This window comes from Streptomyces sp. NPDC018693 (assembly GCF_044391385.1).
Lineage (GTDB): Bacteria > Actinomycetota > Actinomycetes > Streptomycetales > Streptomycetaceae > Streptomyces.
In genome coordinates, this window is sequence record NZ_JBIRZZ010000011.1 from 115344 (window position 1) to 171698 (window position 56355).

The window sequence follows — 56355 nt, forward strand, 5'->3', positions numbered from 1 at the left end:
CGGCTGCTTCCCGCCGCCGCCTGGCTACTTCCAGCGGGTCCGCGAGATCTGCGACCAGTACGACGTACTCCTGGTCTCCGACGAGGTCATCTGCGCCTTCGGCCGCCTGGGCACCATGTTCGCCTGCGACAAGTTCGGCTACGTCCCGGACATGATCACCTGCGCCAAGGGCATGACCTCGGGCTACTCCCCGATCGGCGCCTGCCTCGTCTCCGACCGCCTGGCCGAGCCGTTCTACAGGGGCGACAACACCTTCCTGCACGGCTACACCTTCGGCGGCCACCCGGTGTCCGCGGCCGTGGGCCTCGCCAACCTCGACCTGTTCGAGCGCGAGGGCCTGCCCCAGCACGTCCTCGACAACGAGGGCGCGTTCCGCGCGACCCTGGAGAAGCTGCACGACCTGCCGATCGTCGGCGACGTCCGCGGCGACGGCTTCTTCTACGGCATCGAGCTGGTCAAGGACAAGGCGACCAAGGAATCCTTCAACGAGGAGGAGACCGAGCGCGTCCTGTACGGCTTCCTGTCGAAGGCGCTGTACGACAACGGCCTGTACTGCCGCGCCGACGACAGGGGCGACCCGGTCGTCCAGCTCGCCCCGCCGCTGATCTCGAACCAGGAGACCTTCGACGAGATCGAGCAGATCCTGCGCGCGACGCTGACGGAGGCGTGGACGAAGCTCTAGCCTCCGGCGGTTCAGCCGGTCGCACGGCCCGGGACGCACCCGTACGAGTGAGATGGGTGCGCCCCGGGCCGTGTGCTGTCCGGCGTCACGGCCCCCGGCTCCTTAGCGTGCCTGGTAACCGATCGGCCCTGCCTTCGTTCCCCCGCACGGGGGAAAAGTCAGGGAACTACGGATCTGAACCGAGGTGTACGCCCATGGAGGCCCCGCCGGACAACGACGTGCTCTGGGCACGCTCCCTGCACTACACGCACCGCGACGGCTCCCTCGCGCTCGGCGGGGTCTCGATCGGTGTGCGCGAGGGCGAGATCCTCGCCGTCAGCGGCCCGCGCGGCAGCGGCAAGACGACCCTGCTGCGCTGTCTGTCCGGGCTGGTGCCGGCCCAGCGCGGCGAGGTCTGGTTCAACAGCGTGCCCGTGCACACGATGGGCCAGTTCACCCGCGAGCGCCTGCGCCGCGACCGCTTCGGCTGGATCGACCCGGTCCCGGTCCTCGTCCCCGAACTGAACGTCTGGGAGAACGCCGCCCTGCCCCTGATGCTGCGCGGCACCAGCCGCCGCCGTGCCAAGGTGGCGGCCCTGGAGTGGCTGGAGCGCCTGGACGTGGGCGACAAGGCGAAGAAACGTCCACACGACCTCACCCAGGCGGAACGCCAGCGCGTCTGCATCACGCGGGCACTGGCCCCCGCCCCGACGGTCCTCTTCGCGGACGAGCCGACGGCCCCCCTGCACCGCGCCGACCGCGCCCACGTCCTCCGCACCCTCACCACAGCGGCCCGCTCCCACGGCATCACGGTCGTCCTGGCCACCCACGACCCTGAGACGGCGGCCCTCGCGGACCGCAGAGTGTCCCTCCTCGACGGCCGCCGCGTACACACGGTCCACCTCCCACCGATCGGGGAGACGGAGCGGATGGCCGAGCCCGACGCGACCGGCGGGACCGGGATCACCGGAGCCGGGGCCGGTGGGACCGGCGCGACCAGGGCCGTGGACACCGGAGACACCGGAGTCAGGGCCAGTGGGACCGGCAGGGCCAGGGTCGCAAGCGCCGGGGACGGCGGGCCGGGGACCGGTGGGTTCGTCGGAACCAAGGCCGGGCACACCGAAGCCAACGCGGTCGCGACCGGCGGGCCCAAGGTCGGTGTGTCTGGGGCCGGCGAGACCGGCGCGACCAGAGTGGGAAGCGCGAGCGACGGCGGGCCGGGGACCGGTGGGACCGACGGAACCAAGGCCGGCCACAGCGGAGCCAGCGCGGTCGAGACCGCCGAGACCAGCGGGCACAAGCTCGCCAAGGCCGGGGCCAGCGGGACCGACGGGACCGAGGCCGGGCACACCGGAGCCAGCGCGGTCGAGTCCGCCGAGACCGGCAGCCCCACGGTCGGCGCGGCCGGGGCCGGTGGCACCGGTGGAACCATGGCCGTGAACACCGGAGACGCCGGAGCCAGGGCCGGTGGGACCGGCGGGACCAAGGTCGGGCACAGCGGAGCCAGCGCGGTGGGGACCGCCGAGACCGGCGGGCACAAGCTCGCCACGGCCGGGGTCAGCGGGACGGACGGGACCAAGGCCGGAAGCGCCGGGGACGGCGGGCCGGGGGCCCGTGGGACCGGCGGGACCAAGGCCGAGCACAGCGGAGCCAGCGCGGTGGGGACCGCCGAGACCGGCAGGTACGAGCTCGCCACGGCCGGGGCCAGCGGGACCGGCGGGAACAAGGCCGGGCACACCGGAGCCAACGCGGTCGAGACCGCCGAGAGCGGCAGCCCCAAGGTCGGCGCGGCCGGGGCCGGTGGCACCGGTGGCACCATGGCCGTGAACACCGGAGACGCCGGAGCCAGGGCCGGTGGGACCGGCGGGACCAAGGTCGGGCCGGGGACCGGTGGGACCGGCGGGAACAAGGCCGGGCACACCGGAGTCAACGCGGTCGAGACCGCCGAGAGCGGCGGGACCGAGGTCCGTGCCGTCGGGGCCGGTGGGACCGGCGGGACCAGGGTCGGGGACACCGGAGAGGCCGGAGCCGGGGCCGGTGGCACCGACGGAACCAGGGTCGGGAGCGCCGGGGACGGCGGGCCAGGGGCCGGTGGGCCGGGAGGCAGCAGGACACGTGGGGCCGTTACGGGGGGAGCCTGTAGTAGCGGGGCCGGTGGGGCGCATGGAACTGGTGGGGCCGATGAGTCGGAAGGCCGGGCGCCGTGCTCGCTCTCCGTCTGACCCGCGGCGCGCACCCTGCCGTCCAGTTGCGCCGCCTGCTGGTGGCGGCGGCTTCGGCGGGCACGGGCTTCCTTCTCCTGTGCACGTTGGGCTACGCCCTCGGCCACCCGGACAACGCCAACGGCTCACTCCTCCGCCTCGCCTGGTGCACGGTCCCGCTCGCGGCGACGGTCCACCTCGCGATGGCGGTGGCCCGCACGGACCCCGGTACCCGTCCCCGCCCCGGCCTGGCGGCGATCGGCCTGGGCCCGAACCGCCTCATGGCCATCTCGGCCACGACCACAGCCCTCTCCACCCTCCTCGGCTCCACACTGGCCCTCCTCGTCTTCCTGCACCTCCGAGGCGACCTGACGGGCATGCCCTTCGACGGAGCCGCCGCGGACTTCCTCGCGGCCGACCTGGAACTCCCCCTCCCCGCCGCCCTCACCCTCCTGTCCCTGGTCCCCCTGGCGGCGTCGCTCTCGGTCGCCCTGATGCTCCGTCCGAGAGACACCCGACTGGCCACCCGCGCAGCGGCCCGAACCTTGGGCCGCTTCGGAGCCCAGGGCAAGCCGGCAGGAAGGGAATCGTTCGGCACATACGGCCGCTTCGGCGCCCGACAAGCCCCCACAAGGCCCAACCACCATCCCGCCCAGCGTGCGAACAACACAGCCCAACCGGCAGAACCCGCGAGCAGCCACACCGCAGCCCTCCACCCCACCCACCCCGCAGACCAACCGGCGGAGCCTGCGGTGGGCGCCGAGGAGCCCCCCTCTCAGGGAGGCTCCGCGCCGACCCGGGCGAGCGCACTCACCCCTACCCCAGCCCCAAGCGGCGGCCGACCCAAGGCACCGCCCCGCCCCAACCCCACCGCCCTCCCCTGGGGTACCGCCCTCCTCGCCACCGGACTGGCCGTGGAGGCATACGCGGGCCGCAGCAACCCCAGCACCCCGCTCACCGCCCCCGACGGCCTCCCCACCGGCCCCGCCGCGGTCCTCCTCGGCTGGGCCCTCACCGCCCTCGGCCTCGCCCTCGCCGGCCCCGGCCTCACCCACCTCTGCGGCCGCCTCCTGCAAGCCGCCCGCCCCGGCGCCCTCCGCCTCCTCGCCGGGCGCGGCCTGATGGAGGAGTCCACCCGCATCGGCCGCCCCCTGGGCGTGGTCTGCGCCGTCGCCTCCGCCGCGTACACGATGGCCGCCGTCCACAACACCACCGCCCCGGACCAGGTCTTCGGCCCGCTCACCACCCTCGGCACCCTCCTGGTCACCGGCTGCGCCCTGGCCACCCTCCTCACCGCGGCCGTGGAGGCCAGACAGGCCCGCGCCGACACCACCGCCGCCCTGCTCCGCCTCGGCGCCCCGACCACCACGCTGCGCGGCGCCGCCGCCCTGCGCGCAGGCGCCCTGCTGGCCCTGTTCGCCCCCCTCACCCTCGTGGTCGCCGAGCTGGCGGCCCTCCCCTTCACCCAGTGATCCAGGCCCGCGGAAAACTCGTGGGAAAAAAATCCCGAGGCACCGATGAGTTCCGATCACCCCCCGGGTCTAACCCACCGAACAACACAACACCGATGGGAGAGACCCCGCATGTACCAGCAGATGATCTTCGTGAACCTGCCCGTCAACGACCTCGACGCCTCGAAGAAGTTCTTCACGGAGCTGGGCTACACGATCAACCCGCAGTTCAGCGACGAGAACGCGGCCTCGGTCGTCATCAGCGACACCATCGTCGCGATGCTGCTCACCAAGCCGTTCTACTCGACCTTCACCGACAAGGAGATCGCGGACGCCACGAAGACCAGCGAGGTCCTGGTCGCCCTGAGCGCCGAGAGCCGCGAGAAGGTGGACGAGCTGGTCGAGAAGGCCGTCGCCGCCGGCGGCACCGCCTCCCCGAGGGTCCAGGACATGGGCTTCATGTACGGCCGCGCCTTCGACGACCTCGACGGCCACACCTGGGAGGTCGTCTGGATGGACCCGTCGGCGATCGAGGGCTGACCCAACGGGACCGGAGCTGATCGGGGATGATCAAGACCGAACACCCCTGTGCCAGCATGGGCGGGTGCACACGACACCCGCCCAGCCGAACCCGTCCGCGCGCCCGTTCCCGCCGTCCCAGCCCTACGACGGCTCCCACGACCGCGAGATAGAGACCCTCGCCGAGTTCGACGAGGTGATCACCCGGTACGGCACCCTCGGCCACTACCGCGTCCAGGCGGTCGACCTCACCGACCGCACGGACATACTCCTCTCCATGGACACCACGGGCACCGTCTTCCTCGGCTGCCCGATGGCCCCGGAGGCCGCGACCCACACCCGCACCGCCGGCGCCCTGGTCTTCCCGCCCGTCCCGGGCCTCCCCTTCGACCCCTACCGGGGCCTGCTCTACTCCCCCGACGAGCTCTTCGCCGGGCTCCCCGAGGGCTACGAGGCGACACCGGACGCCCTCACCTACGCCTGGTTCCAGCAGGCGAAGGCAGACGGCGACATCTTCGCGTCGATGCTCCGCTCGATCCACGACGACGCCGTCTCCGACGCGCTCGACGAACTCCTCGCCGGCTCCCGGGTGGTGGGCGTCATGGGCGGCCACGCGATGGCACGCGGCACGGAGTCGTACGCCGGCGCCGCCCGCCTCGGCCGCGAACTCGCCCGCTCCGGCCTCACGGTGGCGACCGGCGGCGGCCCGGGCGCGATGGAGGCGGCGAACCTCGGCGCGTACGCGGCCCCGTTCGAGGACGAGATGCTCACCGACGCACTCCAACTCCTCGCCAAGGCACCGCTCTTCACCCCCTCCATCACCGAGTGGGCGACGGCAGCCTTCGAGGTGCGCACCCGCTGGCCGAACGGCGGCGCCTCCGTCGGCATCCCCACCTGGTTCTACGGACACGAGCCGCCGAATCCCTTCGCCGCGCACATCGCCAAGTACTTCGCCAACGCGCTGCGCGAGGACGGCCTGCTGGCCCGCTCCAACGCCGGGGTCGTGTTCCTGCCGGGCGCCGCCGGCACCGTACAGGAGATCTTCGACAACGCGACGCCGAACTACTACGAGTCGCGCGGTGAGCCGACCCCGGTGGTCCTGGTGGACCGCGCGCACTGGACGCAGCGGCTGCCGGCCTGGCCGCTGCTGCGGGAACTCGCCCGGGAGCGTGCCATGGAGTCCCGTATCGCACTCGTTGACCGGATCGAGGACGCTCCTGAGGCGTTGAAACGTCTCGGCGGTTAATAAGCAGGCAAAGCCAATCGCCGTGAGCGGCCCGCGCATTGACACTTCTTATGGAGCACTTATAGACCTGTGAGTCTCGTGGGGATGCTGCGCCCCCCGGGGCACATCGTGGTGCGCCACATCCCCGCCCAACCCCCCGCAGCTGCACCTCCGTAAAGGACAAACGTGTCCCTTTCCCGCCGCATCGCCGCCCGTTCGGCCCGCATGCTCGGTGTCACCGCCGCCTCGGCGGCGCTCGTGTTCAGCGCCGCCGGCGGCGCACTCGCCTCCAACATCAAGGACTTCTCCGCCGCGGCCGTCTGCGACGGCGACAAGGGTGTCATCACCGTCACCGACAAGGACCCCGCGGGCACCCCGGCCGTCGTCTCCGTGTTCCTGGAGAACAACGGCGCCGACCTGCGCAAGGTCGGCGAGCTGGAGGTCCAGGGCTCCAAGGAAGGCGTCACCATCACCTTCGAGGAGGACTGGGAGCCCGGCGCGATCTACCGGATCCACGTCACGGCCGGCAACCAGATCGACGAGGACATCACCCCGAACCTGACCGCGCCCTCCAAGCCCTGCAAGTCCGAGGACACGGCCACCCCCACCCCGCCGGTGACCCAGACCCCGTCCGAGCCCACCACCCAGACCCCCTCACAGCCCGAGTCGGAGCCCGCCACCCCGACCCCGAGCACCAGCACCACCACCCCGCCGACCGACACGGCCATCAACGCCCCGTCCCCCGCCGGCGAATCCAACCTCGCGGAAACCGGCGCCGGCTCCAACACCGGTCTCATCATCGGCATCGCCGCCACCCTGGTCACCCTGGGCGCCACAGCGGTCATCTTCGCCATGCGCCGCCGAGGCACCAACCGCTGACGCCCCACCCAACCGCGGCCTACGTACTCACGTAGCTGCGGGCAGTCGTGCCGCTGGGGTCCCCCCCTCTGGGGGAGGCACCCCACGGCGCCGGGCTGCGCACCCACCCCCCAACACCGCCGCGCCCTTCAGCCCAGCACCACGATTTCGGCCGCGTCGAAGTCGACCCCCACCACATCCCCCACCTCCGGCGCCTCCCGCAACGCACACGCCGCCTCCAACCGAGGCCCATCCCCCGGCTGAAGCTGCACAGCAACATGCGTGCCCCGAAACGTCCGCCCACTCACCGCGCACCGCAACCCCGCCTCCACCCCCACCAACCGCACCCCACCCGGCCGCACCAGCACCACCCGCTCCCCCTGCGCCGAGCCGCCGGGCACCGGCACCTTCCCCCACGGCGTATCGGCGACCTCCCCCACCACACTCGCCTCCACCACGTTGTCGAAGCCGAGGAACCGCGCCACAAACGCATCCGCCGGCCGCTGCCACACCTCCAACGGCGTACCGGACTGCGCGATCCGCCCGTCCCGCATCACCACCACCCGGTCGGCCAACGCGAACGCCTCGCCCTGATCATGTGTCACCGCCAGCACGGTCGTACCCAACCGCCCGAACAACTCCCGCAGTTCGACCACCAGCCGCTCCCGCAGCGACCGGTCCAGCTGCCCCAGCGGCTCGTCCAGCATCAGCAGCCGAGGCCGCGGCGCCAACGCCCGCGCCAGCGCGACCCGCTGCTGCTCACCCCCGGACAACGCACCCACGGCCCGCCGCGCGGCCCCGGGCAGCCCGACGAGGTCGAGCAACTCCCCCACCCGATCGTCCCGTTCCCGCTTGGACACCCCGTGCATCCGCAGCCCGAACGCCACGTTCCCGCCCACGTCCCGCTGCGGAAACAGCTGATGATCCTGGAACATCAGCCCCACCCCCCGACGATGCGCGGGCACCCCCACCTGGTCCCGCCCGTCCAGCAGAACCCGCCCGGAGTCAAGGACCTGCAACCCGGCGACAGCCCTCAGCAGCGTCGACTTGCCGCTACCGCTCGGCCCGAGCACACACACCACCTCATGCTCGGCGACCTCAAGATCGACCGCGTCGAGCACGGCCCGCCCACCGAACCGCACGGTCGCCCGCTCCAGCCCCAGCAGCATCAGAACTCCCCCGTCCGGTTCGCGCCCCGCAGCCCCTCCAGGGCCAGCAGAGCCGCCGCGCACACCAGCATCAGAATCGTGGAAAGGGCCATCGCCTGGCCGTAGTTGAGTTCCCCGGCCCGCCCGAGCAGCCGCGCCACCGCGACCGGCAGCGTCGGACTGTCGGAGCGCGCGATGAACACCGTAGCCCCGAACTCGCCCAGCGACACCGCGAAGGCGAACCCCGCCGCGACCAGCAGCGCCCGCCGCACCATCGGCAGATCGACCTCACGCCACACCCGCCACGGCGAGGCCCCGAGCACGGCCGCCGCCTCCCGCAGCCGCTCGTCCACCGCCCGCAGCACGGGCAGCATCGTCCGTACGACGAACGGGACACCGACCAGCGCCTGCGCCAGCGGCACCAGGAACCAGCTGGCCCGCAGATCCAGCGGAGGCTCGTCGAGCGCGATCAGAAAGCCGAAGCCGACGGTCACCGCGGACACCCCGAGCGGCAACATCAGCAGCGCATCGAACCCCCGTACGAACCGTCCGGCGTCCCGCCGCGTCAACGCGGCCGCCGCGAGCCCGCCGATCACCAGGGCGATCACAGTGGCGGCGAGGGCGTACCGCAGCGAGTTCCCTATCGCGTCGATCGGCGGCACCAGGAAGACACTGCTCTCGTCCGAGGTCAGCGCCCGGTAGTACCCGAGGTCGGCCGCCCCCAGCGACCGCTCCACCAGCACGGCCAGCGGCAGCACAAGCAGCAGTACGACGGTGACCAGCACCCCCGCCAGCAGCGCCCACTGCCCGCCGCCGCGCGGCCGCCGCGCCGTCACCGAGGCGTCCACCAGCCGCAGGGCGCTCTCCCGCCGCCGTACCGTCCAGGCGTGCACGGCGAGGATCGCGCCGACGGCCGCGAACTGCACCAGCGTGAGCACGGCCGCCGTGGACAGGTCGAAGATCTCGGAGGTCTGCCGGTAGATCTCCACTTCGAGGGTGGAGAAGGTCGGCCCGCCGAGGATCTGCACCACTCCGAAGGAGGTGAAGGTGAACAGGAAGACCATCAGCGCGGCCGCCGCCACGGCCGGCCCGAGCGCGGGCAGGGTCACCTTCCGCCAGGCCGTCAGCGGCGACGCGCCGAGCATCCGCGCCGCCTCCTCCTGCCGGGGGTCGAGCTGCGCCCACAGCCCGCCGACGGTCCGGACGACGACCGCGTAGTTGAAGAAGACATGCGCCAGCAGGATCGCCCACACGGTGGTGTCCAGCCGTACACCCCACAGCTCGTCGAGGAGCCCGCCGCGCCCGACGAGCGCCAGGAAGGCCGTACCGACGACGACGGTCGGCAGCACGAACGGCACGGTGACCACGGCCCGCAGCACCTGCTTGCCCGGGAAGTCCAGACGCGCGAAGACATACGCGCCCGGCAGCGCGATCAGCAGGGTGAGCGCGGTGGACGCGAGCGCCTGCCAGGTCGTGAACCACAGGACGTGCCGGATGCCCGGGTCGCCCAGCACCTTCGCGATCCGCCCGAACTGCCAGCTGCCGTCGACGTTCAGGCCGCGGGCGACGATCGCGGCGACGGGATAGGCGAAGAAGACGCCGAAGAACGCGACGGGCAGGACCATCAGCCCCAGCCGCGCCGCGCCCGACCGGACCGACGCCTTCGTACGGCCCTCGCGGACCGTTACTTCAGTACGAGCGAGGTCCACGACTTGACCCACTGGTCCCGCTCGGCGGCGATCTTCGACGGGTCCATCGTCAGGGGGTTCTCGGCGGCGGGTCCGTACTGGGTGAACTCGGCGGGCACGGCCGCGCCCTCGGCCACCGGGTAGACGAACATGTTGAGCGGCATGTCCTCCTGGAACTCCTTGCCGATCAGGAAGTCGATCAGCGCCTTGCCGCCCTCGGCGTTCTTCGCGTTGTTCAGCAGCCCCGCGAACTCGATCTGCCGGAAGCAGGTGCCGGTCGCCACGCCCGTCGGGGCGGTGGTCGGCTTCGGGTCGCCGAAGATCACCTCGGCGGGCGGCGAGGACGCGTACGACACGACGAGGGGTCGGTCGGCGCCGGCCGCCCTGCCGCCGGCCGAACCGGAGAACTCCTCGTTGTACGCCTGCTCCCAGCCGTCGACCACCTTCACGCCGTTGTCCTTGAGCTTCTTCCAGTAGTCCTGCCAGCCCTCGTCGCCGTACTTCGCGGCGGTGGCGAGCAGGAAGCCGAGGCCGGGCGAGGAGGTGGAGGCGTTCTCCGTGACCAGGAGGTTCTTGTACTCGGGCTTGATCAGGTCGTCGAAGCCGGCCGGCGGGGCCAGCTTGTGATCGGCGAAGTACTTCTTGTCGTAGTTGACGCAGATGTCGCCGAAGTCGACGGGCGTGACCCGGTGCTTGCCGGCGTCGAGCTGGTACTCCTCGCCGACCTGGTCCAGCCCCTTGGCCTCGTACGGCTGGAAGAGGTCGTTGTCGAGGGCTCGCGACAGCAGTGTGTTGTCGACGCCGAAGAGGACATCGCCCTGCGGGTTGTCCTTGGTCAGGATCGCCTTGTTGGCGGCCTGCCCGGCGTCACCGTCGGTGAGCACCTTGACCTTGAAGCCGGACTTCTTCTCGAAGTCGGCGAGGACCTCCTTGGAGACGGCCCATGAGTTGTGGCTGACCAGAGTGACGGTCTCGATCTTGGAGCCGCCGCCGGACGCGGACCCGGTGTCGTCGGACGACGCCGATCCGCACGCGGACAGCGTGACGAGGCCGAGGCCCATGGCCGCGGCGAGAAGACTCTTCTTGTGCACTGGATTCCTCCTGGGGTGGACCAGGAAGAGACGCGGCCCTGCCCGGGACCCCTGGAGGGGTGCCCGGGCAGGGCGCAACAGCTTGAGCGGTGACCGAACTTCCTACCCAGAATGACCTGGGCGAGGTTCAGAGGGTCTGCGGCCTGGTCGCCGCACTCTCAGCGCTGTGGCGCTCCCCTGTCGGAATATGAAGATGTGAAGGTGTACGGACGCTGACGCGCCCAGATTACCGCTCGGTGGCCGCGAGCTGACCACAGGCTCCGTCGATCTCCTGCCCGCGGGTGTCCCGGATGGTCACCGGCACCCCGTGCGCGGCGATCGCCTCGACGAACGCCTTCTCGTCCTCGGGCCGGGAGGCGGTCCACTTCGAGCCGGGCGTCGGGTTCAGCGGGATGAGGTTGACGTGCACCGGCCTGCCCTTGAGGAGCCGTCCGAGACGGTCGCCCCGCCATGCCTGGTCGTTGATGTCGCGGATCAGCGCGTACTCGATCGACAGCCGGCGGCCGGACTTCTCGGCGTACTCGAAGCCCGCGTCGAGGACCTCGCGCACCTTCCACCGCGTGTTGACGGGGACGAGGGTGTCGCGCAGCTCGTCGTCGGGCGCGTGCAGGGAGATCGCGAGCCGGCACTTGAAGCCCTCGTCGGCGAACCGGTGGATGGCGGGCACCAGGCCGACCGTCGACACGGTGATGCCGCGCTGCGACAGCCCGAGCCCGTCCGGGGCGGTATCGGTCAGCGCGCGAATGGCCGTGACCACACGCCTGTAATTGGCGAGCGGCTCACCCATGCCCATGAACACGATGTTGGACAGCCGCGCCGGCCCGCCCGGCACCTCCCCGTCCCTGAGCGCCCGCATCCCGTCGACGATCTGGTGCACGATCTCCGCGGTGGACAGATTCCGGTCCAGCCCGGCCTGCCCGGTCGCACAGAACGGGCAGTTCATCCCGCACCCCGCCTGCGAGCTGATGCACATGGTCACCCGGTCCGGATACCGCATCAGCACCGACTCGACGAGCGTCCCGTCGAACAGCCGCCACAGCGTCTTGCGGGTGGTCCCCTGGTCCGTCGACAGATGCCGTACGACAGTCATCAGCTCGGGGAACAACGCCTCCCGCAGCTTCTCCCGCGACCCGGCCGGGATGTCGGTCCACTCCCCCGGGTCGTGCGCGTACCGCGCGAAGTAGTGCTGCGACAGCTGCTTGGCACGAAACGGCTTCTCCCCGACCTCGGCCACGACCGCTTTCCGCTCGGCGGGCGTGAGATCAGCGAGATGCCGCGGCGGCTTCTTGGCTCCGCGCGGCGCGACAAAGGTGAGTTCTCCGGGGGCGGGGCGTGCCACGGTCGGGTGACTCCTCATGACGACGGGGCCTCGCACCCCCGCGTGTGCGGGGACCACGGCTCGGCGGTGCCGAAGCCGGGAGACCTCACAGGACAACCCCCGCTGGGGCGGGGACGAACCAAAGGGCCCGTGGCAGGACGCCACAGGCCCTTCCAGCGTACCTGCTCGCCGTCAACCCCAGGTCGATGTGGACGGGTCTACGGAGTGCTGTGCTCCAGCCGGTCCTTGAGGAGTCGCTCGTTGTCCGGCATCTCCTTGCGGACCTGGGGGCGTACGACGAGGGGGACGAGGACCTTGCCGATGCCGTGGGACTCGAAGTCGAGGTCCAGGGTGACGTGGGAGCGGGTGCCGTCGCCGATCGGGGTGATCTCGCCGTGGAAGCGGCCCCTGACCGGGCCGTCGATGCCGCGCATGCCCCAGGCGCGCGGTGGGTCGTACTGGGTGTACTCCATGGTCATCGGGATCTCGCGACGGCCGACGTGCCGGAGCACGCGCACCCGGGACCCGATGCCCAGTGGAGTGTTGTCGAGCCGCTCCGCCGACACCGCGCTCTTCTGCCACTCGGGCAGGTGGGTGGGGTCGGCGACGTAGGCCCAGACGTCCTCGGGACGGCAGTCGATGTCGAATTCGTCGTGGTAGGCGGACATGTCACCCTCCCTCTGGGACAACCCTTTCGAGGGCTTACAGGTGAATCGTCCCACTTGTCCGCCGGAGCGGCCATCCCCGCACACAGCGGCGGGCCCCCGCCCCGTGCACAGGCACAGGCACAGGCACAGGACGAGAGCCCACTCGGGATCGATACCGCTCAGCCGGACCCGACGAAGATCACCAGCAGCAGCCACACCACCGGAGCGGTCGGCAGCAGCGAGTCCAGGCGGTCCATGATGCCCCCGTGACCGGGGAGCAGCGTGCCCATGTCCTTGATGCCGAGGTCCCGCTTGATCATGGACTCGCCGAGGTCACCGAGCGTGGCGCTGACCGCGACCGCGAGGCCCAGCAGCAGCCCCTGCCACCAGGTGCCGTCGTCGATCAGGAACTGCATGCACAGCGCGCCCACGACCATTGCGAAGGACACCGCACCGAGCAGTCCCTCGCGGGTCTTGCCGGGGCTGATCCGCGGGGCGAGCTTGTGCTTGCCGAAGCGCCAGCCGACGGCGTACGCGCCCGTGTCGCTGACGACCGTCAGCAGCAGGAAGGTCAGCACCCGCCAGGGCCCGTCGTCGGCGGCGAGCATCAGCGCCACGAAGGTGGCCAGGAAGGGCACGTAGAACGCCGCGAAGACGCCCGCGGTGACGTCCTTGAGGTAGCCCTCGGGCGGTTCCGTCATCCGCCAGACCAGCACCGCCAGCGCGGTCAGCGCCATGGCGATCCATGCGCCCTCGGCGCCGCGGGCATAGCCGGCGACGACCATCGCCGCACCGCCGACCGCGAGCGGCACCAGGGGCGCCCTGATCTCCTTGCGCTCCTGCAGCCGACTGGTCAGCTCCCACAGGCCGACGACCACGGCGACCGCGATGACGCCGACGAACACGGCCTTGACGAAGAACAACGAGGCGACGATCACCGCACCGAGCCCGACCCCGACGCCTATGGCCGCGCCGAGGTCACGGCCCGCGCTCTTCTTCTGCGGCGCGGACGCCGGCTGCGGGACGTCGGGCATGGGCTCCGGATTCTGCGGCACCGCCGCAGAGGGCTGTGCCGACGGGGTGTCGTACGGCCGCTGCTGCGGCGTCTCGTCGCGGAACAAGGGGCCACTCAGCCGAGCGGCCCCCCGGTCGTCATCCTGGTCGTCGCCGTACCGAGGCACAGCGGGTCCGTCGGGCACGATGGGCATGGGGCGAGTCTGCTGCGCCTCAGGCGCATCGTACGCGGGACCCGCCGGGGCAGACCCCTGGACAGGCCCACGCTCGGTGGGCCCCCAGTACCCGGCCTGCCCGGCCTGTGGCGGCGCCCCCCAGGAAGAGTCGTTCATCAGACCTCGAGCAGCTCCGCTTCCTTGTGCTTGAGCAGCTCGTCCACCTGGGCGACGTACTTCGCCGTCAGGTCGTCGAGCTCCTTCTCCGCACGGCGGCCCTCGTCCTCGCCGACCTCGCCGTCCTTGATCAGCTTGTCGATGGCGTCCTTGGCCTTGCGGCGCACGGAGCGGATGGACACCTTGGCGTCCTCGCCCTTGCCCTTGGCGACCTTGATGTACTCGCGGCGGCGCTCCTCGGTGAGCTCGGGGAACACCACCCGGATGATGTTGCCGTCGTTGCTCGGGTTGACGCCCAGGTCGGAGTCGCGGATCGCCTGCTCGATGTTGCGCAGCGCGCTCTTGTCGAACGGGGTCACGACCGCCATGCGCGGCTCCGGCACGGAGAACGAGGCCATCTGGTTGATCGGCGTCGGCGCACCGTAGTAGTCGGCCACGATCTTGTTGAACATCGCCGGGTGCGCACGGCCGGTGCGGATCGCGGCGAAGTCCTCCTTGGCGACCACGACGGCCTTCTCCATCTTCTCCTCGGCCTCGAGGAGGGTCTCTTCGATCACCACTTGCTCCTGCGTGTCTTGAGTAGGCCCGGCTGCGGTTCCTTGCGGGGGGCGGCGGCCGGCTGCGTCGCGTCTTCTTCCTGCACGTTTCCCGACCGGCAGGACATTGTCCATCCCCCGGCGGGGGTATCAGCCCTGACTGGCGTGTTCGCCCACCAGCGTGCCGATCTTCTCACCCTTGACGGCGCGGGCGATATTGCCCTCGGCCAGAAGCTCGAAGACGAGGATCGGGAGCTTGTTGTCACGGCACAGGGTGATGGCCGTGGCGTCGGCGACCTTCAGGTCGCGCGTGATGACCTCGCCGTAGCCGAGGGCGTCGAACTTGACGGCGTCCGGGTTGGTCTTCGGGTCGGAGTCGTAGACCCCGTCCACACCGTTCTTGCCCATGAGCAGCGCCTCGGCGTCGATCTCCAGAGCGCGCTGGGCGGCGGTGGTGTCGGTGGAGAAGTACGGCATGCCCATACCGGCGCCGAAGATGACCACGCGGCCCTTCTCCAGGTGGCGCACGGCGCGCAGCGGGATGTACGGCTCGGCGACCTGGCCCATGGTGATGGCGGTCTGCACCCGGCTGTCGATGCCCTCCTTCTCCAGGAAGTCCTGGAGGGCGAGGCAGTTCATCACGGTGCCGAGCATGCCCATGTAGTCCGAGCGGGCGCGGTCCATGCCGCGCACCTGGAGCTCCGCGCCGCGGAAGAAGTTGCCGCCACCGATGACGACCGCGACCTGCGCGCCGTCACGCACGACGGCCGCGATCTCACGGGCGATCTTGTGCACCACGTCCGGATCCACGCCGAGGCCCCCGCCACCGGAGAACGCCTCTCCGGACAGCTTCAGCAGAAACCGGCCGTGTACTTTGCCGTCGTCGCTCTTCTGGGCCTTGGTGGTCATGGAGATCCCGCCTTTGTTACGTGGTGCACATAGGAGAAGGCCATTGCCGGTGGGGCGTGTTTCCGCATCCCATTCTCGGCAATGGCCTCCTCGTCAGATCTGCTGTCGTCCGCCACACGCCTGGGTGACGGCGTATCGGGACGACTGCTCCGACCCTATCGGGGCGGGGCGTCCGTCGCGGTACGGACTCAGATGCCGACCTTGATGCGCGTGAAGCGCTTCAGGGTGACACCGGCCTCGTCCAGGACCTTCTGGACGGACTTCTTGTTGTCCAGGGCGTACGGCTGACCGAGCAGCGTGGCGTCCTTGAAGAAGCCGTTGAGGCGACCCTCGACGATCTTCGGCAGGGCGGCCTCGGGCTTGCCCTCGGCGCGGGTGGTCTCCTCGGCGATGCGGCGCTCGGCCTCGACGACGTCGGCCGGCACGTCCTCCTTGGAGAGGTACTTCGGCGCGAAGGCGGCGATGTGCTGGGCGACGCCCTTGGCGACCTCGGCGTTCGGCTTGTCCAGCTCGACGAGGACACCGATCTGCGGGGGCAGGTCGGGCATCGTGCGGTGCATGTACGCGGTCACGAAGCCGTCGGCGAACTGCGCGAAGCGGTCCAGGACGATCTTCTCGCCGAGGTTGGCGTTGGCCTCGTCCACGAACGCCTGGACGGTCTTGCCGGGCTCGATCTCGGAGCCGAGCAGGGCCTCCAGGTCGGCCGGGGCGGTCTTGGCGACGTGCTCGGCGATCGTGTGGGCGACGGCCTGGAACTTCTCGCCCTTGGCGACGAAGTCCGTCTCGCACTTCAGCTCGACGAGGACACCGGAGGAGTTGTCGTCGGCGATGATCGAGACCACGGCGCCGTTCTCGGCGGAGCGGCCCTCGCGCTTGGCGACGCCCTTCTGGCCCTTGATGCGCAGCGCCTCGACAGCCTTCTCGACGTTGCCCTCGGCCTCGTCCAGCGCCTTCTTGCAGTCCATCATGCCGGCGCCCGTGAGCTCACGGAGCTTCTTGACGTCGGCGGCGGTGTAGTTCGCCATGAGTCTGTGAGTCTTTCTCGTTTAGATCCGCACGGTCACGACCCACATGTAGTCGCGGACCGCGTACGTCGGGCCGGCCAACGGGTGAACGACGGGGGCGGACGTCATGTCGACCGCCCCCGTCGTCAGCGCTGACAGGGTCAGACCTGCTCGCCCTCGGCGGCCGGGGCGGCCTCGGCGGCGGGGGCCTCGGCAGCGGCGGGGGCCTCGGCGGCGGCCGGAGCCTCCTCAGCCTTCTTCTCACCCTCGAGCAGGTCGCGCTCCCACTCGGCGAGCGGCTCGCCCGCGGCCTTCTCGCCCTTCTCACCGGCGGCCACGCCGGAGCGGGCGATGAGGCCCTCGGCGACGGCGTCGGCGATCACACGGGTGAGCAGGGTGACGGAGCGGATCGCGTCGTCGTTGCCCGGGATCTTGTAGTCGACCTCGTCGGGGTCACAGTTGGTGTCGAGGATGGCGACGACCGGGATGTTCAGCTTCCGGGCCTCGCCGACCGCGATGTGCTCCTTCTTGGTGTCCACGATCCAGACGGCGCTGGGCACCTTCTGCATCTCGCGGATACCACCGAGGGTCTTCTCCAGCTTGGCCTTCTCGCGGGAGAGGACCAGGAGCTCCTTCTTGGTCAGACCGGAGGACGCGACGTCCTCGAAGTCGATCTGCTCGAGCTCCTTGAGGCGCTGCAGACGCTTGTAGACGGTCGAGAAGTTGGTGAGCATGCCGCCCAGCCAGCGCTGGTTGACGTAGGGCATGCCGACGCGGGTGGCCTGCTCGGCGATGGCCTCCTGCGCCTGCTTCTTGGTGCCGACGAACATGACCGTGCCGCCGTGGGCGACGGTCTCCTTGACGAACTCGTAGGCGCGGTCGATGTACGACAGCGACTGGAGCAGGTCGATGATGTAGATGCCGTTGCGCTCGGTGAAGATGAAGCGCTTCATCTTCGGGTTCCAGCGACGGGTCTGGTGACCGAAGTGGACGCCGCTCTCCAGCAGCTCCCGCATCGTGACGACGGCCATGGCCGTTTCTCCTTGGTTTCTCGGTTGTGCCGCGTCCGCCGGACAGCGGCCGCGCCTGACGCCCGCGATGCGCCGTTGCCACAAAGGACCGAGGGGCGCTGATACGAACCCTTGTCCGGGGGCCGTATCGGGGCGTGCGAAGTCGACCCGGTGACCCGGATCGCCAGAAGAAGTGTACGGGACCGGCGGGGCAGCGGGTGACGCCACTGTCCACAACCGGTCAGTAGTCCACAGGCCGCGGCCGTGATCAGCGGGCTGCGGCACGGTGCCGTCATGCGACAGAACCGATGCGCGGCCGGCCTCCTGACCCTGGTGCTCACACTGCCGGCCGCCCTGACGGCCCGAGCGGCCCCACCACCCCCACTGCCCCCGCCACCCGAACAGGTCAGCCCCATCGCCCGGCTCTGGCCGGTCGGTGCCCGCCCACCCGTCCTGCGAACCTGGGACCCCCCACTCACCCCCTACGCCCGAGGCCACCGAGGAGTCGACCTGGCGGCCCCACCCGGCACCCCGGTACGCGCCGTGGCCCCGGGCCGCGTCTCCTACGCCGGCCGGGTGGCGGGCCGAGGCGTGATCTCCGTGGAACTGACGGACACGGGGGAGCCACCTCTCCGTACGACGTACGAGCCGGTACGACCGACGGTGCGCAAGGGCGACGAGGTGACCGCGGGCCAGCCCCTGGGCACGCTGGAAGCCACGCGCTCCCATTGCACCGCGCACTGCCTCCACTGGGGCCTACGCAGAGGCGAGACCTACCTCAACCCCCTGTCCCTGCTCCCACCCTGGCTACTACGACGAACCCCACCGAGACTCCTACCGGTGAGCAATGTGCCTCTGCCGCCGTAGCCGCGTGGCTGCGGGCAGTCGTACCGCTCCCGCGCTAGCTGCGGGCAGTCGTGCCTCCCCCAGCGCCTTCAAGGGCCTGAGAGGTGCCCCCAGGCGGCACGGGTGGGCGCCGGGGGTCCCCCCTCTGGGGGAGGCACCCCGTCACGCCGGGCTGCGCACCTACCCCGGCTCAACCCCGGTCGGCGTCAGCCCCGGACGCCCCGCAGCACCATTCCCACCGCCGCGTCCGCGACAACACCGGGATCCTCAGCGACCCCCAGCTCGATTCTCCGCACAGCCGCGTCGACAACCCCCTGCACCAGCATCGCCGCCAGCCGAGGCTCCTCATGCCCCAGCTCCCCCAGCGCCTCGACGACCATCGACACCAGCCCCCCGTGCGCGGCCCGGATCTTCTCCCGCGCCCCGTCATCCAGCTCACTCGCCGAGATCGCCACCACAGCCCGATGCCGCCGGTCCCCCACCAGCTCCAGCTGCTTGCGCACATACGCCTCGACCTTGGCCTCGGCCCCCTCCACGGCCGCCATCGCCGCCTCGACCTCCGCCGCCCACACCGGGAAGTCGACCGCGCACAGCTCCTCCACCACCGCGGCGCGCGACCGGAAGTACTCGTACACGGACGACCTCGCGAGCCCCGTCCGCTCGGCGAGGGCCGGGAAGGTCAACGCCTCCGTACCGCCCTCGGACAACAGGGACCGCGCCGCGTCCAGCAGGGCGGCTCGCTGCATCGACCGGTGCTCGGCCACGGAGGCCGCTCGAATCCTTGGCACGTCAACCACTCTACGGACGCACTCCCCGCGATGGGAGCCACCCGGCACTCACCGACCGAAGGCAGCCAGTTTCGCGCGCAACTGCAGCACGGACTTGGTGTGGATCTGACTCACCCGGCTCTCGGTCACCCCGAGCACGTTCCCGATCTCCGCGAGCGTGAGCCCCTCGTAGTAGTACAGCGTGACGACGGTCTTCTCCCGGTCGGGCAGCGTGTTGATCGCCCGCGCCAGAAACCTCCGCAGCTCCCGGTCCTCGGCCACCTCCACGGGATTCTCCGCGGCGGTGTCCTCCAGCGTGTCCATGAAGCTGAGCCCGTCCCCGCCCTCACCGCCGACATGCAGCAACTCCTCCAGCGCCACCACGTTCGCCAGCGACAACTGGCTGAACACGGAGTGCAGCTCATCGACCCCGATGCCCAGCTCGGCGGCCACCTCCCCCTCACTCGGCGTCCGCCGCAGCCGCGCCTCCAGCGTCGCGTACGCCCGCTCCACATTGCGCGCCTTCTGCCGCACCGACCGCGGGATCCAGTCCAGCGCCCGCAGCTCGTCGATCATCGCGCCCCGGATCCGGGTGATCGCATACGTCTCGAACTTGATCTCCCGGTCGATGTCGAACTTCTCGATCGCGTCGATCAGCCCGAACACCCCGGACGACACGAAGTCCGCCTGCTCCACATTGGGCGGCAGTCCCACGCTGACCCGTCCCGCCACATACTTCACCAGCGGCGAGTAGTGCAGGATCAGCTGTTCCCGCAGCCGCTCGTCGCCCGTCGCCTTGTACGACCGCCACAGCTCGTCGAGCGTCGAGGGAGCGGGCGGCCGCACGCTGCCACCGTCGCGGGCGGCTGGGGGGATCGCCGCCCGGTCGGACCCGGAGGTGTGCTGGGGCATTCGTCGCCTTGTGCCGTTCTGCCGTGAAGTACGTGAGGTCGGGGTGCCTGCGGCCGGTCTGTGCCGGAATCCACGTGAGCGTAGCGTGACTGGAGTGTCGCGGTGCGCGAAGAGCGGGGCCCGACCCATGCGCAGATACGTTCCGCTGGGCGTCCTCCCGGGGGTCCGGGTGGATCCGAGGGACCGTCCGGGAGCGTCAACTGCGGGAATTCCCAAGGGGTTCCGCGTTCCCCCGGACGGCCGAACAGAGTCGGTCAGCACTGACGCCGCCCTTCTCGAACGGAGACCATCGCCTGGCGTGTCAACTTCCAGCCGTCGCCGTGGCGTTCGACATAGCCGAGGGCTCTGAGTTCGTACAGTCTCGCGATCGCGTCGTCCTCGGCGGTCTGCGCGCCGCGCGCGATCTCGTCGACGGCGGCGGTCCGGCGTGCGGGCAGCGCGCCCAGGACACGGCGGGCGTCCGGCGCCAGCAGGTCGCGCGGCAGGACGGGCCCGCGCCGGTCGGGGGCCAGCTCGCCCATGTCGCCGACCAGCTCGACCACCTCCGCGGCGTCGGTGACCAGCACCGCCTCGCCGCGCAGCAACTCGTGCACCCCGGCGGAGAGCCCGCTGGTTGCCGGGCCCGGCACGCCCATGGTGTGCCGGCCCAGGCGCTGCGCCGCCCGCGCCGTGACGAGCGAACCGCTGCGGTGTGCCGCCTCCACCACGACCGTCCCCCGGGTCAGCGCGGCGATCACCCGGTTCCGCAGCACGAACCGGCTCGCCGTCGGATGCTCCCCCGGCGGCAACTCCCCCACCACCAGCCCCTGTTCGGCGATCCTGTTGATCAGCCCGGTGTGGCCGCGCGGGTAGGGCCGATCGACCCCGCAGGCGAGCACGGCCACTGTCGCGCCGCCGGCCCCGAGTGCCCCACGGTGCGCGGCCCCGTCGACCCCGTAGGCGCCGCCGGACACCACGACCCAGCCGCGCTCGGCAAGCCCCGCGGACAGGTCGGCCGCCATGTGCGCGCCGTACTCCGTGCAGGCACGGGCCCCGACCACGGCCACCGACCGCAACGCCCACATGCGCAGACTGGGCCGCCCCCGCACCCACAGGCCGAGCGGCCGGGCATCCCCGAGATCGTCCAGCGGCCCCGGCCACTCCACGTCCCCCGGCCCGACGAACCGCACCCCCGCCGTCCGGGCCACCTCCAGATCCCGCTCAGGTTCCGCCCGCCCGGCCCGAGCCCGCAACCCGGCCCACCGCAGCTCACTCACCCCCGGCAAAGCACTCCCACCCCCCTTCAACCTGCGTACCACTTCCCCCACCCCCTCCTGCCGCACCCACCGTCCACCGACCTCGTCCCCGGGCTCGATGACCCGAGTGAGAAACACCCGGTCGAGCAGCTCGGCGTCGCTCACGTCAGGGCCCCGATGGCCATGGGCACGCCCCGGGGGACTCCGGTGCGCAGTTGCAGGGCCAGGGCGACGTCCGTCGCGTCGGGCCGGTCGTGTCCGACCAGGTCGGCGACGGTCCAGGCGACCCGCAGGACCCGATCGAGCCCCCGGACGGTCAGCACGCCCCGCTCCAGGTTCCGCTCCGCCTCGTCCATCGCACCGCCGGCGGCCTGCCACCGGCTGCGCAGTTCGCGCCCCGGGACCTCGCTGTTGGTCCGCCACGGGGTGCCCGCCAGCCGCGCCGCGGCCCGTTCGCGTGCGGCCAGCACCCGTGCGGCTACCGTCGCCGTGGACTCACCCCCGGCACCGCGGTGGGCGAGTTCGGACCGGCTGACCGGGTCCACCTCGACCCGCAGGTCGACCCGGTCGAGCAGGGGCCCGGAGAGCCGCGCCTGATAGCGGCGGATCGCGGAGGGCGGGCACTCGCACAGAATGTCGCGCTGCGAGAAGCGCCCGCACGGACAGGGATTGGCGGCCAGCACCATCAGGAACCGGGCGGGGAACCGCACCACCCCCGCGCTGCGGGCGATCACCACGTGCCCCGCCTCCAGGGGCTGCCGTAGGGCGTCGAGGGTGTGGCCGCTGAATTCGGGGGCCTCGTCCAGGAAGAGCACTCCTCGATGCGCCAGGGAGACGGCCCCTGGCCGGGCGACGCCGGGGCCGCCGCCGACGAGCGCCTGCATGGTGGCCGAGTGGTGCGGGGCGCAGTAGGGGGCCACGTCGATGAGGGGTTTGCCCGGCGGCAGCAGCCCGGCCACCGAGTGCACGGCGGTGACCTCCAGCGAGTCCTGCCGGGTCAGCGGGGGCAGAACGGCCGGCAGACGTTCGGCGAGCATGGTCTTGCCCGCGCCCGGCGGACCCTCCAGGAAAAGATGGTGCCCGCCCGCCGCGGACACCTCGACCGCTGTCCGTGCCGAGATCTGGCCGACGACGTCGGCCAGGTCGTGCCCCGCGTCCTGCTGCGCGGCCCCGACGCTGCGCATGCCGGTGGCCGCTCCGGTGCCGGGCACCCGCAGGCCGGCCAGCAGCGGGTCTGGACGGCCCTGCTGGTCGGGTTCCTCCGCGGGTACGGGCTCGTCGGCGAGGACGGCGATCAGCTGGCGCAGGCTGCGTACGCCGAGCACGGACACCCCCGGGACCAGCGATGCCTCGGCGGCGGCGCACTCCGGTACGACGACCTGTTCGTACCCGGCGTCGGCGGCGGCCAGCACGGCGGGCAGGATGCCCCGTACCGGGCGCACCCGCCCGTCGAGGCCCAGCTCGCCGATCATCACGATGTCGGCGAGCACCCGCGGGTCGATCCGCTCGGCGGCCCCCAGCACGGCGCACGCCACGGCGAGATCGAAGCCGGAGCCCGCCTTGGGGACGGACGCGGGGCTGAGTCCGACGGTGAGTTTCTTCTGCGGCCACTCACCGCCCGAGTTCACCACCGCCGCCCGCACCCGGTCCCGGCTCTCCGTCAGGCTCTTGTCGGGGAGGCCGACCAGGGTGAAGGCGGCGACGCCGGGTTCGAGGTCGGCCTGGACCTCGACGACGACTCCTTCGACACCGACGAGGGCCACCGAGCATGTGCGTGCGAAGCCCATGTCAGGCCACCCCCCGCACGTGCTCGACGACGGGCGCGCCGCGGTCGGGCAGGACGACGCCGACGAGGTCGATGCGGACGCCGCCCGGCGGGGCGCCCCCGTGGGCGTGCAGCCAGCCCTCGGCGAGGCCCCGCAGCCGCTGCGCCTTCTCGGGCGTGACCGCGGCCATGGGATGCTCGTAGCCGCCGCTGCGGCGGGTCTTCACCTCGCAGATGACCAGTACGTCGCCGTCCCGGGCGACGATGTCGATCTCTCCGGCCCGGCCACAGCGCCAGTTGCGCTCCAGGAGCGTCATCCCGGCCTCGGCCAGCCGCCGCGCGGCCAGCTCCTCGCCGTACCTGCCGAGTGCCTTGCGTGCCAGATCCGTGTTCATGTCGGCACCACCTCCGGCACCGACGATCACGCATCCGCCGCCAAGAAAAGGATCTTGGTGGAGAAGTCGGCGGTTGTGGACAACTCCGTCACCCGCCCGGGGCCCCTCACCCGCCCGGCAGCTCCAGGTCGCTCTTGTTCAGCTCCTCAATGTTCACGTCCTTGAACGTGAGCACCCGCACCTGCTTCACGAACCGCGCCGGCCGGTACATGTCCCAGACCCAGGCATCCGCCATGGATACCTCGAAGAACACCTCGCCCTGGACCGAGTGCACCTGCATCTCGTAGTCATTGGTCAGATAGAAGCGCCGCTCGGTCTCGATCACGTACTTGAACAGACCGACGACATCGCGGTACTCCCGATAGAGCTTCAGCTCCATCTCGGTCTCGTACTTCTCGAGGTCCTCGGCGCTCATGGCATGTTCCCCTTCAGCCGTGCGGTCCCCCCATTGTGCGCCAGTGCCCTCGGCCCCTAGACGATTTCCGTGTCAAGGGTCACCGGCCCGGCAGGGGGACCATCGTCGAGCAGCCTGCGCAACAGCTCGGCGAGTCTGGTCGGATACACCGTCTCATGCGACCCGGTCAGTTCCGCACAGGTCCACCACCTCGCACCGGCGACGCTGCGCCGCTCCAGCTCCGTGAGGGCCACGGCGCGGGTCGCGGTCGTCGTCGTACGGGCCAGGTAGTACCACTCGTCCTGGTCCCAGCGGCGGCCCGCGAACGGGAACGAGCACCGCCGCCGCCACAGCACCGGGCCCAGCTCGACCTCGGTGATGCCCGTCTCCTCGGCGAGTTCCCTCAGCGCGGCCTCTTCACGGCTCTCCTCGCCCTCCAGTCCGCCGCCGGGGGTGAACCACCAGTCGTCGGCCGGATCGTCCGGCTCATGGCCGTGCAGCAGCAGAATGCGGTCCTCGGGGTCGAGCAGCACCACCCGGGCGACCCGGCGCAGGCCCTCCTCGTACGAGTCGGCCCGCGCGTCCGTCGTCTCAGCGGGCACCGGCGGGCTCCGTCCGCCCACGCCGGGACAGCAGCTTGGCGATCGGGCCGTACGCACCGCCCCCCAGTACCAGGACCGCGCCCACGACGATCAGCGCGACGATCAGGCGCAGCGGGCCGGGCTGGGACAGGGCGCCGAGTGTCTCGAAGCCGGTGGGGCGTCCCAGCATGCCGTCCATGGGCCACACGACCGCGTCCACCCGGCCGGTGACGGCGCTGCGCGCCACCGTGCCGCTGGCCGCGTCCGTGAGGTGGGCGGTGGAGTCCAGGGACCCGGCGCGCTCGTCGCCGAGCAGGAAGAGCCGGCCCTCCGGGACGGTCACGGTCGGGAAGCCGGTGATCTCGGCCCGGCTGTCCTTGGGCAGGTAGGGCTCGTCGATCCGCTTGCCGTTGACGGTGAGCTTGCCGTCGGTGCAGCAGGCGACCGTGTCACCGCCGATCGCGACCACGCGTTTGACCACGGGGGCGTTGCTCACCCAGGTCTTGTCGGTGAAGACGACGACATCGCCCCGGCGCACATCGGCGCCGTCCACCCGCTGGGCGAGCACCCGGTCGCCCGCCTCGATGGTCGGGGCCATCGAGTTGGTGGGCACGGTGTACGGCCGGTAGACCACCGCCGCCCAGCCGAAGCCGCCGAGAAACAGCACGAGGCCCAGTGCGACCGCCACCCCGGACAGTCGCTGTCCGGTCCGGCCGCCCACCGGGCCCGTTCTGGTGCCGCCGCTGCGGGCCGTGCGTGTCGTGCTCTGACCACCCATGGATCCGCACCCTACCCGCCGGTACCGAGCCGGGGCAGCCCTTCGCCCCGGACCCCGGTCACAACCCTGGGAAAGGGTTTACCGAGGCTCGCGGGTCTACCGACGCTCGCTCGCCGATGAACGCCGGCGCCGCCACACCACCACCGGCACGAGCCCGACGAGGGCCAGGCCCTGCGGCGCGACGGTCAGCGCGGCGGACGCCTGGGAGCCGGTGCTCAGGTCCTGGTCGAAGGTGTCCGGCACGGGCAGCGTGCCCCAGCGGTTGATCGGCCATGCCTTCACGATGGCGCGGCCGACGACCTCGTCGACCGGGACCATGCCCTTGTGCCTGTCCGCCTGGTTGTAGCGGGAGTCCCGCGAGTTCTGCCGGTGGTCGCCCATGACCCAGATGTGGCCCTCGGGCACGGTCACCTTGAACTGGCCGCCGGTGTCGTCCATGCTGCACGGCGTGTTGCCGGGGAAGACGTACGACTCCTCGTTCAGCGCCTTGCCGTTGACCTTCAGCGGGCCGGTGCCCTTGCACTCGACGGTGTCGCCGCCGACCCCGATGACCCGCTTGATCAGGTCCTTCTCCTCGGCGGACGGCATCAGGCCGATCCAGCTGAGGAAGGTCTGGAAGGCGTTCGGCTCCGGCGGGGCCTCGCCCGCCAGCCAGTTGTCCGGGTCGTGGAAGACGACCACCTGGCCGCGCTCCGGCTCCGAGCCGAACCACGGGGTCAGCTTGTCGACGAGGACCCGGTCACCCTCGCGGAGCGTGTCCTGCATCGAGGCCGAGGGGATCGAGAACGCCTGCACCAGGAACGTCTTGATCAGCAGCGCCAGCACGAGCGCGATACCGATCAGGATCGGCAGCTCCTTCCAGAAGGAGCGCGGCTTCCTCGCCTTGGGCGTCGAGTCCCCGGGGCCCTGGCCCGCGGCCCCGGCCCGGTCGTCCGCCGTGGGCCCGTCCTCGGGCGCCCCGGGCTCATTCCCTGAGGTCACGGCGTCGTCCGCGGCCTGGTCGGTCGCTTCCACGGGACGTCCGCGGTGCTCCTCGCCGTCGTGTCCGGACCGTGCGCCAACCGCCACATCCCCCACGCCAACTCCTTACTCTGTGCCGCTGCCTGCCCCATGTCCGACGCAGGCCCACCACTCCCATAACGAGCGGGAGTTCCGCAGGGGTCGGGAGTCGGATCGTTCCGTTCGATTCGTCGGAGGCAACCCTATGCGACAGCGGGGGGCCGGGCGGTGCAGCGGAAGCGGCCGAGTCGCCCACCGCGGAGAAGGTCCGCGGCTCGTCGAGGCTGGTCCAGTGGCCCATCGGCCAGGCGATGACCATGGCACGGCCCACCACCTGGTCCTCGGAGACCGTGCCACCGTAGTCGGTGTCCTGGTGGGCGCGGGAGTCCTCGGAGTTGGCCCGGTGGTCGCCCATCACCCACAGGCGCCCCTCGGGGACGGTGATGTCGAACGGCGTGTTGGACGGGGCGTTCCCCGGATACAGGTAATCCCCCTCGTTCAGCGGAACGCCGTTGACGGTGACTCGCCCTTGCGGGTCACAGCACTGGACGCGGTCACCGCCCACGCCGACGACCCGCTTGATGAGGTCCTTCTCGTCGTCGGACGGCAGCAGACCGATGAAGGTCAGGGCCTGCTTGACCTGCTTGACGACGATGGGGTCGTCCTTCTTCGTGGTCTGCTCGTCCCGGAGCCAGCCGCCCGGGTCCTTGAACACGACGACGTCCCCGCGCTCGGGCTTGGCGCCGAACCACGGGGTGAACTTGTCGACCAGGACGCGGTCGCCGATCTGGATCGTGTTCTCCATGGAGCCGGACGGGATCACGAACGCCTGGACGAGGAAGGTCTTCAGGACGAGCGCTATGAGGACCGCGACGCCGATCAGGAGCGGTATCTCCTTGACGGCCGAGCGCCTGCGCCTGCGCTTGACCTTGCGCTGCAGCTTGCGCCGCTCCGCGCGCGTACGCCCGCCGGACGGGCCGGCGGCGCGCCGGGTGCCGGTGGGCAGCAGGTTGTCCGCGGGGCTGCTGGGGACGCCGCGGGGTTTGCCGCGGTTACCCATGCGCACCGCCGCGTCGATCGACCGCCTCCGCGGCGCTCGGGCCTTCGGCGGAGGCGGGCACGCGCGCGTAGGCGCTCGGGCGTTCCAGGCGGGTGAGGTGGCCGAAGGGCCAGACGATCCAGTCGACCCGGCCGATCACACCGTCGACGGGGATCATGCCGCCGCCGGGCGAGCCCAGATGGTCGCGGGAGTCGCTGGAGGCGCTGCGACGGTCGCCGAGGAGGAAGAGCCGGCCCTCGGGCACGACCACGTGGAAAGGCACCGTGGACGGGCTGTCGCCGGGGTACAGGAACGTCGACTCGTCGACCGACCGGCCGTTCACCTGGATCCTCCCCTCCCTGTCGCAGCAGACCACACGGTCTCCCCCCACACCCACGACGCGTTTGACGTAGTGCCCGTTCCCGAAATACCCAGTGCCGTCGAACACAACGACATCACCGCGCCGCGGCTCGCCACCGAAACGGTACGCCAACTTGTTTACGAGAACGCGGTCCCCGATCCTCAATCCGGATTCCATGGATCCGGATGGAATCTGGAAGGGCTGCACCACGAACGTGCCGAGGAGCAGCACAAAGACCAGGCAGACCAGCAGGGTGAGGCTGATCCGGCCGCCGGGGATCCGGTCCGTGATCCCGCGCGGCAACGCGAAACGCGACCGTCCCTCCGGCCCCTGGAAAGGGCGGGAGGAGCGGTCGCGCTCCGTGGGCTGTGCTTCGGTGTCCATCGGGGCCAGATGCTATCCGGCCCTCCTGTGACCCCGGGAAAGCGCTCAGCTCTCGCGCTTCTCCTTGATCTTCGCGGCCTTGCCGCGCAGCTCGCGCAGGTAGTAGAGCTTGGCGCGACGCACGTCACCGCGGGTGACGAGCTCGATCTTCTCGACGATCGGGGTGTGCACCGGGAAGGTGCGCTCGACGCCGACGGAGAACGAGACCTTGCGGACCGTGAAGGTCTCGCGGACACCGGCGCCCTGGCGACGGATCACCACGCCCTTGAACTGCTGCACACGGGAGCGGTTGCCCTCGATGACGCGGACGTGGACGTTGACGGTGTCACCCGGGCGGAAGGCCGGGATGTCGCTGCGCAGCGACGCGGAGTCGACGGAGTCGAGCAGGTGAGACATTTCGTCTGCTTTCTTCGCCGATGCCACAGGTCATCAGCGGTAGCTAGGTGTTTGCACGAAGCCGTGTGCGGTCGGGGCGGGCGTCGTGTCCCCCTGTGGCAGGGGCGCACGCCGGACGGCGCACAACAGCGACCTATTCTTCCATGCCCTCGACCCTGCGCCAAAATCGGCCGTACGGCTCGCCCTGCGGGTCCGGGGCCCAGCCCAGGATGGAGAGCATCTCGCGGTCCTTCTTGTCGAAGACCTTGGGCTCGCAGCGCTCGATGAGATCGGGCCGGTGCAGGGTCGTACGCCGCAGGGCCTCGTCGCGGCGCCAGCGGGCGATCCTGCCGTGGTGGCCGCTGAGCAGCACGTCCGGTATGTCACGGCCGCGCCACACCGGGGGCTTGGTGTAGACGGGGCCCTCCAGGAGGTTGGCCATGGCGCCGGGCGCGAAGGAGTCGTCGCGGTGGGACTCGGCGTTGCCCAGGACGCCGGGCAGCAGCCGGGCCACGGCCTCCGTGATCACCAGGACGGCCGCCTCGCCGCCGGCCAGGACATAGTCGCCGATGGACACCTCGTGGACGGGCATCCGGGTCGCGTACTCGTCGATGACGCGCCGGTCGATGCCCTCGTAGCGGGCCGGGGTGAAGACCAGCCAGGGCCGCTCGGACAGCTCGACGGCGAGTTCCTGGGTGAAGGGGCGGCCGCTGGGCGTCGGGACGATGAGGGCGGGCGCGTGGGAGCCGGTCTCGTAGCCGTCGGCGAGGACCGAGTCCAGGGCGTCGCCCCAGGGGTCGGTCTTCATGACCATGCCCGGGCCGCCGCCGTAGGGGGTGTCGTCGACGGTGTTGTGCCGGTCGTAGGTCCAGGAGCGCAGGTCGTGCACATGGACGTCGAGCTGTCCACGCGCGCGTGCCTTGCCGACCAGGGAGACGTTCAGCGGGTCGAGGTACTCGGGGAAGATCGTGACGACGTCGAGCCGCATCAGTCCTGCTCCTCCCGGGAGGAGTCGATCTCCGCCCGGTCGTCGATCAGGCCGGGGGGCGGTGAGATGACCGCCTTCTGCTCGGCCAGGTCGATCTCGGTGACGATCTGCTCGACGAAGGGGATCATGACCTCGCTGCCGTCGGCCCGCTCGACGATGAACAGGTCCTGGGAGGGCAGGTGGGAGATCTCGGTGATCCGGCCGACCTCGGTGCCGTCCTCGGTGACCACGTCCAGGTCGATCAGCTGGTGGTCGTAGTACTCGTCCTCCTCCTCGGGCAGCTCCTCCGGGTCGACCTCGGCGATCAGGAGGGTGTTGCGCAGGGCCTCGGCCGCGGTGCGGTCGGCGACGCCCTCGAAGCGCAGGAGGAGGCGGCCGCTGTGGACGCGGCCGGCGGCGATGGTGAGCGGTCCCACCGGAGCGGGATCGGTGGCGAGGACGGCACCGGGCGCCAGCCGGAGCTCCGGCTCGTCGGTGCGGACCTCCACGGTGACCTCGCCCTTGATGCCGTGGGCGCGGCCGATCCGGGCGACTACGAGCTGCACGTGTCCAAATCTCCTGTCATACGACTGCGGGCCGGGGACGGCCCCAAGGCCCTCCCCGGCCCGAGCCGGTGCTGTTGCTGTGAAGCGTCAGCGGACGTGGTCCACGTCGACGAGGTCGACACGGACACCGCGGCCGCCGATGGCGCCCACGACGGTGCGCAGAGCGCGTGCGGTGCGGCCGTTGCGGCCGATCACCTTGCCGAGGTCGTCCGGGTGGACCCGGACCTCGAGCACACGTCCACGGCGCAGGTTGCGCGAGGCGACCTGCACATCGTCAGGGTTGTCGACGATGCCCTTCACGAGGTGCTCGAGAGCCTCCTCGAGCATGCTCAGGCCCCGGTCGACTCGGACTCAGCCGCGGCCTCGTCCTTCTTCTCAGCCTTCTTCTTCTGGGTGATCGCCTCACCCTTGCCCTCGTCGTCGCCGCCCAGGGCCTCGAACGACGGGCGCGCCTTCTTCGGCTCGGCGGTCAGCAGCGGAGCGGGGGCGGGCTCGCCCTTGAACTTCTGCCAGTCGCCGGTCTTCTTCAGGATGGCGAGCACGGGCTCGGTCGGCTGCGCGCCGACACCCAGCCAGTACGCCACGCGCTCGGCGTCCACCTCGATGACCGACGGGTGGTAGGTCGGGTGGTACTTGCCGATCTCCTCGATGGCCCGGCCGTCACGGCGGGTACGGGAGTCGGCGACGACGATGCGGTAGTGAGGCGAACGGATCTTGCCCAGACGCTTCAGCTTGATCTTGACTGCCACGGGAGTGGGTTCTCCTGGATTTGACGTGGTTGGGCACGGCGAGAATGCCGCGTGGGGTTGCGGTACCCGAGTGCCCGATGGACGCGTCAGCCGGAGGAGAGAGGGGTCCTGTGCGGCTGTCGAGTACAGCTAGCCATTCTGCCACACCTCGGAGGTCGCCTATCGCCGAGGGTCCCCGGGAGCCGTCACGGGGCGCGCCGGAGAGGGGTGCCGCCCCGCTCACGGCGCGGCACCCCGGGTCGTTCGGCCGCACCGGCAGCCACGAGATGCCGGTACCGCGTGCGCGGGCCTACGCCGCGCCGGCCACCTCGGGGATCCGGAACGGCTTGCCGCACCCCCCGCACACGATCGGCGCCTGGGCCAGCACCGAGGGGACGACCCGTACGTTGCGCCCGCAGTCGCAGACCGCCTTGACCCTGACCCCGCCGCCGGAGGAGCCATGGCGGGCGGCCGGGCCCCGGAAGGCGCGGGTGGTCTCGGCGGAGGTGGCCGCCGTGTGGGCCTTGAGGGCCCGCTGCAGGCGCTCGATCGTCGAGCGGTAGCGCCGCTTGGCCTCGGGGTTGAGTGTGACCAGCGAGAAACCGCTGCTCGGGTGCGGCTCCTCGGGGTGGTCAAGGCCCAGTTCCTCGGCGATCGCGAGGAATCTGCGGTTGTGGTAGCGGCCGGCACGGGAGGTGTCGCGCACGCCGCGCGCGGCGGCGATGCCATGGACTGCCTCATGGAGCAGTCGCTCGAAGGAGAGCTCGTGACCGCACGCGGACGACGACTCCCCGATCAGGGACTCTGGCGCGGCAAGGTCAGGCAGCTCGGGGTGGTGCCGCTGAATGTCGGCCCACGCCTGCGCCAGCTCTGCGGCGAGAACAGGTGGTGTCTGTGTCGTGCTCACGTAATGAGAACGAGCGGGAGGGCCATTGTGTTCCTATTCCGGGGCATCCCAAATAATTTGCACGTACCCGTCAGTTGCCGCTGATGCTCCCCGACGAGGGCGGGTGCGCTGATCTGCGGAGAAGCCGCCCAGCTCAGCACAAGCTGGTGCGTAGACACACGTACGCCCCGGCGCGTACGCCTCCTCCGCACGCCGGCGCACGGGAGGTGTGGTGGGGCGCAAGGGGAGTTCCGGCCGCTCTCACGCCCCGACCCACGCCTCAGTAAGCGCACGCCACGATCGCGACGTTACCCGGTGCGCCCCCGTCCTCCGACATCGACCCGTCCCGTCTCCGTCATGGCGCGAGGGGACGACCCACGTTGCCGCGATGTGAATTCTCGCCACCCGCACCGTCACCCGGCAAAGAGGAGTCCCTTTCCTCTGGACGCGGTCGCGAGCAGGGAGTTACCTGACATACGGGGGGAGTGCGAGCGCACTGCACGGGGGTCAGGAAAACGGGCACGGAGGCGAACTCTCGAACTCTCGGCGATTGGGGCGCTTATCCATGACACCTACGCTCGTGCGACAGCACCGGCCTCACGGGGGACCTCACCCCCGCGTGGACCGCGGTGCACGCGCGCGTGACTGGTCCGAAATCCAGGAGCGGATGCTCGTCCCGCTCTACGACGCCGTCTACGAGCGACTGGAAGTGGGCCCCGGCACCCGGCTGCTGGGCCTCGGCTGCGGTTCCGGACTCGCTCTGCTGATGGCGGCCACCAAGGGCGCCACCCTCACCGGCGTCGAATCCGTCCACCCCGAACGGCTGACCCTGGCCCGGCAGCGGCTGCTGCCGGACGCGACGGGCCACCCGCACGCGCGCGTGCGGACCCACCTCGTCGACGGCCCACCCGAGGACGCGGCCGGCCCCGGAACACCCCCGTACAACCTCGTGACGGCCTTCGACCCCATCGGCTGCACCGCAGGCGACGCGGAGCACCTCACCGACCTGCTGACCGCCGCGACACCGCTCACCGACCACGGCACACCCGTCGTACTCACCGGCTGGGGACCACCCGAGCGCTGCGCCACCGTCTCCGTCCTGCGGGCGGCCACCAAACTGGCCGAACCGCTTCCCTCCGAGGGCTGCTGGCGCGCCGCCCTGCGCGACGACCTGGAGGAGGCCGCCCGGCAGGCCGGCCTCGAACCCGACGGCTCCGGCCGGGTCGCCTGCCCCTTCGGCTACGCCGACATGGACAGCGCCGTCCGCGGACTGCTCTCCACCGGCCTCTTCGACGCGGCCACCGCCGCCACCGACCCGGCCCAGGTCGACAAGGAACTCACCGAGGCACTCCACCCCCACCAGCGCCACGACGGCACGGTGTGGATGCCGAACGTGTTCCGCTACCTGATCGCCCGCGTGCCCTAGGGAACGGACCGAGGGCGCCCCTCCTAAGAAGGGCGCCCTCGACGGCACACTCAGGGCACTCAGCCCATGAACTTCTTGAACTCGTCCGGCAGCTCGAAGTCCTGACCGCCCTGCTGCGGCAGCCCGAACGCGTTCCCGCCCTGCGCGGCCGCCTCACGGCGCTGGGCCGCCTCCAGCTCCTGCTGCTTGCGCTTCATCGGGTTGCCGGAACGCTGCTTGCCCTTGGCCTTCTTCGGCTGCTTCTTGGTACGGCCCGGCCCGCCGCCCATGCCCGGGATCCCCGGCATACCCGGCATGCCGCCGCCCTGAGCCATGCGGGACATCATCTTCCGGGCCTCGAAGAACCGCTCGACCAGGTTCTTCACGGCACTGACCTCGACACCGGAACCCCGGGCGATACGCGCCCGCCGCGAGCCGTTGATGATCGTCGGGTCCTGACGCTCCGCCGGGGTCATCGACTTGATGATCGCGGCGGTGCGGTCGACGTCCCGCTCGTCGAGGTTGTTGATCTGGTCCTTGATCTGCCCCATACCGGGCAGCATGCCGAGCAGCTTGCTGATGCTGCCCATCTTCCTGACCTGCTCCATCTGGGACAGGAAGTCGTCCAGGGTGAAGTCCTGGCCCTTCTTCGACGCCAGCTTGGAGGCCATCTTCTCGGCCTCTTCCTGGCTGAACGTCTTCTCCGCCTGCTCGATCAGGGTGAGCAGGTCACCCATGTCGAGGATCCGGGAGGCCATCCGGTCCGGGTGGAACGCGTCGAAGTCGTCGAGCTTCTCGCCGTTCGACGCGAACATGATCGGCTTGCCGGTGATCTGCCGGATCGACAGCGCCGCACCACCACGGGCGTCACCGTCCAGCTTGGACAGCACCACACCGTCGAAGCCGACGCCGTCCCGGAACGCCTCGGCCGTGTTGACGGCGTCCTGACCGATCATGGCGTCGACGACGAAGAGGATCTCGTCGGGCGAGACGGCGTCCCGGATGTCGGCCGCCTGCTGCATCATCTCCTGGTCGATGCCGAGGCGGCCGGCGGTGTCGACGATGACGATGTCGTGGACGCGGGACTTCGCGAAGTCGATGGAGTCCTTGGCGACCTGCACCGGGTCACCGACGCCGTTGCCCGGCTGCGGCGCGTACACGGCGACACCGGCGCGCTCGGCGACGACGCCGAGCTGGTTGACGGCGTTCGGCCGCTGCAGGTCACAGGCCACGAGCAGCGGAGAGTGCCCCTGCTCCTTCAGCCACCGGCCCAGCTTGCCCGCGAGAGTCGTCTTACCGGCACCCTGCAGACCGGCCAGCATGATCACGGTGGGCGGCTGCTTGGCGAAGCGGAGACGACGGGTCTCGCCGCCGAGGATCGTGACGAGCTCGTCGTTCACGATCTTCAGCACCTGCTGCGCCGGGTTCAGCGCTTTGGAGACCTCGGCCCCGAGCGCGCGCTCCTTGACGTTCTTGATGAACGTCCGGACGACAGGCAGCGCCACGTCCGCTTCGAGGAGCGCGATGCGGATCTCACGAGCCGTGGCGTCGATGTCCGCCTCGGAGAGCCGTCCCTTGCCGCGCAGGTTCTTGAAAGTCGCTGAGAGGCGATCGGAGAGAGTATCGAACACGGCGCTCGCGGTCCTCGGGGTCGGTGTTGGCTTCGGGAATCGCCCTCCAGGGTATCCCGGAGCGGCAGAACCGGGTTCACCCCCGCAGAGTCTCCTCCAGCTTCCGCGCCACAGCAGTCGCCTCGTCCCCCGGCAGGGGAACGCCTCTGGACCCTGTGACGTAGAAGGCGTCCACGGCGTTGGCGCCCAGCGTGCTCACATGCGCACTGCGCACCCGCACCCCCGCGTCCTCCAGCGCCCGCCCGATCCGGAACAGCAGCCCCGGCGCGTCCTGGGCCCGTACCTCGATCACCGTGGCGTGGTGGGAAGCCGCCGACGCCACCGTCACGCGCGCGGGTGGGGCCACCCAGCCGCGACGCCGCGGGTACGCCGCGTCCCGTTCCGCCAGCCGCCCCGCGATGTCCAGGGAGCCGTCGAGCGCCCGTACGAGATCCGCGCGCAACCGCGCCGCCTGGGGCAGCGAGCCGTACTCCGCCGCCACCCGCCAGTCCAGCAGCAGCACCGAGCCCTCGACGCCGTCGGGCAGCTCCAGGGCCCGTAGCTCGGCCGTACGCACCGTCAGGCGGTGCATGGCGAGGACTCCGGCGACCGCCGGCAGGACTCCCGGCTGGTCGGGCACGGCGATGAGCAGTTCCACGCCCAGCGGCTCGGGTTCTCCGGGCGGCTCGTCGCCGGGCGGCTCGGTCTGTGCGCGCAGGGACAGCACCGGTCCGCCGGTGGCGACCGCCTCGATGGCGAGGCGTTCCTGTTCGGCGGTGGGCGCGGCGGCCTCCGGCTCGTCCGGTACGTCTCCTGCGAGGACCGCGGCGACCCGTCGTACCAGCTCGGCGACCAGGGAGCCGCGCCAGGAGGACCAGGCCGCCGGGCCGGTGGCGAGCGCGTCGGCCTCGGTGAGGGCGTGCAGCAGCTCCAGGGTGCTCTGGCTGCCGACGGCCTCGGCGACGAGGCGTACGGTCGCCGGGTCCTCCAGGTCGCGTCGCGTGGCCGTTTCGACCAGCAGCAGGTGATGTCGTACGAGGGTCGCCAGGACCGCCACGTCGGCCCGGTCGAAGCCGATTCTCGCCGCCACGTCCTTGACGATGATCTCGCCGGCGACGGAGTGGTCACCGGGCCAGCCCTTGCCGATGTCGTGCAGGAGCGCGGCCACCAGCAGCAGGTCGGGGCGGCTGACGCGGCGGGTGAACTCGGAGGCGCGGACTGCGGTCTCGATGAGGTGGCGGTCGACGGTCCAGACGTGGACGGCGTTGCGCTGCGGGCGGCAGCGGACCCGCTCCCAGTCGGGGAGGAGCTGGGTGATCAGCCCTTCCGCCTCCAGGGCTTCCCAGACGTCGACGGTCGGTCGGCCGGAGCCCAGCAGGGTGACCAGTTGCTCGCGTGCCTCGGCGGGCCAGGGCGTCGGCAGGGGGCGCGCGGTGGCGGCCATGCGCCGTACGGCGTGCAGGGAGAGCGGGAGTCCGGCCTGTGCGGCGGCGGCCGCGGCGCGCAGGGGGAGCACGGGGTCGCGTTCGGGGCGTGCGGCGCGGGCGAGCACGACCTCGCCGTCCTGTTCGACGACGCCCTCGGCGAGCGGTGAGCGCTCGGCGGTCGGTTTGCCGCCGCCGAGCATGGCGCGCAGCCGGGGCCGCACGGCGCGCGAGCGCAGTACGCGCCCCACTTCGCGCCAGGTGACGTCGCTGGCGTACGAGATGACGCGGGCGGCTTCGTAGACCTGCCGCAGCAGGGTGTCGGCGTCGAGGAGGCCGAGTTCGGTGGCGACCTGGTCCTGTTCCTGGAGGGCGAGTCGGTCGGTGGCGCGGCCGGTGGCGAGGTGGAGGGCGTCGCGTACGTCGAGGAGGCGGCGGCGGGCGTCGTCGAGGCCCTCGCGGGGGGCGTCGGCGAGCCAGGAGGCGGCGACGGCCCGCAGGGCGGTGGCGTCGCGCAGTCCGCCGCGGGCCTCCTTCAGGTCGGGTTCCAGCAGGTACTGCAGCTCGCCCTGGCGGTCGGCGCGTTCGGCGCAGAGTTCCTGGAGTTCGGGGAGGCGTTTGGGGGCCTGGTTGCGCCAGTCGGCGAGGACGGCCGTCCGCAGTCCGGCGGTCAGTCCGAGGTCGCCCGCGAGATGGCGGGCGTCGAGGAGGCCGAGCTGGACCTTGAGGTCCTCGCCCGCCGTCCTGCGGGCCTCGGCCGGGGTGCGTACGGAGTGGTCGAGGGCGAGGCCGAGGTCCCAGACGGGGTACCAGAGGCGGTCGGCGAGGGCGGCGACGGCCTTGGGGTCGCTGCCGTCGTGCAGCAGCAGGAGGTCGAGGTCGCTGCGTGGGGAGAGCTCGCCACGGCCGTAGCCGCCGACGGCGACCAGGGAGGCGCCGCGCAGCCCTTCGGCGCCGGCGGTGAAGAGGCCGGCCAGCCACTCGTCGGTGAGTTCGGCCAGGGCCGCACGGCGCGGCGGCCCGGACCGCGCCCCCTCGGTGAGGAGGCGCAGCCGGGCCGCCGCGTAGCCGCTGGGTCCCGAGTCCTCTGCTTCGTTGCGCATGTCCGTACTCGTCACCCAGCGACTCCTGTTCGTTTCTGCGGTCAGAGCGCGTCCGGGCCGCGCTCGCCGGTGCGGACCCGTACGGCCGTCTCGACCGGGAGGGACCAGACCTTGCCGTCACCGATCTTGCCGGTGCGGGCCGCCTTGACGATGACGTCGATCAGCTGCTCGGCGTCGTCGTCCTCGGCCAGAACCTCGATACGGATCTTGGGGACCAGGTCGACCGTGTACTCGGCGCCGCGGTAGACCTCGGTGTGTCCCCGCTGACGACCGTAACCGCTGGCCTCGGTGACCGTCAGGCCGTGGACACCGAACGCCTGCAGGGCTTCCTTGATCTCGTCCAGGCGGTGCGGCTTGACGACGGCGGTGATGAGCTTCATGCGTCCACCTTCTTGCTGGCGGCGGCGGTGCCGGTCGGGGCGGGGGCGGCGGCGGAGATGTGGGAGCCGGAGGCGCCGCTGAAGTCGTATGCAGTCTCGGCGTGGGCGGTCTGGTCGAGGCCGGCGACCTCGTCGTCCTCGGTGGCCCGGAAGCCGATGGTCTTCTGCAGGGCGAGGGCGAGGAGGTAGGTGACGACGAAGGTGTAGCCCATGACGGAGAAGGCGCCGATGGCCTGGGAGCCGAACTGCTTCAGGCTGCCGGTTCCGTCGATGGCGAGGAAGCCGACCATCAGGGTGCCGATGACACCGCCGACGAGGTGGACGCCGACGACGTCGAGGGAGTCGTCGTAGCCGAGCTTGTACTTGAGGCTGACGGCCCAGGAGCACAGGGCACCGGCGACGACACCGATGAGCAGGGCACCGAAGATGTTGACGTTGCCGCCGGCGGGGGTGATGGCGACGAGGCCGGCGACGGCGCCGGAGCAGGCACCGAGGGTGGTGAAGGCGCCGTGACGGATGCGCTCGTAGACGAGCCAGCCGAGCATGGCGGCGGCGGTGGCGACCTGCGTGTTGATGGCCATCTGGGCGGTGGTGCCGTCGACGCCGAGCTCGGAGCCGGCGTTGAAGCCGAACCAGCCGAACCACAGCAGGGCGGTGCCGAGCAGGACGAGCGGCATGTTGTGCGGCCGCATCGGGTCCTTCTTGAAGCCGACGCGCTTGCCGACGACGAGGACGGCGGCGAGTCCGGCGATGCCGGCGTTGATGTGGACCGCGGTACCACCGGCGAAGTCGATCACCGCGGGGTCGAGCTGGGCGAGCCAGCCGCCGCCCCAGACCCAGTGGGCGACGGGGAAGTACACGACGGTGACCCACACGCCGATGAAGATCATCCAGGAGCCGAACTTGACGCGGTCGGCGAGGGCGCCGCTGATCAGGGCCGCGGTGATGACGGCGAACAGCATCTGGAAGAGCGAGAAGGCGAAGGTGGAGATCTGGTGCGCGGTGCCGTCGTCGTCGGTGACGAAGCTGTCCACCACGCTGCTCGCGTCGATGCCCTTCAGGCCGATCATGTCCAGGTTGCCGATGAAGCCACCGGTGTCACCGCTGAAGGCGAGGGAGTGGCCGTAGAGCACCCAGAGCACGCTGACGACGCCCAGGGAGATGAAGGACATCATCAGCATGTTGAGGACGCTCTTGGAGCGCACCATGCCGCCGTAGAACAGGGCCAGCCCAGGCGTCATCAACATGACGAGCGCTGCACTGATCAAAACGAATCCGGTATCTGTGCCGTTCAATGCCGGTATCTCCTCGTCGTGAGTACGGCCCCGTGCGGGCGAAGCCTGAGCGGTGTGAGGGGGTGGGCCGGTTATGCGGCAAGAGATTGGCGCAGCGCGGTTTCGGCGGAAGCCCCTGGTTGTTTCGCACGGGTGACGAAGGCGCCCTGTGTGTTACGCGTCGGTGAAGTGCCGGATGTCGGGCCGCACGATCGTTATCGTGGCGCAACCTTCCCCGTCGGAGTCGTCGCGGGAAAGGAAAAAGCCGGCCGCGGCGGCCTTCCGATGACCTGGCATGGGGGGAGCCGAGTCGGGCAGTTCGGGAGGGCCGGCCGCGGCCGGGGCTCTGGGGTGTGCGGGGTCAGACGGCCTCGGCGGTCTCGGGCAGCTCGGCCGCGAGGGTCTCGGTGAGGTCGACGACCTCGGCGAGGTCGCCGAAGTCGCGTACGGCGGTGTCGACGGTCTTTCGGATACGAGTGTTGACCCGTTCGGAACGGACCTTCTTGGCGGCGCGCATGGCCTGGGTGGCGTACTCGGCGCCCTGCTCGGGGTCGCGCTGGAGCAGGTGGACGGTGGCCATGCCGATGAGGTTGAGCGCGTACGACCGCTGGTAGTCGCTCTCCGCGGCGAAGAGCTGGACGGCCTTGTGCATCAGGGGTTCGGCGAGGGAGGCGTAGGTGGGGCTGCGGCCGGCGACGTAGGCGAGGTCCCGGTAGGAGTGGGAGTTCTCGCCGTAGAGCTCGGCCTCGTTGAAAAAGCGGATCCAGTCGGGGTCCGGCTCGTCCCAGTCGTCGACGTCGGCGAAGGTGTCCTCGGCCATCCGCACGGCCCGCTTGCAGCGGCCGGGCTGGCCCATGTTGGCGTAGGCGCGGGCCTCCATCGCATACAGCATGGACTGGGTGCGCGGGCCGGCGCAGTCCCGGCTGCCGTACTGGGCGAGGTGGATCAGCTCCAGGGCGTCCTCGGGCCGTCCGAGGTGGATCATCTGGCGGCTCATGCTGGACAGGACGTACGAGCCGAGCGGGCGGTCGCCCGCTTCCTTGGCGGCGTGCAGGGCGAGGACGAAGTACTTCTGGGCGGTGGGCTGGAGTCCGACGTCGTACGACATCCAGCCGGCCAGTTCGGCCAGTTCGGCGGCGACCTTGAAGAGCTTCTTGGCGGTGGCCTCGGGGTGGGGTTCCTGGAGGAGGTCGGTCACCTCGTGCAGCTGGCCGACGACGGCCTTGCGGCGCAGGCCGCCGCCGCACTGGGCGTCCCACTGCCGGAACATCCTGGTGGTGGACTCCAGCAGGTCCAGTTCGGGCTTGGAGAGGCGGCCGCGGGCCCGGCTGGTGGGCAGCGGCCGGTCGGGTTCCCGGCGCGGGGAGGACGGGGTGGGCACCAGCCAGCGCTGCATGGGCTCGATGAGGGACGGGCCCGCGGACAGCATCAGCGAGGTCCCGAGGAAACCGCGCCGCGCCAGCATCAGATCGCTGCGCGAGAACTCGCTGAGCAGCGCCACCGTCTGCGGGCCCGTCCAGGGCAGGTCGACCCCGGTCGCGGAGGGCGACTGCCGCGCGGTGCGCAGACCGAGGTCCTCGACGGAGACGACACAGCCGAACCGCTCGGAGAACAGTTCGGACAGGATCCTGGGGATGGGCTCGCGGGGGTTCTCGCCGTCCAGCCAGCGGCGCACGCGGGAGGTGTCGGTGGAGATGTGGTTGGCGCCCAGCTGACGGGCTCGGCGGTTGACCTGGCGGGCGAGTTCGCCCTTCGACCAGCCGCTGCGTACGAACCACGACGTGAGGAGTTCGTTGGGGCGCTTGTCCGCGCTCGCAGCGTTCGTCTCGCTACCGTCGTTGCCGCTCACTGGAACGCCCCCATCCCTGAGACCACTTGTCGCTCTGCGCGAACAAGCCTTGAGTGCGCCAACCCTTATCAGAATGCCGGGGGGTGAGGCCGCCCGTCCGCCGGTTCTCACTCTTCGAACGGAAGGCCGGGTTGCCTCCGGCATATCCACGAGTGCATGTGCCCCCAGGACTCGTGCACCCAAAGTAGTCCTACGATCACGCACTCAGCCACGGGGATCCCGGAAACGCCACCATTCGCCACCCCTTCGAATGAACTCACGACGACCGGTACGCGATTCACTTGACACAGACCAGCCGGAAGTGAGCGGAGCGATGCACTCAGGGGCGCGCACCGCCCGGCACACCACCCGGCGTGCTCCCAGGCGCTGCCCACGCGGGGTGTCCCAGGACGCATAAGCAGCAGGCATAAATACAGAGAGTCACGTTCTGCGTCCGCTACGTAACCACCGGTGCGTCGGACCCGTTGGAGGGGGCATGGGCTTCACGATCGGCGGCATTCGCGAGATCCGCTCCGGCGCGCGCAGGCGCGGCCGTCCGTCCGACTGCACGATCGTCGCGGAGTGCACCGCGCTGTGGGGCTGGGACGTCGTGCCGGGCGCCCGGACCGCGGCCGGTGCCTGCTCCTGCGGTCGCCGGGACTGCCGCGCGCCGGGGGCGCATCCGCTGGACTTCGTGCCGCGACTGCCGGCGGGCGCCACGCTCGACGAGGTGACCGAGGTCTGGCGTGAGGTGCCGGGCGCGTCGGTGATGCTGCCCGTCGGGCGCTCCTTCGACGTGATCGAGGTGGCCGAGTCCGCGGGCCGCCACGCGCTGGTCCGGCTGGAGCGGATGGGCCTGCCGCTCGGCCCTGTCGCCGCGACCCCGGAGGGGCGCGCCCACTTCTTCGTCGCGCCGGGCGCCGCCGCCGAGCTGACCGAGCTGCTGTACCGCATGGGCTGGGACGACCCGGGCGCCCTCGATCTGCGCGGTCTCGGCCCCGGTACGTTCATCACCGCGCCCCCCTCCGACCGGGCGGGCCTCGGCCCGGTGCGCTGGCTGCGTCCGCCGGAGCTGGACACGGCGAGCCGCCCGCCGGCCGCCCGGCTGCTGCTGGGCACGCTGGCGTATGTGGCGCACCGGTCGCGGGCGTAGCGCCTACGAGGCCGCACGACGCGCACACGGCGAAGCGCCCGCTCCCCGACTGCACCTCGGGGGCGGGCGCTTCTCACATCCGGGTTTTCGGAGGTGCCCGGCGTCACTCCCCGATAAGGGCGTCAACGAACGCCTCCGGCTCGAACGGCGCGAGGTCGTCCGCGCCCTCGCCCAGTCCGACCAGCTTGACCGGGACGCCCAGCTCCCGCTGGACCGCGACGACGATGCCGCCCTTGGCGGTACCGTCCAGCTTGGTCAGCACGATGCCGGTGATGTCGACGACCTCGGCGAAGACCCGGGCCTGGACGAGGCCGTTCTGACCGGTGGTGGCGTCGAGGACGAGAAGCACCTCGTCGAGCGGGGCGTGCTTCTCCACGACACGCTTGACCTTGCCGAGCTCGTCCATGAGGCCGGTCTTGGTGTGCAGGCGTCCGGCGGTGTCGATGAGCACCACGTCGACGCCCATCTCCTTGCCCTCCTTCACCGCGTCGAAGGCGACGGAGGCGGGGTCGCCGGCCTCCGGTCCGCGCACGGTGTGGGCGCCCACCCGCTCGCCCCAGGTCTGCAGCTGGTCGGCGGCGGCGGCGCGGAAGGTGTCGGCGGCGCCGAGGACGACGGTGCGGCCGTCGGCGACGAGCACGCGGGCGAGCTTGCCGGTGGTGGTGGTCTTGCCGGTGCCGTTGACGCCGACGACCATCACGATGCCGGGCTTGCGGTCCTCGGGCTCGGTCCTCACGGTGCGGTCGACATCGGTACCGACCAGCTTGAGCAGCTCTTCGCGCAGCAGGGTGCGCAGTTCCTGCGGGGTGCGGGTGCCGAGCACCTTGACGCGCTCACGCAGCCGCTCGACCAGCTCCTGGGTGGGCTGCACGCCGACGTCGGCGGTGAGCAGGGTGTCCTCGACCTCCTCCCAGGTGTCGTCGTCGAGGTGCTCTCGCGAGAGCAGCGTGAGCAGCCCCTTGCCGAGGGCGTTCTGGGAGCGGGAGAGCCGGGCCCGCAGCCGGACCAGGCGGCCGGCGGTGGGCTCGGGGATCTCGATCTCGGGGGCTTCGACGAGGTCGGCGGGGGGTTCCTCGACCTCGACCGGCGCGGGGCCGCCCGGAAGATCCACTTCCTCTATCGTGCGGCGCGGTTCTTCGCGCGGCGTCTCGGCCTCTTCGCCGATGTGCGGTTCGGCCGGGGGCGCGGTGATGTCGGGCGCGGCCGGGGGCGGCGGGGGCAGTGGCTTCCTCCGCCGACTGCCGACGACGAGCCCGCCGATCACACCGAGCACGACCACGGCGATGACTACAGCAAGGATGACGGTTTCCATAACACGCTCCAGTATCCATCCCCGGCCCCGACGGGCCCGTCGGACGCCACGGCCGTACGGCGGGCTCAGCCGACGAGTTCTCTCTGGTGCGGGGCGGTCCGGAGCGCGATCCATCCCGGAACGGCTTCGGCCTGCGGGTCTGTCAGCGCGACGGGTCTCGTCACCACCCCGAGCCTACGGTGCCGGTGTCGCGGCCATGGCAATATGACGGCTCGTCAGCTACCGTCCCGGGCGGACCACGCCGGAAGGGGGACCTCATGCCCGTCACCGTCGTCCGCTTCAACCTGGTCGCGCCCGGGGCCGGCCCGGCCGAGCTGCGGGAGCGGTACCGCGCCGCCCTGGAGATGGCCGCGTACGCCGACGAGCGTGGGGTCACCACCGTGCAGACCGAGGAGCATCACGGCGTCGGGGACAACTGGCTTCCCTCGCCGTTCGTCTTCGCGGGCGCGGTGCTGGGGGCGACCCGGCGGCTGGGGGTGACGGTGTCGGCGGCGATCGGCCCGCTGCACGATCCGCTGCGGCTGGCCGAGGACATCGCCGTACTGGATCTGCTGAGCGGCGGACGGCTGGTGACCGTGGCCGGGATCGGGTACCGGCCCGAGGAGTACGCGCGGGCCGGAGTGGACTGGCGGCGGCGCGGCCGGCTCCAGGACGAGCTGCTTCAGACGCTGCTCGCGGCGTGGACCGGCGAGGAGTTCGCCTACCGGGGGCGTACGGTACGGGTCACCCCGCGCCCGTACACCCGCCCGCACCCCCTGCTGCTGGTCGGCGGGTCCTCGAAGGCGGCCGCGCGCCGGGCCGCCCGGCTGGGGCTGCCGTTCTTCCCGAGCGCGCATCTGCCGGAGCTGGAGGCGTACTACAAGGAGCGGCTCACGGAGTACGGCACCGAGGGCTGGACGATGATGCCGGGGCCGCAGACCCCGCTGCTGCACCTCTCCGAGGACCCGGACCGGGCGTGGGCGGCGTACGGGCGGCACTTCCTGCACGAGGCGCGGACGTACGCCTCCTGGCAGTCCGGGGGTGTTCGCTCGGCCGTGCGGTCGGGTGCGACGACGGTCGACGAGCTGCGCGCGGAGGGCGTGTACCGGATCCTCACCCCGGACGAGTGCGTGGCCAAGGGGCTGGACACCTGGGTGCTGCATCCGCTGGCGGGCGGGATGCCGGTGGAGGAGGGATGGCGCGGTCTGCGGCTGCTGTGCGACGACGTACTGCCCCGGCTCGGCGGATGACGAGCCGGCCCGGCTCCTCGAGCGTCTTGCCCTTGATTCCAGGCCATCAGGGTGCCGCGCTGCTTCAGTGCAGTCGCTGGCTGATGACCTTCGACACCCCGTCACCCTGCATGGACACGCCGTACAGCGCGTCGGCGACCTCCATGGTCCGCTTCTGGTGGGTGATCACGATCAGCTGCGAGGACTCCTGCAGCTCCTGCATGATGCGGATCAGCCGCTGCAGGTTGGTGTCGTCGAGGGCGGCCTCCACCTCGTCCATGACGTAGAACGGGCTGGGCCGGGCCTTGAAGATCGACACCAGCAGCGCCACGGCCGTCAGCGACCGCTCGCCGCCCGAGAGGAGGCTGAGCCGCTTGACCTTCTTGCCCGGCGGGCGGGCCTCGACGTCCACGCCGGTGGTGAGCATGTTGTCGGGATCGGTCAGGATCAGCCGCCCCTCACCACCCGGGAACAGCCGGCTGAACACGCCCTCGAACTCACGGGCGGTGTCCCGGTACGCCTCGGTGAAGACCTGCTCGACGCGCTCGTCGACCTCCTTGACCACTTGGAGCAGGTCGGCACGGGTCTTCTTCAGGTCCTCCAGCTGCTCGCTGAGGAACTGGTGGCGCTCCTCCAGCGCCGCGAACTCCTCCAGGGCGAGCGGATTCACCTTCCCGAGCTGCTGGTACGCCCGTTCGGCCGACCTGAGCCGCTTCTCCTGCTCGGCCCGCACGAACGGCCTCGGCTGGTTTCGGGGGTGTTCAGGGTCGTCGGGGAGCTGCTCTCCCTCGGCGGGCGGGGAGGGCGGTACGAGCTGATGCGGACCGTACTCCGAGACGAGCCCGGCGGGTTCGACGCCCAGTTCCTCCAGCGCCCTGGTCTCCAGCTGCTCGATCCGCAGCCGCTTCTCGGCGCCGAGGACTTCTCCCCGGTGCACGGAGTCCGTCAGCTTGTCCAGCTCGGCCTTGAGGTCGCGGCCCGCCGTGCGGGCGGCGGCCAGCTCCTGCTCACGCCGCGCCTTGGCGGCCTCGGCGGCGGCCCGCTCCCGCTCGGCGCGCTCCAGGGACACCTCGACATGTGCGAGCAGCTGCCGCGCGCCGGAGGCGACCGCCTCGGCGACGGCGGCCTCGTGGCGCAGCCGCGCCCGCCGCTGCTCGGCACGCGCGCGTGCCTCGCGTTCCGCGCGGGCGGCCCGGTCGAGCGAGTCGGCGCGCCCGGCGAGTCCCTTGACCCGCTCCTCGTGCGTACGGACCTGGAGTCGGGCCTCCATCTCGGTCTGCCGGGCGTTGGCCCCGTCGGCGGCGAGACGGTCCCGTACCGACGTGTCGGGCTCCTCCTCGACCGGCATCTCCTCGGCGACGGCCAGCCGTTCGGCCAGCTCCTCGACCTCCTCCAGCGCCCTGTCGAGCGCCTCCTGCGCCCGCGCGGCGGCCGCGACCGACCGCTCCGCCTCGCCGGCCGCGCCGCGCGCCTGCCCGGCGAGCCGCCCGAGCTGCTGCGCGACCGCCGACTTCTGCCGGTCGGCGGCCCGGCGCCGCTCCCCCAGCTCCTCCACGAGCGCGGCGACCTCCGTGCGCCGCTCCCCCGCCCCGCGCTGCGCCTCCGCCAGCTCCTCGCACCGCACCGCCAACTCCGCCAGCTCGGCAGCCGCCTCCTCCACCGACGCCTGCACCTCCAGCAGACTCGGCGCCCCCGCCGACCCACCGTGCGCGAAGTGCGCGCCCAGCAGGTCACCCTCCGCAGTCACCGCGACGAGCTGCGGCTCCGCGTAGACAAGAGCCTCGGCTTCCTCCAACGTCCCCACCACGACGATCCCGTGGAGCAGCCTGCGCACGGCGGGCATGAGCTCGGCGGGACCACGCACGAGGTCGGCGGCGAAACACCGACCGGCGGCAGGTGACCCCGACGGGACGGCGGCGGACGGTACGGGCTCGGCCGGGGCGGCGTCATCCCGTACAGCACACGACGGCGCGGCATCCCAGGCCACCGTCCCCGTCACCCCGCCGCCGGCCGACTCGCCACCGCTCGATACGACGCCCCCCGACCCCACACCGGCCACCCCGGCATCACCCGACCCGGCACCGGCCGGCCCAGCACCGCTCGATGCGACGTCGGCCGCCCCGACACCGGCGGACCCGGAACTGCTCGCCCCGACACCGACCGGCCCAGCACCACCGGCCCCGACGCAACCCGACCCAGCACCAGCCGCCCCGACACCACCCGACCCCACACCAGCCGACCCAGCCCGGCTCGCCCCGACACCAGCCGACCCAGCACCACCCGCCCCGACACCGCCCGCCCCCACACCAGCCGACCCAGCCCGGCTGGCCCCAACCTCGCCCGCCCCCACACCAGCCGACCCAGCACCACCCGCCACAATCTCGCCCGCCCCGACACCCGACTGCGCAGCGTCAGCCGATCCAGACCCGCTCGGCCCCGCACTCGTCGGCCCCGCCCCGTTACGTGCCCCAGCGGAGGCGGAAGCCGCAGCACCCTCTCCGCTGCCCCCACCTCCCGGGGCCTCCAGCCGAGCATCCTCCGGCGCGCCCGCCAGGAGCAGGGCCGCGCGGCCCGCGTCCTGTTTGCGGAGGAGGCGGATCGCGGCGGCCGCTGAGGACGGTGTCGTGACCGCGATGGCGTCCGCCGCCGCGCCGAAGGCCGCTGCGAGGGCGACCTCGTGGCCGGGGGTCACCGTCAGGAGTTCGGCGGCCGGGCCGAGCAGGCCGGTCAGCCGGTCCTCGGCCGCCAGCAGCGCGCCGGTGCCGTCCTTGCGGCGCAGGCCCAGTGCCAGCGCCTCGTGGCGGGCCTGGGTCGCGGCGCGCCGGCGTTCCGCGGCGGTGGCGGCCTCGCGGGCGGCGGTGAGGGCGGCCTCGGCCTCGGTCAGGCGGCGCTTGGCCGCGTCGTGCTGCTCGGCGAGGTCCGCGTCGTCGGCGTCGAGGCCGTCGACCTCGGCCTTGAGGGCCTCGTACTCCTCCTGCGCGGTGACGGCACGTTCCTGCGCCTCGTCGCGCGCCGCGGCGAGCCGGTCGATCTCCGCCTGTGCGGAGGCCGCACGCGAACGGGCCGCGTTCACCTGCCCGTTGAGGCGGGCCAGCCCTTCGCGGCGGTCGGCGATGGCGCGCGCCGCGTCCCGCAGACGCCGTTCCTCGACGGCGAGTTCGCGCTCCAGTTCGGCGCGGTGAGCGACGGTGTCGTCGAGCGCGCGCTGGGCCGCCTCCAGGGCGGCCTCCAGCTCGGCCTCCTGCTCGCGGACGCGGGCGGCCTCACGCTCCATGTCCTCGGGATCACGCCCGCGCCGCTCCTCGGGCGGCACGGAGGTGGCGCTCTTCACGCGCGCGTCGGCGAGCGAGATCGTGCCCCGGACGCGCTCGGCGAGCTGGGAGAGCTCGTACCAGGTCTGCTGGGCGCGCTGCAGGCGCGGGGTGAGCCGGCGGACCTCGTCCTCCAGGAGAGCCTCGCACTGGAGGGCCTTCCGCAGCTCCTCCTCGGCCGCCTCCTTGCGCTCCTTCAGCGCGGCCTCGTCGGCGATCTCGGCCTGGAGCGCCTCCCGCAGCCGTACGAGATCGTCGGCGAGCAGGCGCAGCCGGGCGTCCCGGAGATCGGCCTGGATGACGGCGGCACGGCGGGCGACGGCGGCCTGGCGGCCGAGCGGCTTCAGCTGCCGGCGCAGTTCGTCGGTCAGGTCCTGCACGCGCGCGAGGTTGGCCTTCATCGCGTCGAGCTTCCTGAGCGCCTTCTCCTTGCGCTTGCGGTGCTTCAGCACACCGGCGGCCTCTTCGATGAAGGCCCGGCGGCCCATGGGATCGGCGTGCAGGACGGAGTCGAGCTGGCCCTGGCCGACGATGACGTGCATCTCGCGGCCGATGCCGGAGTCGGAGAGAAGCTCCTGGATGTCGAGGAGGCGGCAGGTGTCGCCGTTGATCTGGTACTCGCTGCCGCCGTTGCGGAACATGATCCGCGTGATGGTGACCTCGGCGTACTCGATGGGCAGCGCGCCGTCGGAGTTGTCGATGGTCAGGGACACCTCGGCGCGGCCCAGCGGCGGTCGGCCGGTGGTGCCGGCGAAGATGACGTCCTCCATCTTGCCGCCGCGCAGCGACTTGGCTCCCTGCTCCCCCATGACCCAGCTGAGCGCGTCCACGACATTGGACTTGCCCGAGCCGTTCGGGCCGACGACGCAGGTGATACCCGGCTCGAACCGGAGCGTGGTGGCCGAGGCGAACGACTTGAATCCGCGGAGGGTCAGGGCCTTGAGGTGCACGCCGTCGGACTCTACCTCCCGGGGGTGTCTCACTCCATGAACCGGCGGTTTCACCCATGAACGTCCAGGGCACACCACTCGTTAAAGAGTCTGAAAGGTGCGCGGGGCAACGAGCGGGGCCAGGGGCCGGGTGACTCGGGCGGGCGACACGGGGGAGGCAAGAAAGAAGGGACGCCGAGGCGTCCCTTGCAACTCTGACAACTTGGCGGTTCGACGCCGTTGATACGGACAACCAGACCGCTGCTTGCGCTGTCGTGGAGCGATGCAGCGATCAGGTGAGCGCAGGCTCCGCCTGGTGTGCGTCGATGCTCTCCATGATCCTGTCGTGAGAAGCGGCAGCCTGCAGGGCGTCGTTCTCCGCCTGGATGCGTCCGAGCTCGGATTCCAGGTCCTGTACGCGCTGCTGGAGCCGTCGCATCTCGGCAAGGAGTCGAGGGTCGGAGCCGCCGACGTAACCGAGAAGCGCCTTTGCCATGATGGATGGTCCTCCACACTGAGTGACCGACCGAAGCGGTGTGGGTCGTGAGGGATTTCGCACCCGCGATGCTTGGCAGGATCTTGTTCCTGCTGCCGTTCATCCATGCCAAACAGCTAAGGTGCGCGGGGCTTTCAGCGTCTCACCAAAAAGTTTGACGGTCAACACGATCACGCCCCGTATTGGCGGGCAACCCGGTGGCGCGCGGCCGAATTCGGCGGCGCGGCGACTCCTGCGGGGCCCTCAGGGCGTGGCGATCATCCTTACGTCGCGAGCCTGCCACCACAAGGGCTTCTTGGCAACCACCTGCTCCTTTCTCCTAGAGAGGATTGCCACTGGCATACACCCGCGGCTCCGGCGCCCGCCGCGAGGCGGGTGGGTCAGCGGATCGCGAAGCCGTCGTAGCCGCCGCGGGGTGTGTCCCAGATCTCGGTGACACCGTCCACGCGCCCGGGCGTGTCGTCACCCTGGAGCCAGTCCAGAAGGCCCTCGCAGCCCACCCGCGGGCCCTCCGCGACGACCTGCACGCGCCCGTCGGCCAAATTGAGAGCAAAACCACTCAGGCCACCGATCTCAAGCGCTTTCGCCCGCGTGAACCAGCGGAAACCCACACCTTGGACCTGTCCGCGCACCCAGGCGACCAGCCGTACATCCTCGCTCATGGCTGCAACCTAACCGGCCAATGTCCCTCGGGGCACTTCCTCCCCTGGCGTCATGCGGTACCGTCCCCACCCAATGCATCTCATATGAAACTCACTCGATCGAGTGAGTCGCGTTGACCGCAGGGGACGAGTCGACCGCTAGGACGAGGAAGGCCAGGACATGGGACGCCACCGACGCTCCGACGCCGGCCGCGCCGCCACGGGCCGCGCCACGGGGGACACCCAGCCGGAGGGCTCGCACATACCGGGCGGGGCTCCCGGGGACTCGTACGACGGCACGCCCACGATGGGTACCGCGCCCTATGTGCACCCGGAGGCGTACGCCGACGCCTACGCCAGGAGCGAGGAGTACCTCTTCTCGACGAGCGACTTCTCGGCGGACGGTGAGTACGCCCACGCCACGCACACGGCGCAGTTCCCGGCCGTCGACGGCGACGTCCGTCCCCGGGCGGGTGGGCGGCGGCGCCGCAGGAAGGCCGCGACGCCGGTGAAGACGGGACTGCTCGGGGTCTCCGCGGCGGTCGCCCTCGGCACGGTCGCGGTGGCGACCGGGGTGGTGCCCGGCCTGGAGAGCTACCGGCTCGGCGGCGGCACCAGCACCGACGACAATGTGCGGGCCGTGGACACCCCGTCGAACTCCGCCTCGGAACAGGGCGGCACGTCCGGCTCCGCCGACACCCGCGGGTCCGCGTCGACCAGCCGCGACACCGGGCGCTCGGCATCACCGTCGGCCTCACCGACGCCCTCCCCCTCGGTGTCGGCGTCCCCGACCGAGACGGTCTCCGAGAAGCCCTCGGCGACGCCGACCAAGGAACCGACCCCGACTCCGACCCCGACGCCCTCCCGGACAGCCTCCAAGGCCCCGGAGAAGAAGGCGTCCACCGCGGTCACGCTCACGGCGGAGGCCCAGGCGGCGGCCGAGGTGCTGCGGCTCGTCAACGAGGAGCGGGCGAAGGTCGGCTGCGGCGCCCTCGCCGCGAACAGTGCGCTGACCGAGCTGGCGCAGAACTTCAGCGAGGACATGGCCGCCCGCGGCTTCTTCGACCACACCGACCCCGACGGCAACACCCCGTGGGACCGCGCCGAGAAGGCCGGCATCTCCAGCCTCGGCGGCGAGAACATAGCCCGCGGCCAGGCGGACGCGGCGGCCGTCATGGACGCCTGGATGAACAGCCCCGGCCACCGCGCGAACATCCTGAACTGCGACTTCAAGACCCTGGGAGTCGGCGTCCACTTCGGCTCGGGCGGTCCCTGGTGGACCCAGAACTTCGGGTACTGAGCCCGCTCGGACACTGAGTAAGCGACAGCGCTAACTGCCGGTTAGCGCTGTGCTCGCGTACGCTTGGGGTATGAGCAGCACCCAGGAGGAGCCCGCAGCGGAGCAGGAGCTCCCGTACAACGTGTTCGCCAGGGCCTGTCCCTCACGCGGCACACTGGAGCATGTCACCGGCCGCTGGGGCGCCCTCACGCTCGGCGCGCTCCACGAAGGGTCGCTGCGCTTCAACGAGCTGCGCCGACGCGTCGACGGCGTCAGCGAGAAGATGCTCTCCCAGACGCTGCACGCGCTGGAGCGCGACGGCCTGGTGCACCGCGAGGCCCAGCCCACCAACCCACCGCGGGTCGACTACGAACTCACACCGCTGGGCCGTGGGATCGCCGAGCGGCTGCTGGGCCTCATCCACTTCGTCGAGGGGCGGATGGACGACGTCCTCGCCGCCCGCGAGCGCTACGACGCCACGCGCGGCGCCCGCTGACACCTCGGGCAGAAGTAGCTGGACCGGTTCATCCACGGCCGCCGGCGCATGGGCGTGCCGCACCTCTTGCAGGGCAGCCCCGCACGCCCGTACGCGTCGAGCGACCGGTCGAAGTAGCCCGACTCGCCGTTGACGTTGACGTACAGGCTGTCGAAGCTGGTGCCGCCGACCGCGAGGGCCTCGTTCATGACGTCCCGCACATGGCCGAGGAGTTCCGTCGTGCGCGGGCGGGTGAAGGTCGCCGTGGGGCGGTCGTAGTGGAGGCGGGAGCGCCACAGCGCCTCGTCGGCGTAGATGTTGCCGACCCCGCTGATCAGCGACTGGTCCAGCAGTGCCCGTTTGATGGTGGTGCGCTTGCGGCGCAGTGCCCGGTGGAACGCCTCGTCGTCGAAGAGCGGGTCGAGGGGGTCGCGCGCGATGTGCGCGATGACGTCGGGCAGCCCGTCGGGGGTGTTGTCGTGCAGGGACAGTCCGCCGAAGGTGCGCTGGTCGACGAAGCGCAGCTCGGTGCCCAGGTCGTCCGCGAAGCGCACCCGGATCCGCAGATGCCTCTCGTCCGCCGCCTCGTGCGGCTGGACCAGCAGCTGGCCGCTCATGCCGAGGTGGGCCAGCACCGACTGGTCGGTGTCCTCCAGCGGCAGCCACAGGTACTTCCCGCGGCGGCTCGGCACCCCGATGCGGTGTCCCTTGAGGCGGTGGACGAAGTCGTCGGCACCGCCCGTGTGCCGGCGCACCGCGCGCGGATGCAGCACCTCGGCGTCGGCGACGGTGCGATGGGCGACCCAGCGCTCCAGACCGCGCCGTACGACCTCGACCTCGGGCAGTTCGGGCATGGCTCCCCCGTGACGACGTGACGACCGGTGTACGAGCCGAGCGCCCGCCCCGGGCAGGGGGCGGGCGCTCGGGTCGCTGCTGCTGTGCTGTCAGGTCAGGCGGAGGCCGGTGCGGCGTCGGTGTCGCCCTCGGCGGCCTGTGCGACCGCTTCCCTGGCCGCGGCCGCCTGCTTGGCGCGTTCGTCCGCCGCGGCGCGGATGGCCCGCCAGGCGGACTCCGCGGCCTGCTGCTCCGCCTCCTTCTTGCTGCGGCCGGTGCCGGTGCCGTACGAGACGCCTCCGACGCGGGCGGCAGCAGTGAAGGTCTTCTCGTGGTCGGGGCCGGTCTCCGTGACCAGGTACTCGGGGACGCCGAGCCCTTCGGTCGCGGTGAGCTCCTGGAGGGAGGTCTTCCAGTCCAGGCCGGCTCCGAGGTTGGAGGACTTCTCGATGAGCGGGTCGAACAGGCGGTGCACCAGTTCGGAGGCCGCGTCGAGGCCCTGATCGAGATAGACCGCGCCGATCACCGCTTCCAGGGTGTCGGCGAGGATGGACGCCTTGTCCCGGCCGCCCGTGCCCTCTTCACCACGGCCCAGCCGGATGAAGGAACCCAGATCGAGACCGCGACCGACCTCCGCGAGCGCACGTGAGTTGACCACCGCGGCCCGCAGCTTGGCCAGCTGGCCCTCGGGCAGATCGGGGTGGGTGCGGTACAGCGTGTCGGTGACGACGAGGCCGAGGACGGAGTCACCGAGGAACTCCAGCCGCTCGTTCGTCGGCAGACCGCCGTTCTCGTACGCGTAGGAACGGTGGGTCAGGGCTCGCACCAGAAGGGCGGACTCGACCTGGTAGCCGAGCCGCCCTTCCAGAAGCGTGTGGGACGAGGCCTGGTTGTCCGACGAGTTCTTCTTCGGGCTGGACACAGTGCCTCTCACCGGCCGCTCAGACCTCGAGGACCTGGCGCTTGTTGTAGGTGCCGCACGACGGGCACGCGATGTGCTGCTGCTTGGGCTCGTGGCAGCGCTCGCACGCAACCAGGGTGGGGACCGCAGCCTTCCACTGCGACCGGCGGTGGCGCGTGTTGCTGCGCGACATCTTCCGCTTCGGAACAGCCACGGCTACTTCTCCTGCTTCTCGTCGACGCCAGCTTCGGCGCCGCTCATCTCGTCCTTCTCGCCGTCCTTGAGTGAACCGGCGAGTCCCTGCAATGCCGCCCAACGGATGTCGGTGGCGTCATGGTGGTGGTCCGGGTCGTCCGCGAGCCGCTCTCCGCACTGGGAGCACAGGCCCGGGCAGTCTTCCTGGCACACCGGCTGCATCGGCAGTGCGAGCACCACCGCATCGCGCAGCAGAGGTTCGAGGTCGAAGAGTCCGTCCTCGAGGAAGAGCCTGTCCTCGTCGTCCTCGGCGTCGTCGCCGGCGTCCGCGATCACGCGGCCCCGGTCGTCGGCGTCAGGGTACGAGAACATCTCCTGGAAGTCCGCTTCGACGTCCAGCCGAAGCGGCTCCAGACACCTTACGCACTCCCCCTCGGCCTGTGCACGGGCGGTGCCTGTGACAAGCACCCCTTCCATGACCGACTCAAGGCGGAGTTCGAGCTCCACCGGGGCGCCCTCCGGCACTCCGATGACGTCCTGGATCCCCAGGTCCCTGGGTGCGTCCACCGTGCGGGTCAGGCGCTGCAGCGCACCAGGACGCCGTCCCAGCTCGTGCGTGTCGAACACGAGGGGGTTGCGGTGGTCGAGGCGGGCGTTCAGAGCCATTCCTGCTTTCGGTTTCCGAGCTCGGGACACGGGATGGGGTGCCGCCGTCCGGTGTCCTGGGGGCAGCACTGATCGCGGACATACGCGCGACCGAAGAGCCAGGATACTGGAGCTTTCGCTCAGGGCCCAATCCGGTCCCCCGGCTTCCGGGCACGGAGCGTGTTCAGAGCCCGCGTTCCTGCTCGTAGGCGCGCAGCTGCTCGGCGCTGATCATGCTGGTGTCGAAGAGGCTGGTCTCGTCGAGCGCGTTCGCCTGGGCCGGGACCTGGGGCTGCTGCGGGTAGCCCTGCAGGGCCTGGTTCGGGTCGTAGGCGGGCTGCTGGGCGGCGTAGCCCTGGTAGGAGTAGGGGTCGGCCTGCTGGTATCCGTAGGCGTCCTGCTGGTACCCGTACGCGTCCTGTCCGCCGCCGTAGGGGTCGGGCTGCTGCTGGTAGCCGTAGGCGGGCTGGGGCTCGTACGACGGCTGCTGCGGCTGTTGCTGCCGCTGCTCGGCCGGGGTGTCCTGCTCCGCGAGGGCCGCCAGGTCGGCGAGGTAGTCGGCGTCGGAGGAGTGCTGGAAGGTCGTGGTGTCGTCGGCGAGGGCACCGAGGTCGTCGGTGGCGATCCGGCCGTGCAGCTTCTGCCGGCCCCGGCCGACCGCGTCCAGGGTCTTGGCCAGCACCGCCTCGAAGGCACCCAGCTTGGCGTCCACGTAGGCGTCGGCGTCCCGGCGCAGGGTCTCCGGGTCGTGGCTGCGCTCCGGGGCGTCGTCGTCCTCGGGGTCCACGTAGCCCTGTTCGTCGAGGCCGGGGCCGGTGCCGAGGAGCTTCTCGCGGCCGCGGCCGACCGAGCCGAGGGTCTTGGTGAGGACGACCTCGAAGTTGGCGAGCTTGGAGTCGACGTAGTCGTCGGCCTCCGCGCGGATGTCCTCGGCCTCCTGGCGGGCCTCGGCGAGGATGCGGTCGGCCTCGGCCCGGGAGCGGCGGGCGACCTCGGTGTCGGAGATCAGGGAGCCGCGCTCGGCGTGCGCGCCGGCGATGATCCGCTCGGCCTCCTGGCGGGCCTGCTCGACCATCTGCTCGCGGTCGCCGATCACCTCCCGGGCCTGGGCGAGGGAGTCGGGCAGCGCCGCGCGCACCTCTTCCAGCATCGAGAGCAGTTCGGCGCGGTTGACCACGCACGAGGCCGACATCGGCATCGACCGGGCACTGGAGATCGCGGAGACGATCTCGTCGAGCTTGTTCTGCACGTCCACCGTGTGCTCGCCACTCTCTACAGCTGTGTTGGAGACGGACGGGACGACTGTAGCCCCATCAGCCTTCGCGCAGGCGCTTGTTCAGGGCCTCCAGGACCACCGGGGGCACCAGGTGGGAGACGTCGCCGCCCCAGGTCGCGACCTCCTTGACGAGCGAGGAGGACAGGAAGCTGTAGGTCGGGTTGGTGGGCACGAACAGGGTCTCCACGCCGGAGAGGCCGTTGTTCATCTGGGCCATCTGCAGCTCGTAGTCGAAGTCGCTGACGGCGCGCAGGCCCTTGACGATGGCCGGGATCTCGCGTTCCTTGCAGAAGTCGACGAGGAGGCCGTGGAACGCCTCGACGCGCACGTTCTCGTACTCGGCGGTGACCCGGCGGATCAGGTCGATCCGCTCGTCGATCTCGAACAGGCCCCTCTTCGACTTGTTGATCATCACCGCGACATAGACCTCGTCGTAGAGGCGGGAGGCGCGGGAGATGATGTCGAGGTGTCCGTTGGTGATCGGGTCGAACGACCCGGGGCAGACGGCGCGGCGCACTAGTGATCCCTCGCTCTCGAGTCCGGTCATCGTGCGTCTTCGCACGTGGAGGCGGCGCGACCGTACCAAAACGTTCCCTCGCCGTAGCGACGGGACCTGAGCGGCTCGAAACCGTCCGGCCAGGCGAATGTGCCGCCTCTGGTGCTGCGCTCCACGGTGACGAGCGCGTCCGGCGTGAGCCAGCCCTGGGTGCGGAGTGTGAGCAGGATCTCGCGAAGATCGGCGTCGGTGACGGCGTACGGCGGGTCGAGGAAGACGATGTGGTACGGGGCTGTCGGCGCCGTCTGGATGACTTGTTCCGCCTTGCCGGATCTGACCTCGGCGCCGGGGAGGCCGAGGTTTCTGACGTTGTCCCGGATGATGCGGGCGGCCTTGGGGTCGGCCTCGACCAGCAGGGTGTGGCCCGCGCCTCGGGAGAGGGCTTCCAGACCGACGGCGCCTGAGCCGGCGTAGAGGTCGAGGACGCGGTCGCCGTCCAGGGGGCCGCCGAGGAGGGACTGCCAGGTGGAGAAGAGACCTTCGCGGGCGCGGTCGGAGGTGGGGCGGGTGCCGGTCCCTGGCGGGACGGC

General features: G+C 71.2%; 54 protein-coding genes, 1 pseudogene and 1 riboswitch (2 of these 56 running past the window's edge). Of the genes and pseudogenes, 12 read left to right on the forward strand and 43 right to left on the reverse strand.

Going from position 1 to position 56355, the window contains the following annotated elements; translation table 11 throughout:
• The 6 genes and pseudogenes from ACH5AC_RS26595 to ACH5AC_RS26620 form a co-directional block, all read left to right on the forward strand.
• Window positions 1–682, forward strand: partial view of an aspartate aminotransferase family protein gene (locus ACH5AC_RS26595; protein ID WP_398864695.1) — the 3' end only. It extends 683 nt beyond the left edge of the window; 682 of the gene's 1365 nt are visible here — the last part of the coding sequence; the start codon falls outside the window, past its left edge; the stop codon is at window positions 680–682.
• 194 nt (window positions 683–876) lie between these two features.
• A pseudogene (locus ACH5AC_RS26600) lies at window positions 877–1596 on the forward strand (ABC transporter ATP-binding protein); the annotation flags it as partial.
• 1268 nt (window positions 1597–2864) lie between these two features.
• The gene (locus tag ACH5AC_RS26605) at window positions 2865–4334 is read left to right on the forward strand and encodes a hypothetical protein (protein WP_398864696.1); all 1470 of its coding nucleotides are present in this window, start codon (window positions 2865–2867) and stop codon (window positions 4332–4334) included.
• Between the two features lie 111 nt (window positions 4335–4445).
• Window positions 4446–4853 carry a VOC family protein gene (locus ACH5AC_RS26610; RefSeq protein ID WP_398864697.1) on the forward strand — a complete coding sequence of 136 codons (408 nt, stop codon included), beginning with the start codon at window positions 4446–4448 and terminating at the stop codon, window positions 4851–4853.
• Between the two features lie 64 nt (window positions 4854–4917).
• Window positions 4918–6078: an LOG family protein gene (locus ACH5AC_RS26615; RefSeq protein WP_398864698.1), complete on the forward strand. Its 1161-nt coding sequence runs from the start codon at window positions 4918–4920 to the stop codon at window positions 6076–6078.
• Between the two features lie 165 nt (window positions 6079–6243).
• The gene (locus ACH5AC_RS26620) at window positions 6244–6936 is read left to right on the forward strand and encodes an LAETG motif-containing sortase-dependent surface protein (RefSeq protein ID WP_398864699.1); all 693 of its coding nucleotides are present in this window, start codon (window positions 6244–6246) and stop codon (window positions 6934–6936) included.
• A 128-nt stretch (window positions 6937–7064) separates the two neighbouring features.
• Here the strand turns inward: ACH5AC_RS26620 and ACH5AC_RS26625 are convergent, their stop codons facing one another.
• The 10 genes from ACH5AC_RS26625 to rpsB form a co-directional block, all read right to left on the reverse strand.
• Window positions 7065–8084: an ABC transporter ATP-binding protein gene (locus tag ACH5AC_RS26625; protein ID WP_398864700.1), complete on the reverse strand. Its 1020-nt coding sequence runs from the start codon at window positions 8082–8084 to the stop codon at window positions 7065–7067.
• Window positions 8084–9772 (reverse strand): ABC transporter permease, encoded by a 1689-nt coding sequence (locus tag ACH5AC_RS26630; protein WP_398864701.1) that lies wholly within the window; start codon window positions 9770–9772, stop codon window positions 8084–8086. Before ACH5AC_RS26630 ends, ACH5AC_RS26625 begins: the two co-directional genes overlap by 1 nt.
• Window positions 9748–10812, reverse strand: coding sequence for a thiamine ABC transporter substrate binding subunit (locus ACH5AC_RS26635; RefSeq protein ID WP_398864836.1), 1065 nt, complete (start codon window positions 10810–10812; stop codon window positions 9748–9750). Before ACH5AC_RS26635 ends, ACH5AC_RS26630 begins: the two co-directional genes overlap by 25 nt.
• 111 nt (window positions 10813–10923) lie before the next feature.
• A riboswitch (TPP riboswitch) is annotated at window positions 10924–11031 on the reverse strand.
• Between the two features lie 37 nt (window positions 11032–11068).
• On the reverse strand, window positions 11069–12181 hold the full coding sequence (rlmN, locus tag ACH5AC_RS26640; protein WP_398864702.1) for a 23S rRNA (adenine(2503)-C(2))-methyltransferase RlmN: 1113 nt from the start codon (window positions 12179–12181) through the stop codon (window positions 11069–11071).
• Window positions 12182–12378: 197 nt separating this feature from the next.
• Window positions 12379–12828: an SRPBCC family protein gene (locus ACH5AC_RS26645; RefSeq protein ID WP_398864703.1), complete on the reverse strand. Its 450-nt coding sequence runs from the start codon at window positions 12826–12828 to the stop codon at window positions 12379–12381.
• Between the two features lie 158 nt (window positions 12829–12986).
• Complete coding sequence (locus ACH5AC_RS26650; RefSeq protein ID WP_398864704.1) at window positions 12987–14153, reverse strand: phosphatidate cytidylyltransferase; 1167 nt, start codon at window positions 14151–14153, stop codon at window positions 12987–12989.
• Window positions 14153–14710: a ribosome recycling factor gene (gene frr, locus ACH5AC_RS26655; RefSeq protein WP_398864705.1), complete on the reverse strand. Its 558-nt coding sequence runs from the start codon at window positions 14708–14710 to the stop codon at window positions 14153–14155. Before frr ends, ACH5AC_RS26650 begins: the two co-directional genes overlap by 1 nt.
• Before the next feature lie 129 nt (window positions 14711–14839).
• Entirely contained in the window at window positions 14840–15598 is a 759-nt protein-coding gene (pyrH, locus tag ACH5AC_RS26660; protein ID WP_398864706.1) for a UMP kinase, read from the reverse strand.
• A gap of 188 nt (window positions 15599–15786) precedes the next feature.
• The gene (tsf, locus tag ACH5AC_RS26665; RefSeq protein WP_398864707.1) at window positions 15787–16623 is read right to left on the reverse strand and encodes a translation elongation factor Ts; all 837 of its coding nucleotides are present in this window, start codon (window positions 16621–16623) and stop codon (window positions 15787–15789) included.
• Window positions 16624–16763: 140 nt separating this feature from the next.
• Window positions 16764–17633: a 30S ribosomal protein S2 gene (rpsB, locus tag ACH5AC_RS26670; protein WP_398864708.1), complete on the reverse strand. Its 870-nt coding sequence runs from the start codon at window positions 17631–17633 to the stop codon at window positions 16764–16766.
• A gap of 273 nt (window positions 17634–17906) precedes the next feature.
• On the opposite strand from rpsB, the gene ACH5AC_RS26675 reads away from it, so the two are divergent.
• Window positions 17907–18479, forward strand: coding sequence for a M23 family metallopeptidase (locus ACH5AC_RS26675; RefSeq protein ID WP_398864709.1), 573 nt, complete (start codon window positions 17907–17909; stop codon window positions 18477–18479).
• A 185-nt stretch (window positions 18480–18664) separates the two neighbouring features.
• Here ACH5AC_RS26675 and ACH5AC_RS26680 read toward each other — a convergent pair whose 3' ends face one another.
• The 17 genes from ACH5AC_RS26680 to ACH5AC_RS26760 all read right to left on the reverse strand — a co-directional run bounded on the left by ACH5AC_RS26680 (window position 18665) and on the right by ACH5AC_RS26760 (window position 31611).
• Complete coding sequence (locus ACH5AC_RS26680) at window positions 18665–19222, reverse strand: TetR/AcrR family transcriptional regulator (RefSeq protein WP_398864837.1); 558 nt, start codon at window positions 19220–19222, stop codon at window positions 18665–18667.
• 72 nt (window positions 19223–19294) lie between these two features.
• The gene (whiG, locus tag ACH5AC_RS26685; RefSeq protein WP_398864710.1) at window positions 19295–20137 is read right to left on the reverse strand and encodes an RNA polymerase sigma factor WhiG; all 843 of its coding nucleotides are present in this window, start codon (window positions 20135–20137) and stop codon (window positions 19295–19297) included.
• A 254-nt stretch (window positions 20138–20391) separates the two neighbouring features.
• Complete coding sequence (gene dprA, locus ACH5AC_RS26690) at window positions 20392–21537, reverse strand: DNA-processing protein DprA (protein WP_398864711.1); 1146 nt, start codon at window positions 21535–21537, stop codon at window positions 20392–20394.
• A complete protein-coding gene (locus ACH5AC_RS26695) occupies window positions 21534–23159 on the reverse strand; it encodes a YifB family Mg chelatase-like AAA ATPase (RefSeq protein WP_398864712.1) in 1626 nt (541 codons plus the stop codon). Before ACH5AC_RS26695 ends, dprA begins: the two co-directional genes overlap by 4 nt.
• Window position 23160: 1 nt before the next feature.
• Window positions 23161–23562 (reverse strand): YraN family protein, encoded by a 402-nt coding sequence (locus ACH5AC_RS26700; RefSeq protein ID WP_398864713.1) that lies wholly within the window; start codon window positions 23560–23562, stop codon window positions 23161–23163.
• A 76-nt stretch (window positions 23563–23638) separates the two neighbouring features.
• Window positions 23639–23947, reverse strand: coding sequence for a DUF2469 domain-containing protein (locus tag ACH5AC_RS26705; RefSeq protein ID WP_003965949.1), 309 nt, complete (start codon window positions 23945–23947; stop codon window positions 23639–23641).
• A 56-nt stretch (window positions 23948–24003) separates the two neighbouring features.
• Complete coding sequence (locus tag ACH5AC_RS26710; RefSeq protein WP_398864714.1) at window positions 24004–24528, reverse strand: NUDIX hydrolase; 525 nt, start codon at window positions 24526–24528, stop codon at window positions 24004–24006.
• Entirely contained in the window at window positions 24518–25285 is a 768-nt protein-coding gene (gene lepB, locus ACH5AC_RS26715; RefSeq protein WP_398864715.1) for a signal peptidase I, read from the reverse strand. Before lepB (ACH5AC_RS26715) ends, ACH5AC_RS26710 begins: the two co-directional genes overlap by 11 nt.
• Window positions 25286–25381: 96 nt before the next feature.
• A complete protein-coding gene (gene lepB / locus ACH5AC_RS26720) occupies window positions 25382–26362 on the reverse strand; it encodes a signal peptidase I (protein WP_398864716.1) in 981 nt (326 codons plus the stop codon).
• The gene (gene lepB / locus ACH5AC_RS26725) at window positions 26250–27344 is read right to left on the reverse strand and encodes a signal peptidase I (RefSeq protein WP_398864838.1); all 1095 of its coding nucleotides are present in this window, start codon (window positions 27342–27344) and stop codon (window positions 26250–26252) included. Before lepB (ACH5AC_RS26725) ends, lepB (ACH5AC_RS26720) begins: the two co-directional genes overlap by 113 nt.
• Entirely contained in the window at window positions 27337–28068 is a 732-nt protein-coding gene (lepB, locus tag ACH5AC_RS26730) for a signal peptidase I (protein WP_398864717.1), read from the reverse strand. The genes lepB (ACH5AC_RS26725) and lepB (ACH5AC_RS26730) overlap by 8 nt, the downstream gene beginning before the upstream one ends.
• Before the next feature lie 45 nt (window positions 28069–28113).
• Entirely contained in the window at window positions 28114–28464 is a 351-nt protein-coding gene (rplS, locus tag ACH5AC_RS26735; RefSeq protein ID WP_079309735.1) for a 50S ribosomal protein L19, read from the reverse strand.
• Window positions 28465–28597: 133 nt separating this feature from the next.
• Window positions 28598–29431, reverse strand: coding sequence for a tRNA (guanosine(37)-N1)-methyltransferase TrmD (gene trmD / locus ACH5AC_RS26740; RefSeq protein ID WP_398864718.1), 834 nt, complete (start codon window positions 29429–29431; stop codon window positions 28598–28600).
• The gene (gene rimM, locus ACH5AC_RS26745) at window positions 29431–29976 is read right to left on the reverse strand and encodes a ribosome maturation factor RimM (RefSeq protein ID WP_398864719.1); all 546 of its coding nucleotides are present in this window, start codon (window positions 29974–29976) and stop codon (window positions 29431–29433) included. The genes trmD and rimM overlap by 1 nt, the downstream gene beginning before the upstream one ends.
• Before the next feature lie 87 nt (window positions 29977–30063).
• A complete protein-coding gene (locus tag ACH5AC_RS26750) occupies window positions 30064–30303 on the reverse strand; it encodes an RNA-binding protein (RefSeq protein WP_003973401.1) in 240 nt (79 codons plus the stop codon).
• A 2-nt stretch (window positions 30304–30305) separates the two neighbouring features.
• A complete protein-coding gene (gene rpsP / locus ACH5AC_RS26755) occupies window positions 30306–30725 on the reverse strand; it encodes a 30S ribosomal protein S16 (protein ID WP_398864720.1) in 420 nt (139 codons plus the stop codon).
• 289 nt (window positions 30726–31014) lie between these two features.
• Window positions 31015–31611: a hypothetical protein gene (locus ACH5AC_RS26760; RefSeq protein WP_398864721.1), complete on the reverse strand. Its 597-nt coding sequence runs from the start codon at window positions 31609–31611 to the stop codon at window positions 31015–31017.
• A gap of 544 nt (window positions 31612–32155) precedes the next feature.
• Between ACH5AC_RS26760 and ACH5AC_RS26765 the strand changes: the two genes are divergently transcribed.
• Complete coding sequence (locus tag ACH5AC_RS26765) at window positions 32156–33016, forward strand: SAM-dependent methyltransferase (protein ID WP_398864722.1); 861 nt, start codon at window positions 32156–32158, stop codon at window positions 33014–33016.
• Window positions 33017–33075: 59 nt separating this feature from the next.
• On the opposite strand, the gene ffh is transcribed toward ACH5AC_RS26765, so the two are convergent.
• From ffh to ACH5AC_RS26790, 5 genes are all read right to left on the reverse strand, one after another.
• Entirely contained in the window at window positions 33076–34626 is a 1551-nt protein-coding gene (ffh, locus tag ACH5AC_RS26770) for a signal recognition particle protein (protein ID WP_398864723.1), read from the reverse strand.
• A gap of 76 nt (window positions 34627–34702) precedes the next feature.
• On the reverse strand, window positions 34703–37147 hold the full coding sequence (locus tag ACH5AC_RS26775) for a [protein-PII] uridylyltransferase (RefSeq protein ID WP_398864724.1): 2445 nt from the start codon (window positions 37145–37147) through the stop codon (window positions 34703–34705).
• Between the two features lie 26 nt (window positions 37148–37173).
• On the reverse strand, window positions 37174–37512 hold the full coding sequence (locus ACH5AC_RS26780) for a P-II family nitrogen regulator (RefSeq protein ID WP_003997576.1): 339 nt from the start codon (window positions 37510–37512) through the stop codon (window positions 37174–37176).
• Entirely contained in the window at window positions 37509–38807 is a 1299-nt protein-coding gene (locus ACH5AC_RS26785) for an ammonium transporter (protein ID WP_398864725.1), read from the reverse strand. Before ACH5AC_RS26785 ends, ACH5AC_RS26780 begins: the two co-directional genes overlap by 4 nt.
• A 340-nt stretch (window positions 38808–39147) precedes the next feature.
• The gene (locus ACH5AC_RS26790) at window positions 39148–40635 is read right to left on the reverse strand and encodes a hypothetical protein (RefSeq protein WP_398864726.1); all 1488 of its coding nucleotides are present in this window, start codon (window positions 40633–40635) and stop codon (window positions 39148–39150) included.
• A gap of 475 nt (window positions 40636–41110) precedes the next feature.
• Here ACH5AC_RS26790 and ACH5AC_RS26795 point away from each other — a divergent pair, with 475 nt between their 5' ends.
• Complete coding sequence (locus tag ACH5AC_RS26795) at window positions 41111–41767, forward strand: bifunctional DNA primase/polymerase (protein WP_398864727.1); 657 nt, start codon at window positions 41111–41113, stop codon at window positions 41765–41767.
• A 103-nt stretch (window positions 41768–41870) separates the two neighbouring features.
• On the opposite strand, the gene ftsY is transcribed toward ACH5AC_RS26795, so the two are convergent.
• Window positions 41871–43079 carry a signal recognition particle-docking protein FtsY gene (ftsY, locus tag ACH5AC_RS26800; RefSeq protein ID WP_398864728.1) on the reverse strand — a complete coding sequence of 403 codons (1209 nt, stop codon included), beginning with the start codon at window positions 43077–43079 and terminating at the stop codon, window positions 41871–41873.
• Between the two features lie 257 nt (window positions 43080–43336).
• On the opposite strand from ftsY, the gene ACH5AC_RS26805 reads away from it, so the two are divergent.
• The gene (locus tag ACH5AC_RS26805) at window positions 43337–44308 is read left to right on the forward strand and encodes an LLM class flavin-dependent oxidoreductase (protein ID WP_398864729.1); all 972 of its coding nucleotides are present in this window, start codon (window positions 43337–43339) and stop codon (window positions 44306–44308) included.
• Between the two features lie 64 nt (window positions 44309–44372).
• Here ACH5AC_RS26805 and ACH5AC_RS26810 read toward each other — a convergent pair whose 3' ends face one another.
• The 3 genes from ACH5AC_RS26810 to ACH5AC_RS26820 all read right to left on the reverse strand — a co-directional run bounded on the left by ACH5AC_RS26810 (window position 44373) and on the right by ACH5AC_RS26820 (window position 49685).
• On the reverse strand, window positions 44373–48548 hold the full coding sequence (locus tag ACH5AC_RS26810; protein WP_398864730.1) for an AAA family ATPase: 4176 nt from the start codon (window positions 48546–48548) through the stop codon (window positions 44373–44375).
• A 271-nt stretch (window positions 48549–48819) separates the two neighbouring features.
• Window positions 48820–49023 carry a hypothetical protein gene (locus ACH5AC_RS26815; RefSeq protein ID WP_007493378.1) on the reverse strand — a complete coding sequence of 68 codons (204 nt, stop codon included), beginning with the start codon at window positions 49021–49023 and terminating at the stop codon, window positions 48820–48822.
• Between the two features lie 380 nt (window positions 49024–49403).
• Window positions 49404–49685, reverse strand: coding sequence for an acylphosphatase (locus ACH5AC_RS26820; protein ID WP_398864731.1), 282 nt, complete (start codon window positions 49683–49685; stop codon window positions 49404–49406).
• Window positions 49686–49845: 160 nt separating this feature from the next.
• Between ACH5AC_RS26820 and ACH5AC_RS26825 the strand changes: the two genes are divergently transcribed.
• Together ACH5AC_RS26825 and ACH5AC_RS26830 are read left to right on the forward strand one after the other, a co-directional pair.
• The gene (locus tag ACH5AC_RS26825) at window positions 49846–50964 is read left to right on the forward strand and encodes a CAP domain-containing protein (protein ID WP_398864732.1); all 1119 of its coding nucleotides are present in this window, start codon (window positions 49846–49848) and stop codon (window positions 50962–50964) included.
• 70 nt (window positions 50965–51034) lie between these two features.
• Window positions 51035–51439 (forward strand): winged helix-turn-helix transcriptional regulator, encoded by a 405-nt coding sequence (locus tag ACH5AC_RS26830; RefSeq protein ID WP_398864733.1) that lies wholly within the window; start codon window positions 51035–51037, stop codon window positions 51437–51439.
• Here ACH5AC_RS26830 and mutM read toward each other — a convergent pair.
• From mutM to rsmD, 7 genes are all read right to left on the reverse strand, one after another.
• Complete coding sequence (gene mutM, locus ACH5AC_RS26835) at window positions 51412–52272, reverse strand: bifunctional DNA-formamidopyrimidine glycosylase/DNA-(apurinic or apyrimidinic site) lyase (protein WP_398864734.1); 861 nt, start codon at window positions 52270–52272, stop codon at window positions 51412–51414. The two genes, ACH5AC_RS26830 and mutM, sit on opposite strands and share 28 nt — an antisense overlap.
• Before the next feature lie 95 nt (window positions 52273–52367).
• Window positions 52368–53174 carry a ribonuclease III gene (gene rnc / locus ACH5AC_RS26840; RefSeq protein WP_398864839.1) on the reverse strand — a complete coding sequence of 269 codons (807 nt, stop codon included), beginning with the start codon at window positions 53172–53174 and terminating at the stop codon, window positions 52368–52370.
• 19 nt (window positions 53175–53193) lie between these two features.
• Complete coding sequence (gene rpmF / locus ACH5AC_RS26845; protein ID WP_003951102.1) at window positions 53194–53367, reverse strand: 50S ribosomal protein L32; 174 nt, start codon at window positions 53365–53367, stop codon at window positions 53194–53196.
• 2 nt (window positions 53368–53369) lie between these two features.
• A complete protein-coding gene (locus tag ACH5AC_RS26850) occupies window positions 53370–54014 on the reverse strand; it encodes a YceD family protein (RefSeq protein WP_398864735.1) in 645 nt (214 codons plus the stop codon).
• 163 nt (window positions 54015–54177) lie between these two features.
• The gene (locus tag ACH5AC_RS26855; protein ID WP_398864736.1) at window positions 54178–55248 is read right to left on the reverse strand and encodes a cell division initiation protein; all 1071 of its coding nucleotides are present in this window, start codon (window positions 55246–55248) and stop codon (window positions 54178–54180) included.
• A gap of 58 nt (window positions 55249–55306) precedes the next feature.
• Window positions 55307–55786: a pantetheine-phosphate adenylyltransferase gene (gene coaD / locus ACH5AC_RS26860; protein WP_398864840.1), complete on the reverse strand. Its 480-nt coding sequence runs from the start codon at window positions 55784–55786 to the stop codon at window positions 55307–55309.
• A 26-nt stretch (window positions 55787–55812) separates the two neighbouring features.
• Window positions 55813–56355, reverse strand: partial view of a 16S rRNA (guanine(966)-N(2))-methyltransferase RsmD gene (gene rsmD / locus ACH5AC_RS26865; RefSeq protein WP_398864737.1) — the 3' portion only. 42 nt of this gene lie beyond the right edge of the window; 543 of the gene's 585 nt are visible here — the last part of the coding sequence; the start codon falls outside the window, past its right edge; the stop codon is at window positions 55813–55815.

What these genes read in the sequence shown, in the direction of transcription:
- ACH5AC_RS26610 (WP_398864697.1), top strand. Translation starts at nt 4,446, where the DNA reads ATGTACCAGCAGATGATCTTCGTGAACCTGCCCGTCAACGACCTCGAC.
- ACH5AC_RS26625 (WP_398864700.1), bottom strand. Translation starts at nt 8,084, where the DNA reads ATGCTGCTGGGGCTGGAGCGGGCGACCGTGCGGTTCGGTGGGCGGGCC.
- ACH5AC_RS26635 (WP_398864836.1), bottom strand. Translation starts at nt 10,812, where the DNA reads ATGGGCCTCGGCCTCGTCACGCTGTCCGCGTGCGGATCGGCGTCGTCC.
- ACH5AC_RS26645 (WP_398864703.1), bottom strand. Translation starts at nt 12,828, where the DNA reads ATGTCCGCCTACCACGACGAATTCGACATCGACTGCCGTCCCGAGGAC.
- ACH5AC_RS26650 (WP_398864704.1), bottom strand. Translation starts at nt 14,153, where the DNA reads ATGAACGACTCTTCCTGGGGGGCGCCGCCACAGGCCGGGCAGGCCGGG.
- pyrH (WP_398864706.1), bottom strand. Translation starts at nt 15,598, where the DNA reads ATGACCACCAAGGCCCAGAAGAGCGACGACGGCAAAGTACACGGCCGG.
- tsf (WP_398864707.1), bottom strand. Translation starts at nt 16,623, where the DNA reads ATGGCGAACTACACCGCCGCCGACGTCAAGAAGCTCCGTGAGCTCACG.
- rpsB (WP_398864708.1), bottom strand. Translation starts at nt 17,633, where the DNA reads ATGGCCGTCGTCACGATGCGGGAGCTGCTGGAGAGCGGCGTCCACTTC.
- ACH5AC_RS26675 (WP_398864709.1), top strand. Translation starts at nt 17,907, where the DNA reads ATGCGACAGAACCGATGCGCGGCCGGCCTCCTGACCCTGGTGCTCACA.
- whiG (WP_398864710.1), bottom strand. Translation starts at nt 20,137, where the DNA reads ATGCCCCAGCACACCTCCGGGTCCGACCGGGCGGCGATCCCCCCAGCC.
- ACH5AC_RS26695 (WP_398864712.1), bottom strand. Translation starts at nt 23,159, where the DNA reads ATGGGCTTCGCACGCACATGCTCGGTGGCCCTCGTCGGTGTCGAAGGA.
- ACH5AC_RS26705 (WP_003965949.1), bottom strand. Translation starts at nt 23,947, where the DNA reads ATGAGCGCCGAGGACCTCGAGAAGTACGAGACCGAGATGGAGCTGAAG.
- lepB (WP_398864715.1), bottom strand. Translation starts at nt 25,285, where the DNA reads ATGGGTGGTCAGAGCACGACACGCACGGCCCGCAGCGGCGGCACCAGA.
- lepB (WP_398864838.1), bottom strand. Translation starts at nt 27,344, where the DNA reads ATGGGTAACCGCGGCAAACCCCGCGGCGTCCCCAGCAGCCCCGCGGAC.
- lepB (WP_398864717.1), bottom strand. Translation starts at nt 28,068, where the DNA reads ATGGACACCGAAGCACAGCCCACGGAGCGCGACCGCTCCTCCCGCCCT.
- rplS (WP_079309735.1), bottom strand. Translation starts at nt 28,464, where the DNA reads ATGTCTCACCTGCTCGACTCCGTCGACTCCGCGTCGCTGCGCAGCGAC.
- trmD (WP_398864718.1), bottom strand. Translation starts at nt 29,431, where the DNA reads ATGCGGCTCGACGTCGTCACGATCTTCCCCGAGTACCTCGACCCGCTG.
- ACH5AC_RS26750 (WP_003973401.1), bottom strand. Translation starts at nt 30,303, where the DNA reads ATGCTCGAGGAGGCTCTCGAGCACCTCGTGAAGGGCATCGTCGACAAC.
- ACH5AC_RS26765 (WP_398864722.1), top strand. Translation starts at nt 32,156, where the DNA reads ATGACACCTACGCTCGTGCGACAGCACCGGCCTCACGGGGGACCTCAC.
- ACH5AC_RS26780 (WP_003997576.1), bottom strand. Translation starts at nt 37,512, where the DNA reads ATGAAGCTCATCACCGCCGTCGTCAAGCCGCACCGCCTGGACGAGATC.
- ACH5AC_RS26795 (WP_398864727.1), top strand. Translation starts at nt 41,111, where the DNA reads ATGGGCTTCACGATCGGCGGCATTCGCGAGATCCGCTCCGGCGCGCGC.
- ftsY (WP_398864728.1), bottom strand. Translation starts at nt 43,079, where the DNA reads ATGGAAACCGTCATCCTTGCTGTAGTCATCGCCGTGGTCGTGCTCGGT.
- ACH5AC_RS26805 (WP_398864729.1), top strand. Translation starts at nt 43,337, where the DNA reads ATGCCCGTCACCGTCGTCCGCTTCAACCTGGTCGCGCCCGGGGCCGGC.
- ACH5AC_RS26815 (WP_007493378.1), bottom strand. Translation starts at nt 49,023, where the DNA reads ATGGCAAAGGCGCTTCTCGGTTACGTCGGCGGCTCCGACCCTCGACTC.
- ACH5AC_RS26820 (WP_398864731.1), bottom strand. Translation starts at nt 49,685, where the DNA reads ATGAGCGAGGATGTACGGCTGGTCGCCTGGGTGCGCGGACAGGTCCAA.
- ACH5AC_RS26825 (WP_398864732.1), top strand. Translation starts at nt 49,846, where the DNA reads ATGGGACGCCACCGACGCTCCGACGCCGGCCGCGCCGCCACGGGCCGC.
- ACH5AC_RS26830 (WP_398864733.1), top strand. Translation starts at nt 51,035, where the DNA reads ATGAGCAGCACCCAGGAGGAGCCCGCAGCGGAGCAGGAGCTCCCGTAC.
- mutM (WP_398864734.1), bottom strand. Translation starts at nt 52,272, where the DNA reads ATGCCCGAACTGCCCGAGGTCGAGGTCGTACGGCGCGGTCTGGAGCGC.
- ACH5AC_RS26850 (WP_398864735.1), bottom strand. Translation starts at nt 54,014, where the DNA reads ATGGCTCTGAACGCCCGCCTCGACCACCGCAACCCCCTCGTGTTCGAC.